The 56,823-nt window shown below is 44.9% G+C and carries 59 protein-coding genes and 1 tRNA gene (1 of these 60 only partly in view); 36 read left to right on the plus strand and 24 right to left on the minus strand.

Annotated elements, in window-relative coordinates:
- Positions 1-298 precede the first annotated feature (298 nt).
- From JHD44_RS16415 to JHD44_RS16445, 7 genes are all read right to left on the minus strand, one after another.
- Positions 299-382: transfer RNA gene (locus JHD44_RS16415), tRNA-Tyr, on the minus strand.
- 53 nt (positions 383-435) lie between these two features.
- A complete protein-coding gene (locus tag JHD44_RS16420) occupies positions 436-1,377 on the minus strand; it encodes a ProQ/FINO family protein (RefSeq protein ID WP_199463857.1) in 942 nt (313 codons plus the stop codon).
- Positions 1,378-1,380: 3 nt separating this feature from the next.
- Entirely contained in the window at positions 1,381-1,554 is a 174-nt protein-coding gene (locus JHD44_RS16425; protein ID WP_199463858.1) for a hypothetical protein, read from the minus strand.
- Between the two features lie 4 nt (positions 1,555-1,558).
- The gene (locus JHD44_RS16430) at positions 1,559-2,026 is read right to left on the minus strand and encodes a hypothetical protein (protein WP_199463859.1); all 468 of its coding nucleotides are present in this window, start codon (positions 2,024-2,026) and stop codon (positions 1,559-1,561) included.
- A 10-nt stretch (positions 2,027-2,036) separates the two neighbouring features.
- Complete coding sequence (locus tag JHD44_RS16435; RefSeq protein ID WP_199463860.1) at positions 2,037-2,258, minus strand: cell division protein ZapB; 222 nt, start codon at positions 2,256-2,258, stop codon at positions 2,037-2,039.
- A gap of 47 nt (positions 2,259-2,305) precedes the next feature.
- On the minus strand, positions 2,306-3,496 hold the full coding sequence (locus JHD44_RS16440; protein WP_199463861.1) for a flagellar assembly protein FlgT: 1,191 nt from the start codon (positions 3,494-3,496) through the stop codon (positions 2,306-2,308).
- Positions 3,497-4,117, minus strand: coding sequence for an LPP20 family lipoprotein (locus JHD44_RS16445; protein ID WP_233402242.1), 621 nt, complete (start codon positions 4,115-4,117; stop codon positions 3,497-3,499).
- A 241-nt stretch (positions 4,118-4,358) separates the two neighbouring features.
- Between JHD44_RS16445 and JHD44_RS16450 the strand changes: the two genes are divergently transcribed.
- The 10 genes from JHD44_RS16450 (at position 4,359) to JHD44_RS16495 (ending at position 10,720) form a co-directional block, all read left to right on the plus strand.
- The gene (locus JHD44_RS16450; protein ID WP_233402244.1) at positions 4,359-5,345 is read left to right on the plus strand and encodes a hypothetical protein; all 987 of its coding nucleotides are present in this window, start codon (positions 4,359-4,361) and stop codon (positions 5,343-5,345) included.
- A gap of 73 nt (positions 5,346-5,418) precedes the next feature.
- A complete protein-coding gene (locus JHD44_RS16455; protein WP_199463862.1) occupies positions 5,419-6,084 on the plus strand; it encodes an alpha/beta hydrolase in 666 nt (221 codons plus the stop codon).
- Between the two features lie 11 nt (positions 6,085-6,095).
- Entirely contained in the window at positions 6,096-6,911 is an 816-nt protein-coding gene (locus JHD44_RS16460; RefSeq protein ID WP_199463863.1) for an inositol monophosphatase family protein, read from the plus strand.
- A 76-nt stretch (positions 6,912-6,987) separates the two neighbouring features.
- Positions 6,988-7,101, plus strand: a complete 114-nt coding sequence (locus tag JHD44_RS16465; protein WP_133565054.1) for a DUF3149 domain-containing protein — start codon at positions 6,988-6,990, stop codon at positions 7,099-7,101.
- Between the two features lie 121 nt (positions 7,102-7,222).
- Positions 7,223-7,684: a DUF2489 domain-containing protein gene (locus JHD44_RS16470; RefSeq protein ID WP_199463864.1), complete on the plus strand. Its 462-nt coding sequence runs from the start codon at positions 7,223-7,225 to the stop codon at positions 7,682-7,684.
- 2 nt (positions 7,685-7,686) lie between these two features.
- Positions 7,687-8,055 carry a hypothetical protein gene (locus JHD44_RS16475; protein WP_199463865.1) on the plus strand — a complete coding sequence of 123 codons (369 nt, stop codon included), beginning with the start codon at positions 7,687-7,689 and terminating at the stop codon, positions 8,053-8,055.
- A 23-nt stretch (positions 8,056-8,078) separates the two neighbouring features.
- Positions 8,079-8,906, plus strand: coding sequence for a mechanosensitive ion channel family protein (locus JHD44_RS16480; RefSeq protein WP_199463866.1), 828 nt, complete (start codon positions 8,079-8,081; stop codon positions 8,904-8,906).
- Positions 8,907-9,008: 102 nt separating this feature from the next.
- On the plus strand, positions 9,009-9,515 hold the full coding sequence (greB, locus tag JHD44_RS16485) for a transcription elongation factor GreB (protein WP_199463867.1): 507 nt from the start codon (positions 9,009-9,011) through the stop codon (positions 9,513-9,515).
- A 1-nt stretch (position 9,516) separates the two neighbouring features.
- Positions 9,517-10,377 carry a DUF72 domain-containing protein gene (locus tag JHD44_RS16490; RefSeq protein WP_325097112.1) on the plus strand — a complete coding sequence of 287 codons (861 nt, stop codon included), beginning with the start codon at positions 9,517-9,519 and terminating at the stop codon, positions 10,375-10,377.
- A gap of 34 nt (positions 10,378-10,411) precedes the next feature.
- Entirely contained in the window at positions 10,412-10,720 is a 309-nt protein-coding gene (locus tag JHD44_RS16495) for an NGG1p interacting factor NIF3 (RefSeq protein ID WP_199463868.1), read from the plus strand.
- Here the strand turns inward: JHD44_RS16495 and JHD44_RS16500 are convergent.
- The 3 genes from JHD44_RS16500 to JHD44_RS16510 form a co-directional block, all read right to left on the minus strand.
- Positions 10,707-11,246: an NUDIX hydrolase gene (locus JHD44_RS16500; RefSeq protein ID WP_199463869.1), complete on the minus strand. Its 540-nt coding sequence runs from the start codon at positions 11,244-11,246 to the stop codon at positions 10,707-10,709. The two genes, JHD44_RS16495 and JHD44_RS16500, sit on opposite strands and share 14 nt — an antisense overlap.
- A gap of 11 nt (positions 11,247-11,257) precedes the next feature.
- Positions 11,258-12,514, minus strand: coding sequence for an HlyC/CorC family transporter (locus JHD44_RS16505; protein WP_199463870.1), 1,257 nt, complete (start codon positions 12,512-12,514; stop codon positions 11,258-11,260).
- Positions 12,515-12,585: 71 nt separating this feature from the next.
- Positions 12,586-13,353 (minus strand): cytochrome C assembly family protein, encoded by a 768-nt coding sequence (locus tag JHD44_RS16510; protein WP_199463871.1) that lies wholly within the window; start codon positions 13,351-13,353, stop codon positions 12,586-12,588.
- A gap of 127 nt (positions 13,354-13,480) precedes the next feature.
- Between JHD44_RS16510 and ffh the strand changes: the two genes are divergently transcribed.
- The 10 genes from ffh to JHD44_RS16560 all read left to right on the plus strand — a co-directional run bounded on the left by ffh (position 13,481) and on the right by JHD44_RS16560 (position 22,676).
- Positions 13,481-14,860: a signal recognition particle protein gene (ffh, locus tag JHD44_RS16515; RefSeq protein ID WP_133564979.1), complete on the plus strand. Its 1,380-nt coding sequence runs from the start codon at positions 13,481-13,483 to the stop codon at positions 14,858-14,860.
- Between the two features lie 153 nt (positions 14,861-15,013).
- Positions 15,014-15,262: a 30S ribosomal protein S16 gene (gene rpsP, locus JHD44_RS16520; protein WP_133564978.1), complete on the plus strand. Its 249-nt coding sequence runs from the start codon at positions 15,014-15,016 to the stop codon at positions 15,260-15,262.
- Positions 15,263-15,277: 15 nt separating this feature from the next.
- A complete protein-coding gene (gene rimM / locus JHD44_RS16525) occupies positions 15,278-15,823 on the plus strand; it encodes a ribosome maturation factor RimM (RefSeq protein WP_199463872.1) in 546 nt (181 codons plus the stop codon).
- Between the two features lie 21 nt (positions 15,824-15,844).
- Positions 15,845-16,597 (plus strand): tRNA (guanosine(37)-N1)-methyltransferase TrmD, encoded by a 753-nt coding sequence (gene trmD / locus JHD44_RS16530; RefSeq protein ID WP_199463873.1) that lies wholly within the window; start codon positions 15,845-15,847, stop codon positions 16,595-16,597.
- Between the two features lie 70 nt (positions 16,598-16,667).
- Positions 16,668-17,030, plus strand: coding sequence for a 50S ribosomal protein L19 (gene rplS / locus JHD44_RS16535; protein WP_133564973.1), 363 nt, complete (start codon positions 16,668-16,670; stop codon positions 17,028-17,030).
- 104 nt (positions 17,031-17,134) lie between these two features.
- Entirely contained in the window at positions 17,135-17,842 is a 708-nt protein-coding gene (locus tag JHD44_RS16540) for a thioredoxin fold domain-containing protein (RefSeq protein ID WP_199463874.1), read from the plus strand.
- Between the two features lie 153 nt (positions 17,843-17,995).
- The gene (locus JHD44_RS16545; RefSeq protein ID WP_199463875.1) at positions 17,996-19,297 is read left to right on the plus strand and encodes a homoserine dehydrogenase; all 1,302 of its coding nucleotides are present in this window, start codon (positions 17,996-17,998) and stop codon (positions 19,295-19,297) included.
- Between the two features lie 12 nt (positions 19,298-19,309).
- Positions 19,310-20,695: a threonine synthase gene (gene thrC / locus JHD44_RS16550; RefSeq protein ID WP_199463876.1), complete on the plus strand. Its 1,386-nt coding sequence runs from the start codon at positions 19,310-19,312 to the stop codon at positions 20,693-20,695.
- Positions 20,696-20,794: 99 nt separating this feature from the next.
- Complete coding sequence (locus JHD44_RS16555) at positions 20,795-21,505, plus strand: 16S rRNA (uracil(1498)-N(3))-methyltransferase (protein ID WP_199463877.1); 711 nt, start codon at positions 20,795-20,797, stop codon at positions 21,503-21,505.
- 130 nt (positions 21,506-21,635) lie between these two features.
- On the plus strand, positions 21,636-22,676 hold the full coding sequence (locus tag JHD44_RS16560; protein ID WP_325097114.1) for a GGDEF domain-containing protein: 1,041 nt from the start codon (positions 21,636-21,638) through the stop codon (positions 22,674-22,676).
- Between the two features lie 71 nt (positions 22,677-22,747).
- Here JHD44_RS16560 and JHD44_RS16565 read toward each other — a convergent pair whose 3' ends face one another.
- Complete coding sequence (locus JHD44_RS16565; RefSeq protein WP_199463879.1) at positions 22,748-23,989, minus strand: sugar MFS transporter; 1,242 nt, start codon at positions 23,987-23,989, stop codon at positions 22,748-22,750.
- A gap of 224 nt (positions 23,990-24,213) precedes the next feature.
- Entirely contained in the window at positions 24,214-26,598 is a 2,385-nt protein-coding gene (locus tag JHD44_RS16570) for a methyl-accepting chemotaxis protein (RefSeq protein WP_199463880.1), read from the minus strand.
- Positions 26,599-26,750: 152 nt separating this feature from the next.
- Between JHD44_RS16570 and recJ the strand changes: the two genes are divergently transcribed.
- The 9 genes from recJ (at position 26,751) to JHD44_RS16615 (ending at position 37,521) form a co-directional block, all read left to right on the plus strand.
- Positions 26,751-28,481, plus strand: coding sequence for a single-stranded-DNA-specific exonuclease RecJ (gene recJ, locus JHD44_RS16575; RefSeq protein ID WP_199463881.1), 1,731 nt, complete (start codon positions 26,751-26,753; stop codon positions 28,479-28,481).
- 114 nt (positions 28,482-28,595) lie between these two features.
- A complete protein-coding gene (gene folD, locus JHD44_RS16580; protein WP_199463882.1) occupies positions 28,596-29,438 on the plus strand; it encodes a bifunctional methylenetetrahydrofolate dehydrogenase/methenyltetrahydrofolate cyclohydrolase FolD in 843 nt (280 codons plus the stop codon).
- A 99-nt stretch (positions 29,439-29,537) separates the two neighbouring features.
- Entirely contained in the window at positions 29,538-30,128 is a 591-nt protein-coding gene (locus JHD44_RS16585) for a UPF0149 family protein (RefSeq protein ID WP_199463883.1), read from the plus strand.
- Between the two features lie 30 nt (positions 30,129-30,158).
- Positions 30,159-31,466, plus strand: coding sequence for an aminopeptidase P N-terminal domain-containing protein (locus JHD44_RS16590; RefSeq protein WP_199463884.1), 1,308 nt, complete (start codon positions 30,159-30,161; stop codon positions 31,464-31,466).
- 24 nt (positions 31,467-31,490) lie between these two features.
- Complete coding sequence (locus JHD44_RS16595) at positions 31,491-32,687, plus strand: UbiH/UbiF/VisC/COQ6 family ubiquinone biosynthesis hydroxylase (RefSeq protein WP_199463885.1); 1,197 nt, start codon at positions 31,491-31,493, stop codon at positions 32,685-32,687.
- Between the two features lie 104 nt (positions 32,688-32,791).
- A complete protein-coding gene (locus JHD44_RS16600; protein WP_199463886.1) occupies positions 32,792-33,460 on the plus strand; it encodes an HDOD domain-containing protein in 669 nt (222 codons plus the stop codon).
- A 205-nt stretch (positions 33,461-33,665) separates the two neighbouring features.
- Complete coding sequence (locus JHD44_RS16605; RefSeq protein ID WP_199463887.1) at positions 33,666-34,736, plus strand: Fe(3+) ABC transporter substrate-binding protein; 1,071 nt, start codon at positions 33,666-33,668, stop codon at positions 34,734-34,736.
- A 27-nt stretch (positions 34,737-34,763) separates the two neighbouring features.
- On the plus strand, positions 34,764-36,425 hold the full coding sequence (locus JHD44_RS16610; RefSeq protein ID WP_199463888.1) for an ABC transporter permease: 1,662 nt from the start codon (positions 34,764-34,766) through the stop codon (positions 36,423-36,425).
- A 16-nt stretch (positions 36,426-36,441) separates the two neighbouring features.
- On the plus strand, positions 36,442-37,521 hold the full coding sequence (locus JHD44_RS16615) for an ABC transporter ATP-binding protein (protein ID WP_199463889.1): 1,080 nt from the start codon (positions 36,442-36,444) through the stop codon (positions 37,519-37,521).
- 64 nt (positions 37,522-37,585) lie between these two features.
- Here the strand turns inward: JHD44_RS16615 and JHD44_RS16620 are convergent, their stop codons facing one another.
- The gene (locus JHD44_RS16620) at positions 37,586-38,452 is read right to left on the minus strand and encodes an HDOD domain-containing protein (RefSeq protein ID WP_199463890.1); all 867 of its coding nucleotides are present in this window, start codon (positions 38,450-38,452) and stop codon (positions 37,586-37,588) included.
- A gap of 114 nt (positions 38,453-38,566) precedes the next feature.
- Between JHD44_RS16620 and JHD44_RS16625 the strand changes: the two genes are divergently transcribed.
- Positions 38,567-39,763, plus strand: a complete 1,197-nt coding sequence (locus JHD44_RS16625) for a class I SAM-dependent rRNA methyltransferase (protein ID WP_199463891.1) — start codon at positions 38,567-38,569, stop codon at positions 39,761-39,763.
- A 34-nt stretch (positions 39,764-39,797) separates the two neighbouring features.
- Here JHD44_RS16625 and JHD44_RS16630 read toward each other — a convergent pair whose 3' ends face one another.
- The 5 genes from JHD44_RS16630 to JHD44_RS16650 all read right to left on the minus strand — a co-directional run bounded on the left by JHD44_RS16630 (position 39,798) and on the right by JHD44_RS16650 (position 43,668).
- A complete protein-coding gene (locus tag JHD44_RS16630; protein WP_199463892.1) occupies positions 39,798-40,391 on the minus strand; it encodes a Crp/Fnr family transcriptional regulator in 594 nt (197 codons plus the stop codon).
- On the minus strand, positions 40,384-41,289 hold the full coding sequence (locus JHD44_RS16635) for a DMT family transporter (RefSeq protein WP_233402248.1): 906 nt from the start codon (positions 41,287-41,289) through the stop codon (positions 40,384-40,386). Before JHD44_RS16635 ends, JHD44_RS16630 begins: the two co-directional genes overlap by 8 nt.
- Positions 41,290-41,300: 11 nt before the next feature.
- Positions 41,301-42,119, minus strand: coding sequence for an arylamine N-acetyltransferase family protein (locus tag JHD44_RS16640; RefSeq protein WP_199463893.1), 819 nt, complete (start codon positions 42,117-42,119; stop codon positions 41,301-41,303).
- A 13-nt stretch (positions 42,120-42,132) separates the two neighbouring features.
- A complete protein-coding gene (locus tag JHD44_RS16645; protein ID WP_199463894.1) occupies positions 42,133-42,753 on the minus strand; it encodes a nitroreductase family protein in 621 nt (206 codons plus the stop codon).
- Between the two features lie 249 nt (positions 42,754-43,002).
- Positions 43,003-43,668, minus strand: coding sequence for an HAD family hydrolase (locus tag JHD44_RS16650; RefSeq protein WP_199463895.1), 666 nt, complete (start codon positions 43,666-43,668; stop codon positions 43,003-43,005).
- Between the two features lie 134 nt (positions 43,669-43,802).
- Between JHD44_RS16650 and JHD44_RS16655 the strand changes: the two genes are divergently transcribed.
- The 3 genes from JHD44_RS16655 to lgt are packed head-to-tail and all read left to right on the plus strand — an operon-like array spanning position 43,803 to position 47,444.
- Positions 43,803-44,303, plus strand: a complete 501-nt coding sequence (locus tag JHD44_RS16655) for an RNA pyrophosphohydrolase (RefSeq protein ID WP_133564939.1) — start codon at positions 43,803-43,805, stop codon at positions 44,301-44,303.
- A gap of 31 nt (positions 44,304-44,334) precedes the next feature.
- Positions 44,335-46,623 (plus strand): phosphoenolpyruvate--protein phosphotransferase, encoded by a 2,289-nt coding sequence (ptsP, locus tag JHD44_RS16660; RefSeq protein ID WP_199463896.1) that lies wholly within the window; start codon positions 44,335-44,337, stop codon positions 46,621-46,623.
- Positions 46,624-46,646: 23 nt separating this feature from the next.
- The gene (gene lgt, locus JHD44_RS16665; protein ID WP_199463897.1) at positions 46,647-47,444 is read left to right on the plus strand and encodes a prolipoprotein diacylglyceryl transferase; all 798 of its coding nucleotides are present in this window, start codon (positions 46,647-46,649) and stop codon (positions 47,442-47,444) included.
- A gap of 75 nt (positions 47,445-47,519) precedes the next feature.
- On the opposite strand, the gene JHD44_RS16670 is transcribed toward lgt, so the two are convergent.
- Entirely contained in the window at positions 47,520-48,371 is an 852-nt protein-coding gene (locus JHD44_RS16670) for a thymidylate synthase (RefSeq protein ID WP_199463898.1), read from the minus strand.
- A 71-nt stretch (positions 48,372-48,442) separates the two neighbouring features.
- On the opposite strand from JHD44_RS16670, the gene folA reads away from it, so the two are divergent.
- Positions 48,443-48,943 (plus strand): type 3 dihydrofolate reductase, encoded by a 501-nt coding sequence (folA, locus tag JHD44_RS16675; RefSeq protein WP_199463899.1) that lies wholly within the window; start codon positions 48,443-48,445, stop codon positions 48,941-48,943.
- Between the two features lie 3 nt (positions 48,944-48,946).
- Positions 48,947-49,366 (plus strand): secondary thiamine-phosphate synthase enzyme YjbQ, encoded by a 420-nt coding sequence (locus JHD44_RS16680; protein ID WP_199463900.1) that lies wholly within the window; start codon positions 48,947-48,949, stop codon positions 49,364-49,366.
- Between the two features lie 62 nt (positions 49,367-49,428).
- On the opposite strand, the gene JHD44_RS16685 is transcribed toward JHD44_RS16680, so the two are convergent.
- The 3 genes from JHD44_RS16685 to ilvD form a co-directional block, all read right to left on the minus strand.
- Positions 49,429-50,652 (minus strand): PAS domain-containing protein, encoded by a 1,224-nt coding sequence (locus JHD44_RS16685; RefSeq protein WP_199463901.1) that lies wholly within the window; start codon positions 50,650-50,652, stop codon positions 49,429-49,431.
- A gap of 40 nt (positions 50,653-50,692) precedes the next feature.
- Entirely contained in the window at positions 50,693-51,535 is an 843-nt protein-coding gene (locus JHD44_RS16690) for a 23S rRNA (adenine(2030)-N(6))-methyltransferase RlmJ (RefSeq protein ID WP_199463902.1), read from the minus strand.
- A gap of 74 nt (positions 51,536-51,609) precedes the next feature.
- A complete protein-coding gene (ilvD, locus tag JHD44_RS16695) occupies positions 51,610-53,454 on the minus strand; it encodes a dihydroxy-acid dehydratase (RefSeq protein WP_199463903.1) in 1,845 nt (614 codons plus the stop codon).
- 158 nt (positions 53,455-53,612) lie between these two features.
- On the opposite strand from ilvD, the gene JHD44_RS16700 reads away from it, so the two are divergent.
- Positions 53,613-54,815 (plus strand): EAL and HDOD domain-containing protein, encoded by a 1,203-nt coding sequence (locus JHD44_RS16700; RefSeq protein ID WP_199463904.1) that lies wholly within the window; start codon positions 53,613-53,615, stop codon positions 54,813-54,815.
- A 1,109-nt stretch (positions 54,816-55,924) separates the two neighbouring features.
- Here the strand turns inward: JHD44_RS16700 and fdxA are convergent.
- Together fdxA and mutS are read right to left on the minus strand one after the other, a co-directional pair.
- Positions 55,925-56,248 (minus strand): ferredoxin FdxA, encoded by a 324-nt coding sequence (gene fdxA / locus JHD44_RS16705; RefSeq protein ID WP_133564916.1) that lies wholly within the window; start codon positions 56,246-56,248, stop codon positions 55,925-55,927.
- Positions 56,249-56,364: 116 nt separating this feature from the next.
- A protein-coding gene (mutS, locus tag JHD44_RS16710) for a DNA mismatch repair protein MutS (protein ID WP_199463905.1) crosses the window boundary here: on the minus strand, positions 56,365-56,823 show its final stretch. The gene runs 2,199 nt beyond the window's last position; only the last 459 of its 2,658 coding nucleotides appear in the window; its start codon lies beyond the right edge, outside the window; its stop codon occupies positions 56,365-56,367.

A 56,823-nucleotide genomic window follows, 5' to 3' on the forward strand; every position in this document is an offset into this window, starting at 1 on the left:
TCTGCTTTCTGCTTTCTGCTTTCTGCTTTCTGCTTTCTGCTTTCTGCTTTCTGCTTTAGTTGAGTTTGCTGAGGTCTAAGGTCAATATATCCTGGCTTACGGCTTACGGCTTACGGCTTACGGCTTACGGCTTACGGCTTACGGCTTACGGCTTACGGCTTACGGCTTACGGCTTACGGCTTACGGCTTACGGTGTGTCTTTTTTTTTGATTTGAGGTATTCGAGCCAATTGATATTGGATAATAAAAAGGTGTGAGATATATATAGGGAAATTAGATATATGGACAGATAAGAGAAATGGTGGAGGGAGGTGGATTCGAACCACCGAAACTTTCGTGGCAGATTTACAATCTGCTCCCTTTGGCCACTCGGGAACCCCTCCACAGCAGCGGGGCATATATTATCTATGCCCCAATGCGTTGTAAAGCCTTTTTTCTATTTTTTATTAAGAAGTTGCGTAAGTTTGGCCTGCATACGCTCTTCTGCTGAAAGGTTATCGAATTGAGGATCTTGTTTAGGCTGAGCCTGAGCTTTGTTGCTAGGACGCCCCTTACCCTTGTTTGGCTGTGTTGAGTTGCCTTGTGGGCGTTTGCCTTTGTTGCTTTTAGGCATAGGTTTTTTGTTTTCAGCAGGTTTCTTGGCGTTAGGGAGAGCTGGCTCATTGCTCACTGCATTGCCTTCTAGATCGATACGAGGTTGACCGGATAGTAGGCACTTTTTATAGCGATCTGAGCGAGTGTAGGCTGCCATAGCGCGTTTTTGCTTGCTGGCATTGAATTGCTCATCTAGAACCATATCCTTGTCTATACCGACTTTCAGTGGGCGAGGGTTGTTCCAGTCAAATGCTTTTGGATAGCGTTCTTCCAACAATTTAATAAGTCGACGGTTGTTCTTTTGATTTTTTTGTCGACGCTTCTCCTCTGTGCTGAGTGTTGCCGTTTCAGGGGAGTTAGTTTGCTCTGGAGCTTGCTCAACTTCTGTCGCAGCAGTGTCTTTGATATCAGCGGTATTCATGGCTTGTTGTTCAGTAGTCATAGGAGAGTCTTTAGTGTCTGTAAGTTCTTCAGTTGGTTGATCTTCAAAAGCATTATGTAGAAGGTCAAAGTTAAAATTTGTTTGAGTGTCATCAACAGTTGAAGGCGATTCCTCTTCCGGCGAGAGTAAATCTAAGCTGTCTTCGATGTAAAGCTGAAGCTGCTCTTCTGTTGATCGTTTGTGACTCATAGAAGACAGTAAGTCCAGTGACGCATCACTTGGTGTACTGATCTGATCATGAGGGACGGCTGCTTTTAATTGCTCGATTTCCTGTCTTGCATCTGTTAGCTCTTCAACGAGCAGTGCAATTCGGTCTTCAAGTGCTTTTATTAAGCGGTCCATAAATTAATTTCCTGCATCGACTAGTCGTAAAGGGACTTTAGGAGTGCCTTCACGGCCAACCATTTCATTCAGTTGCTGGGTAGTAGGTAGTATCACTGCAGTGTTCACGCTGCTATCTGTCCAGCGATATACGTTAATTACAACGATTGAGATGATGATTAAAGCAAACCATTTCATGATGTTAAAATGTCAATCCAATGCCTACAGTGGCATGTTTGTCGTAGGCAGTATCATTGCTGTTATACACCTTCATAAAAACATCAACGCGCGTGTCATCATTGATGCCTATTCGGAAGCCTGCTTCGGGATAAAAGGCAACATTATCTAAAAAGTTAGCTCCTAGCCCAACATAGGTCCAAACAGGCATTTTACCATTTACATAAAACAATGGGTTTGGTGTGTAAAAACGAGCCCCAGCTTGAGCTGCTGTCTCAAAACTGTCGCGAAGAATAAAAGAGAAACCGCCATAGACTGATAGACTTCTAGGGAAAGTGTATTGCATAGAGGTGTTGATCATACTGGCTGTGTTGCTGGTTGCAGTAGATGGCTCACTGTAAACCAGCTCATAACTAATAAGAGGAGAAAATTGTCCAGCGGCAAATGCGCTGGTAGCACCCGTCAACAGTGCCGCTGTAACAAATTTTTTCATAAAGGGTATATTAATCCAGTTGGTTTAGCTTACTTAGCATTTGATTAAGGCTGTTTTCCCAATTTGTCTGCTGCTCAGTATGTTGTGAAAGCTGAGACTTTATTTCGTCGCGTTCTTCTGAGAGTTCATAGTTCTGCATTTCTAACTCAGAAATACGTTGACGAAGAGTCGAGATTTCTTCAACAGCGGCATTAATACGTTGTTCTAAGTGATGCAGTAGTTCGTTGTTCATGTTGCTTCTATCCTAATAACGAATATTGTGAAATTGATTTTATGGTTTTACCAAGCAATCACAACATCTTGTTGTTGTACATTTAAAATTCTTGCCTCAACCGCTAGCTCACCAATGGCAAAGTTAGGTTGTACTTGGGTAATTGTAACATTGATATTGGCATTGTTGAGCTGTGTTTGTGCATTCTGTAGTTGGTCAAATATCTCATAACGGCGAAACACTTGGAATTGATCACCTTTCTTGATGCCTGCTAAGGCGCCAGCATTGAGGTAAACTCTATTGCTCTCAGTACGGAAAATGTTGGCAACAAAAGGCTGACAACTTAGGTCATCGCTTGCATCAATAGACATATCCTTTAGGACTTGGGCTACAACTTTACCATAGTGGAGTTGCCAAAATTGCGCACTTCCGAAGCCAATCTTATTTGTCTCTTTCGTGTCCCATTTGCCAATTTCATCATAACGGTGTTGAAAAATGAGTGCACCGCTAAAGCCATCATAAAGATATATATCAAGAATGAATTTACGCTGGTCATCTTCTTTGTTTGCCCAGCTCAAAAGTGAGTTTAAGGGGGTCTTTTGATTGGGATGCTTCGGATACAGTTCGCCAATATCTCGAATAACACCACTGATTACATATTGAACACCAAGGTCTTCACCGATGCGAGCGACATCCGTTAATGTTCCATCATTATTTGCTGAGGTCGGAGCATTGATTAAGTCAGGATAAACACTGATATTAGTCGCTGATAAAGCATGCAGATAGCCTTGTTGATTTATAGCATCTGCGAGGCTTTTTGGGAGTTCGCGGCCAATATTATGTAAAGCGCCAAGGGTGGCTTGTTGTGGCGTTTGTAAAGCAAAACCGGTGATTCCAACCGACTTCCGGTAGGGGTTCACTGACCCATTGTCGCACATGCTTTCGGGAGTGATGTCAGCTTCTATGGTGAGAGTGAGTAAATCATCAATCACTTGTTCTGATATGATTTTTACATCTTGAGCTTGACTAGCCGATTGAATCGATGTGCTTGAGCCTAATGAGCCGTTTGTCAGAGAGTCGACACTTCTAACTTGAGCGCTGGCTTGCAGAGATGCCTGCTTGATGGCTTGCTGGGTAGCGCGGTATCGGGCATCGCTGATATCTTGATTGTATATTATTGCCTGTCCATCAGCTCTGATTACTTGTGCGTAAGTAATGCTGGAGAAAAGTGCTGTGGCCAGTAAAATCCATATCTTCATCTATTGCACGCTGTAAAAGCTGGAAGGTTGTTTTTTCGGTGTGGCTGCTGTGGTTGAGCTACGCTTTGTGAGTTGGCAATTTGGGTTTGAGCGGATTTCTGCAGGAGAGGATGCGCATTGTCTAAAGTTTTCCTGCAGTGCTAATTCGACAACCGTTTCGAAGGTGCCATCCTCTAATTCTCTTTGCGAAATCACTTTAGCACCTACCAAGTAAGCATTGACGTAAGCTCGTAGTTCATCATGTTGCATCATCATATTACTGAGCGAGCTTGAGCCATCTAAACTGATGCCATAGACCCTTTCTGATAAGTTCCGATAAGCATCTAATTTTGATCCACGTAGAGACATCAGGCGTGCTTGAGCTTTAGATAAGCTCTTACTGCTAATCGGAGCTGAGTACCCCGTGGCATTTATAATAATAGGATCTCTTGGTATCACATCAATGACTTCAATTTCTCGAGAAGGCTGATCGTTATTGTTAGATGCCCGTGCTACACCAGCCATACCATCGACACATGGTGAAGTGGACGTACACACAGCGGAAGATGGTTGTGTAACGACGCAACCTGACAATAAACTGATGCTGCATGTCAACATGATTAAGCGGCTTTTAAATGTCATTAAGTTTCCTCCAGTACAACCACAATAACTTATAAAGCGCATATGTTCGCCTTAAAATTCACCCTCACAGCATAGTTTACGGTGTTTAAGGGGGGATCTTGAAGTAATTTTGTTTAAACATCACTCTTTTCTGTGTGTAAGGTGATTCGACTTGCGGTATTAATCCAGTTTTTCGGTTTCCTTGTGGTTAAAAAACAAACTCCATCTATAATTATTGCATCGATGATGCGGGAGGTGGCGTATGATGAATACCTTGGAATTAAGCTTGCTCAGTCAGGCTCATAATCTACCAGCCTCATTAGCAGAACGTTTGCGTTTTGAAGTCGAGCAAACACTTAAGGGATTGTACGCTGATGAGTCTCTAGCAAATAGAATTGATGACCTCTATTTGCCCTTTGCTCGCTGGATTGCTCAGCAATCTAAGCCTAAACATGGTCCTATCATTGTTGGATTGGGTGGTCCACAAGGGTGTGGTAAGACGACATTCTGTACCGTTGTTAGCCATATTTTAGCGAAAGGATTTGATCTGAACTCGATTGTTGTCAGTTTAGACGATTTATATTTGAAGCGATCTGATCGAAAGTCATATGCCAACCAAGCACACTCTCTTTTTTCGACACGAGGGGTCCCTGGGACCCACGATGTTGAATTAGCACTAAACATATTTAGTCGCTTAAAGAACCTACAGTCCGGTGAGGTGATGTATGTGCCGACCTTTGATAAATCCTTAGATGACCGCAAACCTGTTCATAGATGGCAAGAAGTAGCAGGACCGGTGGATATTATTTTCTTCGAAGGGTGGTGTGTTGGCGCGCAGGCAATGCCAGAAGAGCATCTTGTCGAACCAATAAATATTCTGGAAAAGGAGAAAGATTCTCGAGCAATATGGCGCAGTGAAGTTAATCGCCATCTTAAAGAGGATTATAAGCAGTTATTTGATTTGGTTGACATATCTATGTGGATGCAGCCACCAAGTTTTGATGTGGTCTATGATTGGCGAAATAAACAGGAACGTATTTTAGAGGCGCATCTTCATGATATCCATGGCGGTATTCTTGATACCTTGGACTTAAAGGTAATGTCGCCAGAGGTCCTTAAAGGCTTTATGCAATATTACGAACGCATCACTCGTCATATGATTTGTTCAATGTTGCAAAAAGCTGATGTTCAATTTGTTTTGGATAAAGACCAGACGATTATTGAAACAATTCTTCCTAAGTCTCATTAACTTTGCTTGGCATTTATCGAGTTGTGGTAGGCTATTGTGCTAAACGATAGCCTATTTTTTTTTGGAGACTAAGGTGTCACAAACACTTGAATTTATCACTGTTGATACAGCTAAAAATCCAACGTCTGCAGTCATCTGGTTGCATGGACTTGGAGCAGATTGTCACGACTTTGAAGGATTAGTTCCGCAATTGGGGCTTTCTAACAAAGCGATTCGTTTTGTGTTTCCAAATGCGCCAATCCGTCCAGTTACGGTTAATGGTGGAATGAAGATGAGAGCATGGTACGACATTCTTGAAATGTCCCTTGATCGCAAAGTGGACATGGATAACATTCGAGAATCGGCCGAGCAGATTGACGAGATTCTTGATGGGTTGGCTGCTCAAGGTATCCCTAATGAAAACGTTGTTATCGCGGGTTTTTCTCAAGGTGGGGTGATTGCTTATCAGGTCGCTTTGTATGGTAAGAAGAAGCTTGCAGGTGTGATGGCGTTGTCGACTTACTTGGCAGATTCGGCAACCGTGCCAAGCGCAAACGATAGTGCCAATGGTGAGACACCATTACTGATACACCATGGTTCGTTTGATCCTGTCGTAGCGCCAGAGTTGGCTGTTCGAGCAAGAACGCAATTGGAAAAGCTGGGCTATATGTTGGAATACAATACTTATCAAATGCCGCATTCAGTGTGCCCTGAACAGGTGGCAGATATTGCTGCTTGGCTTCAAGCTCGATTTGCTTAAGGAGGTGGATCATGGATGACGTAACGGTAAATGAATGGCATAACTATGCAAAAAGCTGGGCAAAGCATGCTGGTGCTATGATGATTGAGGCGCGCCAAAAATCGAATTTTGATCGGGAATATAAGTCTGGGCATGAACTAGTGACCTCGACCGATATAGCAATTGATGAATATCTCTGTGAAAACATACGTCAAACGTTCCCTGATCATTTGATATTATCGGAAGAGTCCTCGCCTGACCTGGCCTTCGCTCAGGGTGCAAGTGTTCCAGTTTGGGTGATCGACCCGATTGATGGCACGATCAATTTCGCACAAGGTTTGTTACATGTGGCGGTGTCTATTGCGGTGTATTACCAAGGTGAGCGTTGGGTCGGTGTTGTACACGCCCCATTTTTGCAGGAAACCTATACTGCTGTGAAAGGCCAAGGAGCTTGGTTAAATAGTGAACCTATTCAAGTTAGCCAACGTAGTGACCTTCGTAATGCGATTGTAGCAACGGGCTTTCCTTACAACAAAGAGACACTTCCAACTCTAATTGAGCAGCTGCAGGCAGTATTATCTCGTTGCCAAGATATTCGTCGAAATGGCTCAGCTGCATTGGATTTGTGTGCGGTGGCACGGGGGCAGATGGATGCCTATTACGAGACGGTAAAACCTTGGGATATGGCGGCAGGAGCATTAATCGCAGAAGAAGCTGGGGCAATCGTGGGGCACTTTCATGAGCAAAACTCAAAGTGGCCAAAAAAGATCAATGGTGAATTTTTGCTGGCGGCAACCCCTGACTTGTATCACCCTTTATTAGATGTTTTGCAAGTAGCAGGTGAGTAAACTGATTTGTATCAGCCATTTTTAGGTGTACGGCAACTAATCTAACCTTAGCGCTAATGTTAGAGAGGAGGCTGCTATGTTAATGGATGGTGTGGTAATCGGTAGTATCATTGTGATTGCTTTGTGTACAGTCTTTATGGCTTGGTTTGGCGTTATTGCTTATCGTCATATCATGCAGGATAAAGATTGATACGAGAGGGCATGGCTGTGGTCTCTAAAATAGCCAATGCCCTAACTCCCTTCTTTTGCTGATCGTTGCTTGAACCCCGTGTAGAATGTAGCTATTACAGTTTTGAAACTTCGGGAGACGTATGTCGATCAGTGCCTTTTTAATTGCCCTAGCAGTGTGTTTTTCTGTGATGGGAGTATCTATCTACTTTATATCAAAACAGCTGAAGCAAAATCGTGCGCGTGATGAACGGATTAAAGCAGGAGAGCTGCGTTTACAAGAAGAACGTGCCAAGCGCATCGAGAGCATTCAGGTAATAATGCAGGCTGTAGAGGCTGACGAGAAGTTAACCTGGACAGAGGCGTCGATTCGTGTAAAGAACCTTCTCGATCAATTGAGCGTCGATTTGTCAGAGCATGAATATGTCCAGGCAATCTATGCGATCGAAGAGGGGACGCAGCATATTCCTACTCACGAACAATGGAACGAGCTACCACTGAAAGCACGACGTAAATATCGTGATGAAATGGAGGCTTTGGAAGTTAAACATCTAGAGCAACTGCGCCAAGCGAAAACCTATTTGTTAGCATATAAGTTTGACTAACGATGGCCCAAATTATTCTCGCAGTCATCATAAGCTTCGTTTTATTTGTTTCTATTCTAGTATTCTTTATTAAGTATAAACAGCGCATGCCTTATTATCAGATTGATCGTTTAGGGTGTGTACGCTTACTAGAGCAAGCGGTTGCTGGAGATTTATTAGAGCGAGACTGGCATGTCTTTATTGGTATGACTGTGCGTTACGATACGGAAATTGAGATGTTACGCTATACCTGCATTGAAGTTGATGATGAGCATGTGATAAATACTGTCATGAAAAGTGGCCAAAGTTACGTGGTTTTTTCGAAAAAAGGTTTGACGATTTTGCAAGATCTTCTTGAAGACTGGCGACATCGGGTTGACTACTTAGCTTAATTAATAAAGAGAGAACGAGATATATGGATGAATTAACAAATTTGTTAGATGAAGGGAGTCAGTGGCTACCTTGGTTAACCGAAAAGGGTGTTGCGATTATAGTCGGCATTCTAATTTTCTTTATCGGTAAGATGATTGCTAAGAAAATATCTGGTTGGATAGAAAAACGTTTACTGCACTCTAAAGTAGACAAGGCTGTCGCTGGCTTTGCATCAAGCATTCTATACGCCTTGATGTTCGCTGGTATCGTGTTAATGGCGCTTGGGCAAATTGGCGTTGAGACCACTTCGTTTATTGCGATTCTGGGTGCTGCAGGTCTAGCCGTAGGTTTAGCGCTACAAGGCTCATTGTCAAACTTTGCTTCAGGTGTGTTGATCATTCTGTTACGTCCATTTAAAACAGGCGATTTTGTTGAAGTTGGTGGGCAAATGGGGACAGTCGATCGTATTGAGCTGTTTCATACTTATCTTAAGACATTGGATAATCGCAGTGTGATTTTGCCGAATTCATCGGTTATGGATGACACCATTATTAACTTCTCGGCACATTCGACACGTCGCTTGGATTTAACGATCGGTATTAGTTACGATGCTGATATTCGTCAAGCACGTGACTTGATGAAAGGGATTCTTGACAGTGATGAGAGAGTTCTTAAAGATCCTGCTTATGCGATTTTTGTTTCTGAGTTGGCGGACAGTTCTGTAAATTTCAGTGTTCGTGCTTGGGTGAACTCAAGTGACTTGCTTCAATTTAAATCTGACTTACTAGAGAAAGTGAAGTACACATTTGATGAAAATGGTGTAGGTATCCCTTACCCTCAAATGGATGTGCATTTATCTAAAGCAGACTAATTTATGCTTAGGATTTAAAATGGCGCTACGAGCCTTCGTAGCGCCATTTTTGTTTGTCGAGCGTATAAAGGTTTATTAGATAGAAGATAGTAGAGAGAATTTATGAGTAGATACCGTCCGCCGGGCGCTCCAAAAGGTGCCTACATTACAAAAGAAGGCGCAGACAAGCTTTTGGCTGAGCTTAAGTATCTTTGGAAGGAGAAACGTCCAGAAGTGACTCAAAGTGTGAGCGATGCAGCGAAGCTAGGTGATCGTTCTGAAAACGCTGAATATATATATGGTAAGAAGCAATTGCGCGAGATTGATCGCCGTGTACGTTACCTTGAGAAGCGTTTAGATCAGTGCACGGTTGTTGATCGATTACCGCTAGATCGCTCCATTGTATTTTTTGGCGCTTGGGTCACTCTGGAAGATGAAGAAGGGAACCAAGAGCGTTTTCGTATTGTTGGGCCGGATGAGATTGATCACAATGAGGCTTACATCAGTATGGATTCTCCGGTGGCTAAGTCCTTGTTAAAGCGCCGCGAAGGGGATGAAGTGCTATTGCGCCGTGCAGGCGGTGAGAAGACGTATTTCATTGAACTGATAGAGTACGTGGAGTCAATGTAACGTGATTCGCTACGGTATGGCTCAATGGCAGCACCCTGCTTGGGTGGATTATCTGTATCCGCGTTCAGAAGCAACCGGTGCACGGCTGAGGCATTACGCTAAATATTTCAAGAGCGTCGAAGTTGGCAGTACATTTTATACGGATGTGGCACCTGAGCAGATCGAGCGTTGGGCATCTCAAGTTGATGATGATTTTCGCTTTGTGTTCAAAGTGCCGCGACATATTTCACATCAGTTTGAAGAAGTGGGGGAAGCTGATTGCTATAAGGCTTGGGCAGACTTTCAGGCGTTACTGAGGCCGATAAGTCATTTGCTAGGACCCACTATGTTGCAGTTTCCTGCAACTGTTGAGCCTCGACACTTACCGTTGATTTCTGAACTTTGTGCGAGATGGACACTGTCTACGCCATTGAGCGTAGAAGTGCGCAGTTTGGAGTTTTTTGATAAAACTGAAAACGAAAGCGCGTTATTGCGTCTGTTGGCAAATGCCCAGTGCGACAAAGTCGTAATGGATTCGCGACCTGTGTTTTCAACAGAGGCGTATTGTGAAAGCTTGATTGATGCTCAGCGTAAAAAGCCTCGGGTGCCTTGTCATGTAGCGGCAACAGCTTCTCATCCAGTTATACGTTTTATTGGTCACCCTGATCTGGAGCGTAACCATTTTTGGTTAGATCAATGGGTGATGAAGTTGTCACAATGGCTAGAAGAGGGGCGTGAGCCTACGGTGTTTGTGCACTCCTCAGACAACATAGCGGCACCGACATTGGCAAGCTGGCTAGATGAAAAGCTACAAGCCTCGCTGGCGGGTTATTCGTCGCAGATCGCTTTGCCTGTTCAAAGTGAGCAAATGGGGCTGCTTTAGAGTAGTGAGTTACAAGTGATAGAAAGGGGTTGTGATGTATTCATTGGTGTTTTATGTGCCAGAAACGCACTTGGAAATCGTTAAAGAGGCGGTGTTTGCCGCGGGTGCTGGCAAAATAGGTGAATATGAAGCCTGTTGTTGGCAAGTGAAAGGACAAGGGCAGTTTCGGCCATCTGATATGGCTAATCCCTTTATTGGACAGTCTGGTCTGTTAGAGGCGGTAGACGAATATCGCGTAGAGATGGTGTTGCTTAAGGAATTCAAAGATGGGGTGGTAAAAGCACTGAAACTAAGCCACCCCTACGAAGAAGTGGCTTATCATTTAATTGCTATTGAGAGTTAACGAGGATTTTATCTTCATGAAAACCATACTGGCCAGTTTTATGATCTTCTAGGAAATATTCCAGCGTTTTGGTGACGCTGCTGAAAGCAAGTTCTCCCCATGGAATATTATCCAGCTCGAACAACTCCACCTCTGAGCTTTCAGATGTGGGGTGGAAGTCCGCTTGTGCAAGCTCTGCTAAATAATACAAGTGAACTTGGTTGACATGCGGAATACTGATCATCGAGAAGGGTTGCTTAGCAATGGCTTGCGAGCCACTTTCTTCAAGGGTCTCACGCAAAGCTCCTTCTAATGTTGTTTCGCCGTTTTCCATAAAGCCAGCAGGAAGAGTCCAGTAGCCTAAGCGCGGCTCAATACTGCGCTTACAGAGTAAGATTTTGCCCTCAAAAAGTGGGATCGTGCCAGTGATCATTCTGGGATTGTCGTAATCAATGAATTCACAGCTAGGGCATACAGGGCGCTCGCGGTTATCTCCAGCGGGGATTTCCATATTCACCTGATGACCACATTTCGGGCAAAATCTCATAATGTCACCTGTTAGCGTTTGTGTTCTAAGCGCGCGAACTTAACCACTTTATCTTCGATTTCTTGAATCTCAATCATGTAATTATCGACCCAAAGACTGATCGGGTGCTCCGGGATAAACTCCAATGTCTCAATAATGAGACCATTAAGTGTTTTTGGGCCATCAGTCGGTAGGTGCCAGCTTAGCGCTTTATTTATGTCACGAATGTGGGTCGAACCTTCGATGCGGAAAGAGCCATCATCTAGTAGCGTGATCTCTTCCTCTTCATCCTCTTGTGGCGGTGTGAACTCGCCCACAATTTCTTCTAAGATATCTTCGAGAGCTGCAATACCTTGAACATCGCCATATTCATCCACGACGATCCCCATTTGTTGGTGATCTTTCTGGAAGTTTAATAGCACCGTGTTAATAGAAGTACTTTCTGGAATGAAGTACGGTTCCAATGTTGCTTTTAAAAGTGCTGCTTTAGAAGGGTTTTCTTCACGAAGGAATTGCGCTGCATGACGAGCGTGAAGGATGCCGATGACTTTGTTTATCTCGCCGTTGTAAACAGGCATGCGAGTGTGTCGAGAGTCACAAATTTGCTGAATGATCTCTTCAATCGAATCTTCGATATCGATACCGATTACTTCGTTGCGCGGCACCATAATGTCTTCAACAGAGACCTTTTCTAAGTCCAAAATGGACAATAGCATCTCTTGGTGAGCAGCGGGGATCAGGCCACTTGCTTCATTAACAACGGTGCGAAGTTCTTCTGACCCCAATTTGTCATGGTTGCCATGAACATGTTTAACGCCGACTAGACGCATTAGGCCATTAGACATGGTGTTGACGATAACAACCAGCGGATAAAGTGCCTTCAAAAGTACGGTTAATACCCAAGATGCAGGGAAGGCTATCTTTTCCGGGTGGATGGTTGCCATCGTTTTTGGTGTCACTTCGGCAAAAATCAAAACGATTAATGTCAGAGCTGCTGTTGCGATTGCTACCCCTGCATCGCCCCAAATCCGCACAGCGATAATGGTGGCGATTGCGGAGGCGAGAATGTTAACGAAGTTGTTACCAATCAGAATAACGCCGATGAGACGGTCAGGGCGTTCTAATAATTTGCTGGCTTTCTTAGCCGAGCGGTGCCCGCTTTTAACAAGATGCTTGAGTCGATACTTGTTGATCGACAGCATACCTGTTTCGGAGCTAGAGAAGAATGCAGATAAAATGATTAGAAAAAACAGTATTCCGCCTAGAATACTTAAGGGAACTTCGTTCAAAAAAATTATGCCTCAATTATAGAATCTGATCGGATTATTAGGTTTGCTGCAAGCCCTGTCAAATATCCTGATCATTTATTGATAATTTCTACCGCTATTTGGGTGCCAAAGTAGCCAATCATAAGCAGAACAAAGCCGCTCAATGTCAGTTTGACCGCCAGTTGGCCGCGCCACCCTAAATACAACCTGCCACCTAATAAACCAGCAAAAACAAACCAAGATGCAATAGTGAAAACCGTCTTGTGCACAAGGTGCTGAGCAAACATGTCCTCAATAAAGTAGAAACCTGTTGCGATCGTGATGCTCAATAAGACAAACGCCGCCCAAATAAATTCAAACATTAATCGCTCTAATACTTGTAGTGGCGGAACGCGAAGTAGTTGTTTTAAACGATGATGTTTGAGTTGGTATTCTTGGATGGCAAGCAAAATACCGACGCCACAAGCTGCTGTGAATAAACTGTAAGCAACTGATGCGATTAATATATGCATAGAGGTGCCGAGGGATGAGCTATGGAGCTGTTGTAAACTCCAAGGCTCAATAGCATTTAGAGCAATGATAATCGAGGCGAGTGGAAACGCGATCGAAAGCAGTAAAGAAAGGTCTTTATCCCGATTGCTAAACCATAATAGCAAATTACCGATTAAGGCGATTAATAGGCCAATCGTTAAGAAGTCAAAGCCATCTTTGCTACCAAGCAGCTGAATTAAGGCCATGGTATGAACGACAATTGCAATCGCACCAAGCGTTTGTGTCGTGCGTATGCTTGGACGTAGATAGTAAGTCCCACCTGCAGTGATAGATAAAATGCAAGCTAACCAGAGCGATAGATGTGTCATGTAACGGCGATCCACTTATTAAAACTATAGGGTGACGATCAAATCTTCGTTATAATAAAGTCAATTTCACCTTGGATAAACTGAATAACGCGGTTTTTTCCATCTAGAGCAATTTTTTGAGGGCAACATGTTTGACAATTTATCAGAACGCTTAACGTCATCCTTAGACCGAATTCGTGGTCGTGCCAAACTCACCGAAGACAATATTAAAGATGTATTGCGTGAAGTGCGCATGGCGTTGTTGGAAGCTGACGTCGCGTTGCCCGTGGTAAAAGACTTTATTAATGCGGTGAAAGAGCGTGCGGTCGGTACAGAAGTAACACGCAGCTTAAGCCCTGGCCAGGTTTTCTTGAAGATCGTTAAGCAAGAATTAGAAGCGGTCATGGGGCAAGCGAACGATGAATTAAATCTTCGTGCCACACCACCTGCGATTATTTTGCTTGCAGGTCTTCAGGGTGCAGGTAAAACGACTTCGGCAGGTAAGTTGGCGAAATTCTTGAAAGAGCGCCAGAAGAAATCGGTTGCGGTGGTCAGTGCTGACGTTTATCGCCCTGCTGCGATCAAGCAGTTAGAAACACTTGCTAATGATATCGGTGTGGATTTCATTCCAAGTGATATTTCTCAGAAGCCGATTGATATTGCAAACAATGCTATCGACGTGGCCAAAAAGGCCCACAAAGATGTGTTGATCGTCGATACCGCAGGTCGTCTGGCGATTGACGAAGACATGATGGCGGAGATTAAAGCGCTGCATGGTGCGATTAATCCGGTAGAGACACTGTTTGTCGTGGATGCCATGACTGGTCAAGATGCTGCCAATACTGCTAAGGCGTTTGGCGATGTTCTTCCATTAACGGGTGTCATTCTAACCAAGACCGATGGTGATGCGCGTGGTGGTGCTGCACTTTCAGTGCGTCATATTACAGGTAAGCCAATCAAGTTCTTGGGTGTGGGTGAGAAGACCGATGCCCTAGAGCCATTCCACCCTGATCGTTTAGCGTCTCGAATTCTTGGCATGGGCGACATGTTGTCTTTGATCGAGCAGGCTGAGCAGAAGATCGACAAGGATAAAGCTGAAAAACTTGCTGGCAAGCTGAAAAAAGGTAAGGGTTTCGATCTAGAGGACTTCCGCGAACAGTTACAGCAGATGAAAAACATGGGCGGTATGACGTCTATGTTAGATAAGTTGCCGGGTATGGGGCAGCTAGGCGATATCCAAGATAAAGTGAACGATAAAATGTTCGTGCAAATGGAAGCGCTGATTAATTCTATGACACCTGCAGAGCGCCGCAACCCTGATGTGATCAATGGCTCGCGTAAAAAGCGTATTTCTGCGGGGGCAGGCTTGCAGATTCAAGACTTAAATCGTCTACTTAAGCAGCACAAGCAAATGCAAAAGATGATGAAGAAATTCAGCTCTAAAGGCGGCATGAAGAAAATGATGCGTGGCCTTGGAGGCATGATGCCAGGCGGTTTACCTGGTGGTGGAAATTTTCCGAAATTCTAAAACATGTACTTAGAATGAAAAAAATGTTTAAAGGGCGATCAATTCGCCCTTTTGTTTTGCTGTTGAATCGACTAGAATATGCCGCCTTCTTGTAGTAGGACTCATAAAGAGCCTAACAAGAGGTGTTTCGTTAAGCAATAAGGAACCAATCATATGGTAACTATTCGTCTTTCTCGTGGTGGCTCTAAGAAGCGCCCATTCTATCACTTGAACGTGGCTGACAGCCGCCGTGCTCGTGATGGTCGTTTTATCGAACGTGTAGGGTTCTTCAACCCAGTTGCACGTGGTCAAGAAGAACGTCTACGTGTAGACCTAGACCGTGTTAATCACTGGGTAGGCCAAGGCGCTCAGCTTTCTGACCGTGTTGCTCAGCTTGTTAAAGAAGCTGGCAAAAACGCTTAATACTGAGGTAATGCTATGTCTACTGTAAAACAGGCGAAAGCTCCTGAGCAGGCGCTTGTAGTTGGACGCATTACATCAGTTTATGGTGTTAAAGGGTGGGTGAAATTATATTCGCACACCGATCCAATGGTTGGGATCTTTGATTACAAGCATTGGTGGCTGAAAACTCCTAGTGGGTGGAAGGTCGTAGAATTAAGCCAAGGTCGTACCCAAGGGCGCGGTTTGGTCGCAGCAATTAAAGGATATAACGATCGTGATCTTGTTAAAGAGATTTGTGGTCAGGATATCTATATTGATGCAAAGGATCTTCCTGAGCTTGAAGACGGTGAATATTACTGGTCACAGCTTGAAGGTCTGAAGGTGATTACCAAAGAGGGTGTTCTTCTAGGTAAAGTCTCACAAATGATGGAAACTGGCGCAAACGATGTGCTAGTGGTACGAGCTTGTGAGGGGAGTTATGATCGTGAAGAGCGTTTGATCCCCTATGCACCAGATCAGTTTATTCTAAATGTTGATTTGGAAAAACAAGAAATGGTTGTGGATTGGGATCCAGACTTCTAAATAGATCAGACGAGGCCTAGCGTGCGAATCGGTGTTGTAACGCTGTTTCCGGAGATGTTTCAAGCCATTACCCAGTATGGTGTAACGGGCAGAGCAGTAAAATTCGGCATAGTAGAAGTGGATTTTTTTAATCCAAGAAGCTTTGCGCATGACAAGCACAAAACGGTCGATGACCGTCCTTATGGTGGTGGCCCAGGGATGCTGATGAAAGTTCAGCCCCTAAAAGATGCGATTGAGAACGCTAAACAATGGGTTCCCAATGCAAAAGTTATTTATCTATCCCCTCAGGGGCGCACGCTCACACAGGAAGGCGTGCAACAGCTTGCTAAAGAAGCAGAATTTATTCTGGTAGCAGGCCGTTATGAAGGCGTTGATGAGCGTTTGATTCAATCTCAAGTTGATGAAGAATGGTCAATCGGCGACTTTGTCCTAAGTGGTGGAGAGTTACCGGCTATGGTGTTGATGGACTCTGTCTTTCGCATGGTGCCGGGAGTGCTTGGTAAGCAAGCCTCTGCAGACGAAGATTCGTTTGCCGATGGATTACTTGATTGCCCTCACTATACTCGCCCCGAGGTACTTGAAGGTGAACCTGTACCACCTGTACTACTTAGCGGCAACCATGAGGCGATACGGCGCTGGCGATTAAAGCAAAAGCTCGGAAGAACTTGGCAACGTCGGCCTGACCTCCTGCAAGACCTTGAGTTGGACAAGGAACAGCAAGAGTTGTTAAAAGAGTTTATTCGTGAGACTGAAGTTTCAACCTCGGCAGAGTAAGAATCGCGAGCTTATCAGAACGTTAAACCTTCGCGCTGATAAGAAACCATATTCATTAGGAGTCACATCCATGAGCAACAAAACTAAGCTGATTCAACAGCTAGAAGCAGAACAAATGACAAAAGAGATCCCGGCTTTCGGTCCTGGTGATACTGTTGTTGTTCAAGTAAAAGTTAAAGAAGGTACTCGTGAGCGTCTACAGGCTTACGAAGGTGTTGTAATTGCAAAACGCAACCGTGGCCTAAACTCTGCGTTCACTGTACGCAAAATCTCTAGTGGTGTAGGCGTTGAGCGTGCATTCCAAACTTACAGCCCACTAGTTGATAGCATTGAAGTGAAACGTCGCGGTGACGTTCGTCAAGCGAAAATCTACTTCCTACGTGATCGTTCAGGTAAATCTGCACGTATCAAAGAGAAATTGGCTAAGCGTTAATTTCTCCGTAGAATTAAAAAAAGGCGACTTAGGTCGCCTTTTTTTATGGAACTTCATCAGCTTATGATGGCCTAATAGGCGAACTATGATATTCAGAGGTCAGTATGGAACGGGTAATCAAGCAAGCTGCAGTTGCCGCTTTAACACTGTTCAGTGTCATGCAAGCAAGTGCTGGGGAACAAGAAGTCAAAGCCGCAATGGCCAACGCCTTGCCGCAATATTCAATCGAATCCATTGAGCAGCATGTGGGCAGTGGGTTGTATGTCGTGACATTGAATAACGGGCCAATTCTTCATGTAACGCCAGATGGTCGGTATTTTGTCGCGGGTGATATGTACCAAGTCCAAGAGAAACAGCTAATTAATGAAACAGAACAGAAGAAGCTGGCGAAGATTGAGCAATTGCCTGAGTCTGAGATGGTCGTGTTCAAGGCGAAAGATGAAAAAGCTCATATTTCCGTTTTCACTGATGTCGATTGTGGTTACTGCCGCATGTTACACAAAGAGATTGAAGACCTTAATGAGCGTGGTATTACGGTACGATACTTAGCTTATCCACGTGCTGGAATCGGTTCTGAAGCGTATAACACCATGGTGAATATCTGGTGTTCTGATGATCCGAAAAAGTGGATGACCGAGGCGAAACTTGGTCGTGAGGTTCCAGAGAATAAATGCACTAACCCTATAGCTAGCCAGTATCGTCTTGGAAATTCTGTAGGGGTGCGAGGGACGCCAAGTATTATTTTAGATAATGGTAAATTCATCCCAGGGTACTTACCAGCAGATGAGCTGGCAAAAGAACTAAACCTATAGCGTTATAGCCAAAGAATCTACCAAACAATGAGGCAGTTCAGTCTTTTCTGCGTTGGGTTTATCCGCTTCTGACGGTATAATCATTGAACTAAAAAATCGCTTGGTATCAGCGAAAATCAATATTATTAAAACCGTCAGTTGTGGGGTATCGTTTTGAAACCGGTAAAAGTCGGAATTTGTGGTCTTGGAACAGTAGGTTCCGGTACATTTAACATTCTGCAAGAAAATGCAGAAGAAATTACGCGACGTGTAGGCCGAAGCATTGTTGTTGAGCAAATTGGTGCGCGTCGTGACAATCCTACCTGTGACACGACTGATATTGATATTACCCGCGATATTTTTGATGTGGCCAATAACCCAGAAGTCGACATCATCGTTGAGTTAATCGGTGGTACTAGCGTTGCTAGAGAGCTTGTATTAACAGCTATTGAAAATGGCAAGCATATCGTTACTGCAAACAAAGCTCTGATTGCCGAGTATGGTAATGAAATCTTTGAAAAAGCTCAGGCGAAAGGTGTCATGGTGGCTTTTGAGGCCGCAGTTGCCGGTGGGATTCCAATCATCAAAACCCTTCGTGAAGGTCTGTCTTCAAACAAGATCGAATGGTTGGCTGGTATTATCAACGGTACTGGTAACTTTATCATGACTGAAATGAGTGAAAAAGGTCGTGCGTTTGATGATGTTCTTAAAGAAGCTCAAGAACTAGGATACGCCGAAGCGGATCCAACTTTTGATGTAGAAGGCATTGATGCGGCACATAAGTTAACGATTCTTGCATCCATTGCCTATGGTATTCCGCTTCAGTTTGAGAAAACTTATACCGAAGGCATTAGCCGTATTACTGCGGAAGACGTGTCATTTGCTCAGGAAATGGGTTATGCCATCAAGCATCTAGGTATTGCTCGTCGTACTAAGGCGGGTGTTGAGCTTCGTGTTCACCCTACATTGATTTCCAAAAAAGCACTACTAGCCAATGTAAATGGCGTGATGAACGCTGTGATGGTGAAAGGTGATGCCGTGGGCCCAACATTAACCTATGGGGCGGGTGCGGGTGCATTGCCAACGGGCTCTTCAGTTGTCGCTGATATTATTGATGTGGCACGAACTCTGACCGCTGATCCAACGAATCGTGTACCGCATTTGGCATTCCAAGCCGATCAATTGTCTGATGAAGCTATATTACCAATGGATGAAATTGAATGTGGCTTCTTCCTAAACATGACAATTCAAGACCGTGCAGGTGTACTTGCGAACATTACCCAAATTCTGTCAACGAACGGTATCAGCATTGAGTCTGTGATTCAGCGCGAACGTGAAGGCAGTGATCTAGTACCGCTTGTTGTCATGACTCATGACGTGAAAGAACGCAATATGAATGCTGCCATTGCAGCAATCGAAGCTTTGCCAGATGTTGCAGGCGCTGTTCAGCGCATCCGTGTAGAAAATCTGGCGTAAGAGGATAAATTGATGAAATACATTTCAACTCGTGGCCAAGCTCCAGCATTAAGCTTTGGCGATGTTTTGCTAGCAGGTTTGGCGAGCGATGGCGGTCTTTACGTTCCAGAGCAGCTACCAAAGTACTCGACTGAAGAAATCGCTTCATGGGCATCTTTGAGCTATCAAGAGCTTGCGTTCAAAGTAATGTGGCCCTTCGTAGAAGGCGAAGTTCCTGCTGAAGAATTCAAACGCATGATTGATGAAGCTTACGCTGGCTTCAATCACTCAGCGGTTGCGCCAATGGTGCAAACAGACAACAACGAATGGGTATTGGAATTATTCCGTGGGCCAACGTTGGCGTTCAAAGACTTCGCTCTGCAATTGCTAGGTCGTTTGATGGACTATGTACTAGGCCAGCGTGGTGAGAAACTAGTGATCCTAGGGGCAACGTCTGGTGATACCGGTTCTGCTGCAATTGAAGGCTGCCGTCACTCTGAGCATCTAGACATCTTCATCCTGCACCCTTACCAGCGTGTATCTGAAGTACAGCGTCGTCAGATGACGACAGTGATTGATGATAACGTGTTCAACATTGCTGTAAAAGGTAACTTCGACGACTGTCAGGGCATGGTGAAATCAAGCTTCGCTGATCAATCATTCCTAAAAGGTGCGAAACTGGGTGCTGTAAACTCAATCAACTGGGCACGTATCATGGCTCAGATCGTTTACTACTTCTCTTCTGCTTTGGCTGTTGGTGGTCCGCACCGCAAAGTATCGTTCTCTGTACCAACAGGTAACTTCGGTGATATTTTTGCAGGTTACTTGGCTAAGCAAATGGGTCTACCAATTGATCAGCTTGTGGTAGCGACAAATCAGAATGATATCCTACACCGTACGATTGCAACCAACGATATGAGCCGTCAGGCCCTAAACGTAACGCTTTCTCCAAGTATGGACATCATGGTTTCAAGTAACTTTGAGCGTTTGTTGTTTGATGCGCATGGTCGTGATAGCGCTGAATTAGCCGATCTAATGGCGCGCTTTAACGCCGGTGACGTGACGCTGAATGACGAAGCTTGGAAGTACGTAAAAGAGAATTTCGACAGTTACAAAGTCGATGATGCTCGTACCTGTGAAGTGATTTCTGAGGTTTTCAATTCGACTCAGTACCTACTTGATCCACACACTGCGATCGGTCTAGAAGCAGCTCGTCAGTGCTGGAAAGACAAGTCTGTACCAATGATTACCTTGGCGACAGCACACCCTGTGAAATTCCCTGAAGCAGTGGAAAAAGCGGGCTGTCAGTCTCCGAGTCTGCCAGAGCATATGAAAGATCTATTCGAGCGCGAAGAAGCGTACGATGTGATCGATAACGATCTTGCTGCCGTGCAAGGCTTCGTTGCAGAGCGCATTTAAGCCTCTTTCGAGCAAGCAGATCGCTTCTGCTTGCTCGATCTCTTCCTCTTTTACTATCTTTTCCTTTACTGCCTCTCTTACTGACTGAGTTTTAAGCCCATGAATCTTATATTGCTTGCACCAGAACAGGCGCTCTCGGATCAACAATACAAACTGAGTGATCGTCAGATTGAGCACATTTCCAAAGTATTGAAGAAAGACCATGGCGATAAGCTTCGTGTCGGGGTATTAAATGGTTTGATTGGTGATGCCGTGCTGGATAAATCCGACTGGCTAGTAACTATGGAAGCGCTGGAAAATGAGCCGCCAAAGCCCTTGCCAATGGAGCTTGTGTTGGCGCTGCCACGCCCTAATATGCTCAAGCGAACCTTGATGAATATTACGGCCATGGGCGTTAAAAAAATCCACTTGTTACATTCAGCAAAAGTAGAGAAAAGCTACTGGCAAAGTCCTGTTTTAAAAGAAAATTCTATTTATGATTGCCTTGTCGAAGGTCTTGAGCAGGCTAGAGATACGGTGCTGCCTGAGGTGCATCAGTACACACGCTTTCGTCCTTTTGTTGAAGACGTTTTACCTGATTTATTGGTGGAACGCATGGGGTTGGTCGCACACCCATATCAAGCAGAACCTTGTCCGGTTGATTTAGAGCAAGCTTGTGTATTGGCGATAGGTCCTGAAGGCGGTTGGAATGATTTTGAGATGCAGAAATGGTCTGACGCTGGAATGCAATGTGTGCATCTAGGAGACCGTATTCTGAAAGTTGAAACTGCTGTGCCTGTCTTATTGTCTCGTCTTTATCCAGCAAAATAAAAAACTTTACTAGCCCTCTGTTTGATTTTTGAGCTATTGTCATGTGTATATGATCGAAATGTGATATCTACGAAGTATGTCTAAGAAAAAAACAACATCATGGAGTATTCGATGGAAGCAATGGTTTTCAATGACATTGAATGCTGGGGCTATAAATCATTCTTTTACTAATACCTCTCGAAGAACGTTCATAATCAATTTATTTTGTTTAGTTGGAGTATTATTTACTGCTCCACTAGGCATCTTGTCCTTGTTGAAGGGTAACCTTCTTGTTGGCGTCAGTTTGCTCTGTATTGCTACGATTTATACGCTAAATCATTTGTATTTGCGTAAAACAAACAATTATTTATTTTCAGCTAATGTCATTTTATATCCGCTTTACACTCTAATGTTGTACTTAGTATACAGCGGTGGAGTAAATGGTACGGGTCATGTATGGATTTATTGTATTCCTCCTGTATCACTCTTTCTTCATGGTTTGAAGCGTGGACTGCTTGAAGTTTTTATCTTTATATTGGCATTGGTATATATCCTGTTCTTTATTTCATCTCCATTTGACCAGCTAGGTTATCACCATGATTTGAAGTCCCGTATAGTGTATTCATTTATACTGATTGCTTTCTTATCAACGATCTATGAGTACATTTCATCAAGATTCAATCAATCATTACAAGAGTTGTCGAGTAAGCTTGAGTTAGCTGCAACGACGGACCCTCTGACAAACTTATTAAATCGTCGTGGCTTAGAACAGCAACTAAAAAATAAGGCATGGTATAAGCCGTCTATTTTCTTGCTGGACATAGATCACTTTAAATCAATTAATGATAAGTATGGTCATGAGTATGGTGATGAGTATCTGAAACTTGTGGCTAGAAGTATGACAGGTTTCCTAGTGGGCCGAGAATGTCTTTTGTCTAGATGGGGAGGGGAGGAGTTTTTATTAGTAGTCGATCTGCAAAATGATCATGAAAAGTTTGCTGAATCGGTACGTAATCTAATAGAAAATGCTTCCTTGAAGTTTGATGAGTCCCATGAAATTAGTGCGACGGTCAGTATTGGTATATCTGAACTTGGTGCGACAGAAACGTTTTTGATGGCCGTAGGGCGTGCAGATAAAGCGTTATACGAAGCGAAAAGTCGCGGAAGAAATTGTGTGGTTGCAGCAAAGTAACCATTATAGATTTAGTATCGAAAAGCCTTTGGAGATCACTTCAAAGGCTTTTTTATGTAAACGTCTGTCTGTTAGCGAACTTTTGAACCGATTAGGCCGTAATAAGCAATGTATAAGTAGCAAATCAGAGGTAATACAAATGATACTTGTAGTCCAATATTATCCGCTAAACCGCCTTGCATAACAGGGACAATAGCGCCACCTACAATTGCTAGACACAATAAGCCTGAGCCACGACTAGTGTTTACGCCTAGACCTTTAAGCGCCAAGCTAAAGATGGTTGGGAACATGATTGAATTACAAAGACCAACCAGCAGAATGGAGTACATAGCGACAGAGCCTTCGCTCGCAATCGATAGGGCAATCAGAGCCGCAGATGCAACACTGTTGAATGCCAATAGCTTACCTGCAGCGATTTTCTGCATCAAAATTGCACCAGCAAAGCGGCCAACCATAGCACCACCCCAGTAATAAGCAATGTAATGTGCTGCTTCAGATTCCGGCATGCCTGCAATGTTTTCAAGACCGAAGTAGTTCACTAAGAAACTACCAATCGATACTTCAGCACCAACGTACATGAAGATGGCTACAGCACCTAACACTAGATGGCGAAACTCCATCAGGCTGCTTTGCTCGGTTCCAACTTGAGTGTCTTCTTCCAAGTTTGGGGTAGGCAGTGAAATGCGTGTAAAAATCAGTGCCAATGCGATCAGAGCAACTGCTAGGCCGAAGTAGGGTAAGATAACGCTTTCTGCTTCTTGTGATTTGGTTGCAAATTCTGCTGTCGCTGAGAAAATTAAAATACTACCGATGATTGGAGCAACGGTTGTACCTAGGGAGTTGAATGCCTGCGTCATCGTTAGACGGCTAGAAGCGGTTTCTTCAGGGCCCATAATCGTAACCAAAGGGTTAGCTGCAACTTGAAGAATCGTAATACCCGATGCAAGAACGAAGAGTGCCGTCAGGAAGACCCAATAGACTTGAACTTTGGCAGCACCGATGAATAGCAAGCAGCCTGCCGCCGCAATCATAAGTCCTATCCCTAGACCACGCTGAAAGCCCACTTTTTTGACGAGATTGCCTGCTGGAACCGAGACTAAAAAGTATGCACCAAAGAAACAAAACTGAATCAACATTGCTTGTGTGTAATTCAATGAAAAGACAGATTTCAAGTGTGGGATGAGAATGTCATTCAGTGAGGTGATAAAGCCCCACATAAAGAATAGTGATGTAAGTGCGATCAAGGCAAAGCGTTGTCCTGATGTGCTTTGGCCTGACTGATCTTGGCCTGAAAATGAGGTATGACTGCCCATAAAACCAACCTTTAAACGTTTATAGAGTGGGATTTTTAGTGGGCGTGGATAATAACTGAGGTTGTTTTAAATGAGAGGTAAAAATTAGCGATCGTGTAGTTAAATCCATTAAACGTGCTAAATAATTTGATTTATGTAACGCACCCTTGCGGTGCGTTACAAGTTCTAAAATACTCTAAAGATATATTTTGATGATCCTCTAGGTAACATTTGTCGGCAAAACTTTATTTGTCTTCCCGAATCTCATTGCGCCGTGACATTGATATGTCTTCTGCTGACACTTTGAAACGTTCGAGCTGGTTTGTAATTTTATGCCCTAGCTTCATTACGTCGTTGCCCACTTGTCCTGAGCGTAAACTCTGATCACGGACCTCCTCGAAGCTAGAATTCATTTGTGTATAGCTATCGGTTACTTGCACAAAATTACTCTGCTGAGTATCTATTGATTGGCTGATTTCTCTCACTTTCATAGTGATAGTGTGCATTGCTTCATTAACGCTATCCAGCGATTGAACACTTTCCTGAACTTGGTTGACCGACCGTTCTGCGCTTTGGCCGCTGCTATTCATGAGGTCTGACACACTAGAGGTGCTGTTTTGGATAGCGGAAACCATGGCTGCGACTTCATTGGTGGATTCGCTGGTTTTAGAGGCTAACGTACGAACCTCATCGGCAACGACAGCAAATCCGCGTCCGGCTTCACCTGCACGAGCGGCCTCAATGGCTGCATTTAACGCCAATAGGTTTGTTTGCTCAGCAATGCCATTGATAACATCGATGACTCCAGTGATCTTTTGTGTGTCTTCTTTTAGGGTCTCAAGGGCTCTCATCGCTGCAGTGATGTCATTTGACATAGTTCCTATTGTATCCGCTACACTACTGATTTCACGGCTACTTGAATTCACCTTAATCTCACCGGATTTGGTGGCAGCGTCTACTTCTTTAAGCTCAATAGATACTGCTTCTGATGCTTCATTAGTGCGAGTTAAGAGAGAGTTTAAGTGCTCCGCTTGTGCCTGCTGGTTCTCATTCGCGCTATTGAGCTTGTTGATTACAGATGCTGTGTCCTCTGAAATAGGGATCAATCTAGCGACGGATTTAAGCGCGTTAGAAAGTGTGCTATCAATTTGGGCAATAAAATTATTGATTCCTGAACTGAGTTCTGAAAGCTCGTCTTTGCCGTTAATCGGTAAGCGTTGTGTTAAGTCTCCTTCTCCGCTGGAGAGCTCGTTTACCATATTAATCATGTGCTTAATAGGGCGAGTCAAATACATCGCAACGAGGTAACCAAGTATAGCCCCTACGATTAAGGCTGTGATCGCTGCAATCCATATATTTCTTTGTATGGTATTGGATAACGCTGTGATCGGAGCTAAAGCTTCCTCTTCATGGATTTCTGTAATTAACCCCCACTTCAGCCCTTGTATGAACAATGGCTGGTAAGAAGCTAGAACTTGCTGTCCGAGGTAGTTCATTTCAATAGTATTGCCTGATCTACCGTTCAGAGCTTCTTCGACTGATTGGTGGGTAATATTTAGTAGCCCAATAGTCGTATCGCGTACATCAATTTCTTTTATTTGGCTTGAGTTTACTCCAACTTGGCTGAGTTCAGATAAATACTCTTCCTTACCTTCATACATCTGTCGAACATTACTGCGTAGTTTTTGGTCTGCTCCAATTAAATAGCTCTGGCCTGTCTGGCCTAGCCCATTGTGCTCCCAAGATTTTTCATGGTTGATAACGTCATTGATGCGATCCACAGGCATTTGGAAAATCAGCACAGCAATGAGTGAGTTGCCATCGTAAATTGGCGTGGAGATAAAAGATGCTGGCGCATTATATGAAGGACCGTAAGGAGCAAAATCTGTTAGGTAAGTTTTTCCACGTTCAGCACCATTTAAAGCACTCTTAAATGCTTGTCCAATGCCTGTATTGCTATAAGGCCCTGTTAGAAGGGATGTAGCAAAATCCAATTCCTTAAAAACACTATAAATAATATGCCCAGTTTTTGCTTCAGCAATAAATACGTCATAATAACCAAATGTTTGTTGAAAGTTTCGCATCATCGGATGATAGCGATTATGAACAGCATCGTATGTGGACCCATTGTTAGCGCTGATCATCGAGTCTTTCTCGCCCAAGGGGGCTTTGTTGTCCGAAATATATACTGATTGCAATAAGACTGCTTCAGGGCTTAAAGCGTTTAAGATCGAGCTGGGATTCGAAGATTGCCCTTGATTGAGGCTTTTATACTGTTGCTCAAAGTCATTATCGTAGTAGCTCGCTAAGCTTTTCTTACTATTGCTTAGCTCTGAACTATGCTCGTTCGCATAGCTAAAAAATGCTTGGTTAAATTCTTTACTAGCTTCAATGACCGAAACATTGGCAGCGTAACTGGTTGCTTGGTCTTGGATAAAATCAAAATATGTCGTAATGGACTCTGCTGTCAGATCTGTAATTGCTGTCATACGAGACTGTGCACTTTCTCGAAGAGAGTCTGAGCCTGCCTTTAAAGCATTCTCGCTTAAGATAAACCCCACTATTAAGGTCGGAATAAATGCTAGACAAGTTCCAAGCAGAACTAAGCGAGTTTTTATAGTCAGATTCATTTTACTTCCTTACAAAAAAAATTAAGAATCCAAGTGCATAGACTAAAGACAGAATGTTTCAAGTTACCTTTATAGCGCGAAATTAGGTTGTAAAATTATGTTAATCTTTGTATCAAACCTGATACTTAAATACTTTGTAGAACGTCCGATTCATGCGCATTATTCAAAGATCTATTGATCGTCATCTTGAAAACCTGTTTCCAAAGACATTTCCGAGAACTCTTGCATGCATTTATCAAGCCAGAGGTGTGATAGGGCCAGAGGAGTTAGAGTATAAGCTCGCCAGTTTGGCGCACCCTAAGCAATTTTTTGATATCAACAATGCTGCGACCATATTGGCTGACGCAATAGAACAAGAGAAGCGTATTGTTATTGTCGGTGATTTCGATGCTGATGGTGCCACCTCTACCACTCTGGGTATTCTTGCATTGACTGCAATGGGTGCGGTGGAGCCACAGTACATCGTTCCGAACCGCTTTGAATATGGCTATGGCTTAACGCCTGAAATCGTCACACTCGTGCAAGAGCAAGAAGCGGATGTGTTGGTCACAGTAGACAATGGTATTGCCAGCATCGATGGCGTGGCCGCGGCAAAAGCAGCAGGCATGCAAGTGATTGTGACAGACCATCACTTGCCAGGGGATGTACTGCCCAATGCAGATGCCATTGTGAATCCCAACCATCCTGACTGCCAATTTCCGAGTAAATCGTTAGCAGGCGTTGGTGTGATTTTCTATGTTATGTCTGCTTTAAGAGCTCAGCTTACGCAACGAGGTTGGTTTGAAAGAGCGCACATCCCCCGTCCAAATATGTCCGAATACCTTGATATCGTGGCGCTTGGGACAGTAGCCGATGTGGTACCGTTGGACGCGAACAATCGTATTCTGGTTCAACAGGGACTAGCACGTATTCAAGCAGGTAAAGCTCGTCCAGGCATCCTTGCCTTGTTAGAGCTTGGCGGGCGAGAAGCAAGTCGAGTTAAGGCGACCGATTTAGGCTTTGTCGTGGGGCCACGCTTGAATGCGGCAGGGCGTTTAGATGATATGTCGATCGGCATTGAGTGCCTACTGAGCGAGCAAGCATTTTTAGCACGCTCTTATGCGGAACAGTTAGATCAGCTGAACCGAGAGCGTAAAGCCATTGAGTCGGATATGAAGCAACAAGCCGAGCAATCCTTAGCCTCTATCGAGGAAGTATCGGATTTGCCCTATGGCATGTGCTTTTATCAAGAAGATTGGCATCAAGGGGTTATTGGTATCCTTGCTTCACGGATGAAGGAGAAGTGTCATCGGCCAGTTATTGCCTTTGCAAAAGCGGATGAGGAGACGCTAAAGGGGTCTGCTAGATCGATTCCTGGCGTGCACATTCGTGATGCATTAGACCTGCTGGCCAAGCGTCATCCTGCACTATTATCGAAATTTGGTGGTCATGCAATGGCGGCAGGCATGTCGATTAAAGCCGAGCATTATGAAGCTTTTTCTAAGGCCTTTGATCAGATTATCGAAGAGTGGGTAACGCCAGAGCAGCTTGAGGCTACCGTCTATACCGATGGTGAGCTTGCCCCAGAAGATTTCAGCTTAGAGTTTGCAGAGCAACTTCGCGTGGCGGGGCCATGGGGGCAAGCTTTTCCTGAGCCATGTTTTGATGGAACGTTTGAGGTATTACAGCAAAGAATTGTAGGCGAGAAGCATCTAAAATTGACTTTACGTGAACCTAACAGCGGCATGTTAATTGATGGCATTCATTTCTTTTGTGATTTGTCAGTCTGGCCTAATCAGGCGCAATTGGCGCGATTGGTGTACAAATTAGATATCAATGAGTTCAGGGGGCAGCGCAATTTACAATTAATGGTGGATCATATCTTACCAATGAGCAACGAATGACGAATATTTCCTGAGGTATTTACGTCGATAGGGGCGGCAGGACGAGGATTATAGGATATAATCTGCGTCCCCCATTTAAACCACAGACTTTTTTTATTTTGCAGGAGTTCATTCATGGCTGCACTGGTTCTTGACGGCAAACAATGCGCGAAAGAAACCGAAGAGCGTTTGGCAAAGCAAGTTGCTGAACTAAAAGAGCGTACCGGCGGTACCCCAATTCTAGCGACGATCCTAGTAGGCGCGGATCCAGCTTCAGCGACGTACGTTAAAATGAAAGGCAATGCTTGCCGTCGCGTTGGAATGGACTCACTTGCGATTGAGCTTCCTGAGACAACTACCACAGAAGAGTTGCTAGCGAAGATCGAAGAGCTGAATGCGAATTCTGATGTTCACGGTATTCTGTTACAACATCCGGTGCCTGCTCAGATTGATGAGCGTGCATGCTTTGATGCCATTGCTGCGCACAAAGACGTAGATGGTGTTACATGCCTTGGCTTTGGTCGTATGGCGATGCAAGAGCCAGCATATGGCGCTGCGACGCCAGCCGGTATCATGCGTTTACTTGATGCGTACAACATTGACCTTGCTGGTAAGCATGTAGTCGTTGTCGGCCGTAGCCCAATTTTGGGTAAACCAATGGCAATGATGATGCTGAATGCCAACGCGACCGTCACGATCTGTCACTCTCGTACTCAAAACCTACCTGAGTTTGTAAAACAAGCCGATGTGATTGTTGGCGCAGTGGGTAAGCCAGAGCTTATTAAAGCAGAGTGGATCAAAGACGGTGCTGTTGTTGTCGATGCTGGCTACCATCCAGGTGGTGTTGGTGACATTGAGCTTGCGCCTCTTTATGACCGTGCAGCGGCGATCACACCTGTGCCAGGTGGTGTAGGTCCAATGACGATTAACACCCTGATCCTGCAAACACTTGAGTCTGGCCTGAAACAAATAGGCTAAACTTGTGCCTAAGTAAGTATGACTTATATTAGGTAGATCCATTCAGAGCCGTACCCTAGGGTACGGCTTTATTATTTATTCGAAAAATAAGGTTTTACTATGTCCACAGACATGCTTTTAGATGCATTGGATTTCGATCTTATTGCCGATGTATTCGTAACCGAGTCGATTTCAGCGTCCCCTGCAGAGCTACATGGTCAGCTTTGTGGTTACCTTGCGTCAGGCGTAGGTTTGCCATTAGAAGACTGGCTGACGATGGTTGCAGAGTTCTGCGATATCGAAGGTTGGAAAGAAGAAGCGAGTCGCGCAGCCATTGTTGAGCTGTACCAGTCGACCATCGCGCTGTATCAAAATGGCGAATATGCGTTGGTGCCTTGTATGAGCGATGATGATGCGCCATTAAGTGAACGCGGTACTACTTTATCGCAATGGGCTCATGGATTTTTAGCTGGCTACGGTCTATCCGGTCACAAGCCAAATTTATCCGATGACGCAAAACAGGTGTTACAAGACTTTGCCAACATTTCTGCCATGCAAGCAGACATGCAAGATTTGGAAGAGAATAATGACAATGAGACAGATTTAACCGAATTGGTTGAGTACGTGCGTCTTTCGGCCATGATGTTGTATTCTGAGCACCATTCCATTTCAAATGATAACGATGCCGGTCAAGCACCACTGTTCCACTAATCCTTTAGTGTGACGTAAAAGGAGTAAGCAATGAATTTATCGAAAGCCATTTATCGTGAACGCAGACAGCGTTTGATGAGTCAACTTGGCTCGGAAAATACCGTAGCGATCATACGCTCAGGTGAACTGGTGACACGTAATAACGATTGCGATTATGAGTTTCGACCACATTCTAGCTTCTTTTATTTAACCGGTTATCAAGAACCCAGTGCTGTGCTGTTTATTTTGCCTTCTGGTGTGAGTCACATGGCTGTGCTACCGAAAGATCCAGAGCGTGAACAGTGGGATGGTTTTCGCCATGGCATTACAGGGGCGATGCAGACATTTGGACTGGACCAAGCGGTTGAACTGGATGAGCTGGATGAGCTTGCCTTGGAATTGTTAGATGGTGCTGATCACATCGCACTATTGATCGATGACGAGCCATTGCGTGATCAAGCATTGAATTGGCGCGATCAGCTGGCGGCTCGAGCGCGTCAGGGTGCCGTAGCCCCAAAAGGTCTCATCGATATAAGTGATGCTGTGCACGAAATGCGCTTGATCAAAGATCTTGGTGAGATCGAAATCATGGAGCGTGCCGCGCAGATCAGTGTTGAAGCTCATACCCAAGCCATGAAATCGGTCCATCCAGGGATGATGGAATATCAATTGGAAGCAGAGCTGAATTATGTGTTCATGAAACAAGGTGCGCGAGTGCCAGCCTACAACAACATCGTTGCATCGGGTAAAAATGCCTGCGTTTTGCATTACATCAAAAATGACGAAAAGATCGAAGACGGTGATTTGATCTTGATTGATGCGGGCGGTGAATTAGGTTGCTATGCGTCGGATATTACGCGAACGTTCCCTGCCAACGGTAAATTCAGTGAGCCACAAGCTCAGCTTTATCAAGTGGTATTGGATGCTTACTACGCAGGTCTTGAGCAAATGGTAGTTGGGGCGCCTTATGACGCGTTCCACAATGCCGCAGTGAAAGTGCTGACTGAAGGTCTTGTGGCGCTTGGACTGTTAAATGGCTCAGTCGATGAACTGATTGAGAGCAAGGCGTATCGCGACTTTTACATGCACAATACTGGCCATTGGTTAGGGCTAGATGTTCATGACTGTGGTCGTTATAAGCTAAATGGTGAAGCACGACCTCTTGAGGCTGGCATGGTTGTGACGCTGGAACCTGGCTTGTATGTGAATCCAGATAATGAAAATGTGGATGCGAAATGGCGCGGCATCGGTATTCGTATAGAGGATGACATTCTCATCCAAGAAAACGGCCCATTCGTATTGACCCACGGACTGCCGAAAGAAATTCATGAGATTGAAGCCTTAATGGCTGCGAAGTAACTTATATTTGGGGATTGGATCTGAATGGCCAGAGAATACGATGTAATCATTGTGGGCGCCGGTATGGTCGGCGCATTGACCGCTGTCTTGACGGCTCAAAAAGGGCTAACTGTTGCGTTAATCGACAAACACTCTGGCCGCTACCCCTTGTCCACACCACCTGCTTATGATGCTCGTGTCAGCGCGATTTCAGCTTTATCACAAACGCTTTTAGAGCAAGCAGGGGCTTGGCAACGCATTGCTAAAGAGCGTCTAGCTCCCTATCAGCGTATGGCGGTTTGGGACGGTCTTGGGGATGGTTATGTGGATTTCGACATGCGTTATCAACAGGCTGCCTCATTGGGCCAGCTTGTGGAAAACGCTGCCTTATGTGATGCCCTAATGAAGAGTGTCCATGATACCCGTGGCATTGACCTGTACTTTGACGATGCTGTTGCTTCACATCAGGAACAGGAAAGTGGTGTTGAGGTGGTGTTGGCCTCTGATCGATCGCTTCGAGGAGCGGTACTCATTGCAGCTGACGGAGCGAACTCAAGTCTACGTCAGCAAAATAATGTGGATACCGTTGAATGGGATTATGGCCATCATGCAATCGTTACTACTGTAGAGATCGATGCCGCCCATGAGAACACTGCTTGGCAAGCATTTGGTGAGGAAGGAATTTTGGCATTTTTGCCGATGCCGAGTGTGGCTGACAAGCATTATGTTTCCATTGTCTGGTCAGTGTCTCCAGCCGATGCTGAGCAATTGATGGCGCTTGAAGAAGACGCTTTTTGTCGTCGTCTTACTTACGCTATCAATCGACGCTTTACCGCTTTATCACTCACCGTACCACGTATGGCCATTCCTTTGCGTCAGCGCCATGCAAAACACTATGTCCAACAAGGTTTTGTCTTGATTGGTGATGCAGCCCATACAATTCACCCGTTAGCAGGTCAGGGGGCGAACCTTGGCTTTGCCGATGTTAGTGCATTGGTGCCAATCTTAGTAAAAGCCCATCAGCGTGGCGAAATGCTAGGTGGTCTAAAAATTCTGCGCCGCTACCAGAGAGCACGTATGCTGGATAACATCGCGATGTCCGCTTCTATGGAGGCGTTTAAGCGGGTTTTCACCACGCAACAGCCTGCTGTAGTTCAGCTGCGCAACTTGGGTTTAAAGTTGTGTCATAAATCTCCTTTAATTAAGCAAAAGCTTGTTGCCCATGCCGCGGGTTTGAATTAGTAGATTTACAGATCAACATAATATTCTTAAAAAAACCGTATCGTTTGATGCGGTTTTTTTACGAGTGTCTATAGTTAATGAGTATTCATTGACGAGGATGCACTATGAAACCAGCCGACTTATTAAATCAAGCAGATCAATTACCTAATGTTCCTGAAGTTGTTCGAGAGCTGATCATGGCTTTGGATAATCCTAACGCTAAGTACAGTGAAATCGCTGCTAAAGTCGCCAAAGACCAAACTCTCTCTCTTAAGGTCTTAAGAATTGTCAACTCCGCCTACTTTGGACTTTCTCGAAAAGTAGCTTCGATTGATGAAGCGGTCGTGATGCTCGGTATGGAGCGACTTAAAACGCTTGTTATTGCGTCGGGTTTTGCTGGTAGCGTCAAACAAGTAGAAGGGTTAGACCTTAAACAATTTTGGTCCGAGACTTTTCGGACTGCTGAAATGGCTAAATGGTTGGCTAAACATTCTCCTTTAGTTGACGCAGATACTGCCTTTGCGACAGGGGTTGTGCATAACATTGGTCGGTTGCTGTTACATTTAGCAGAACCAAATCGAGCGAAAGCCGTTCAACAATTGATTCAAGAAAGCAAATCTAGCCGAAGTGCTGCAGAACTTGAACGGTTTGGCTTTACCTCTCAAGATGCTGGTCGTGAGTTACTGATGAAATGGCATTTCCCACAAGAAGTTTGTGATGCACTGGTTCAGTATCGTAAACCAATGAATGATCATTCTAGTCACCTTGCTCAAGTATTGCATCTGGCTGCGTAGTGAATTTTTTAACGTCCTATAAAAGAGAGCTGAGGCTCTCTTTTATACAGTTGTTGAATCCTTTTAAAGAGATAAACTTCTGTTAATGCAAATCAGTACTCGATTGAAAAGCTATGTAAACAAAAACAGTTTTCATTTATAGTATCTCTCTAAGGTAAGCTGTTTCTAGCTTTAAGATTAAGCTTGGTTTTTTAAGGTTGTCACGATGAATGCATTAGCGGATTTCTCGCGCGCGTCAAAGCGCTCATGGCTCAAAGAAAGTGTTACCCTCATGGCTTTAGCGGGCGCGACAATCGCTTCGTCTGTGTCCTATGCAGCAGGCGAAGTAAATGTTTACTCTGCACGAAAAGAAGCGTTGATCGCCCCCGCCCTTGATGCTTTCTCAAAAGCACACGATGTGACGGTTAACTTGGTGACAGGTGATGCGGATGCGTTGTTACGACGTCTTCAAGTGGAGGGTGATGCCAGTCCTGCCGATGTATTTATTACCGTCGATGCCGGGCGTTTATACCGCGCGAAAGACGCAGGTGTGCTGCAATCATTTGAAACGGACGTATTGAACCAAGTGGTTCCGGATAACTTACATGATCGCGATGGTTACTGGTATGGACTGTCTCAACGAGCACGTGTCATTTTTTACAATCCGAAAAAAGTGGATGCTGCAGAGCTTTCTACCTACGAAGCGTTAGCTGATCCAAAATGGAAAGGTCGTATCTGTACTCGATCTTCCTCAAATATCTATAACCAGTCTTTGGTCGCTTCTATGATTGAGGCCGATGGCGCTGAAGCAACGCAAGAATGGTTAAATGGTTTTGTTGGCAACTTAGCTCGCCCTCCGTTTGGTGGTGATACCGATTTGCTAAAAGCTGTTGCTGCTGGCGTTTGTGATATTACGTTAGCAAATACTTACTATTACGGTCGATTAGGGCAAAGTGACAATGCCAAAGATCGTGAAGTATATAACACGGTGGCTTTGTTTTGGCCTAACCAAGCAGAAGGGGAACGCGGCGCTCATGTGAATGTCAGTGGTATTGGTTTAACCGCTTCTGCGACGAATATTGATAATGCTAAGCTTTTAGTTGAATACTTAACCAATCATGAAAGCCAGGTTTGGTATGCAGATGTTAATAACGAATACCCTGTAGTTGAGGGCGTTGCGCCACCAAAAAGCTTGCAACCCTTTGGCGAGTTCAAGGCCGACTCCATGTCATTGAGTGTATTGGGTGATAACAACCGTCAAGCCGTCGAGATGATGGACGCTGCTGGCTGGAAATAATTACATAATAAAAGGGTACATCTGTCCATGTCGACTCTGACCCATGTACACCCTATTTCGCAAAAGCGAAGTAGGGTGTCTTTGTTAAAAATCTCTGCCATTTTTATAGCATTAGTGTTAGCAGTGCCTGTGTTCGTCATCGCTATTAATATCTTTCTAGGTGGTAGTGGTGTTTGGCAGCACTTATACAACACCCTGTTGTTTGACTATGTGTCCAATTCATTGTTGCTCATGCTAGGTGTGACTTTTGGTACATTAGTAATGGGGGTTCCTGCAGCCTGGCTGACCAGTGTTTGTGAGTTTCGTGGTCGAAGCTTGTTCTCTTGGGCATTGCTCTTGCCACTGGCAATGCCAGCCTACATTATTGCCTACACCTATACGGGCTTATTTGACTTTGCTGGTCCAATTCAGACGTTTATTCGCGATACCACAGGGCTTGGTTATGGAGAATATTGGTTTTTTGAAATGCGCTCGCTTGGCGGTGCGATCACTATGCTGTCGCTGGTGTTATACCCCTACGTGTATTTAATGAGTCGAGCTGCATTTCTAGAACAATCAGCTAACACCCTAGAAGTCTGTCGCACTTTGGGCTATTCAGCACCTCAAGCTTTTGTTCGCTTGGCATTACCAATGGCTCGTCCAGCGATTGTAGCTGGTGTGACATTAGCCATGATGGAGACGTTAGCGGATTACGGTACGGTACAGTATTTTGGTGTGACTACTTTCACCACGGGTATTATGCGTACCTTCTATGGATTTGGTGACCTAGCCGCCGCGTCGCAGCTGGCAGGCATTTTACTTTTGTTTGTTGCGGTTTTAATTTTTACAGAGCGCTATTCTCGAAGAAAAATTTCTTATCATGCTTCTGGTTTGAGAAAAGCAAGTCAGCGCAAGGTTGAGTTGCGTGGAGGTTATGGCCTAGCAGCCTGGTTTGCGTGTGCTCTCCCTGTGATTGCTGGGTTTATGATACCCGCTGGCGTGTTGTTGTATTGGGCTGTATTTGAAGCAGAAACCGTTGGCTGGGACTTCATTCAATTATCTTGGAACTCTTTGTACCTTGCTGCTTTGGCGGCGTTAATCGCTGTATCATTGGCGCTGGTGCTCGCATACGCTGGTCGTTTGCACCCTACCAAGGGAGTACAAACCGCTATTGTGACATCTGGGATGGGTTATGCCTTGCCGGGCACTATCATAGCGATTGGCGTCATTGTGCCTTTGGCGTGGATTGATCACCGTATTATTGATTGGTTCAAATATGCCTTTGATCAAAAGGTGGGTTTGTTCTTTTCAGGTACTATTATTGCCTTGTTGTTAGCCTACACTGTGCGCTTTATGGCCGTATCACTCGGTTCTGTGCAAAGTGGTTTGGGGAAAGTAAAACCAAGTATGGATATGGCAGGGCGTTCTTTAGGGTGCTCTCCTGCTCAAGTATTACGCCGAATTCATGTGCCGTTACTACAAAGTTCAGTGTTGACCGCGCTATTAATTGTTTTTGTGGATGTCCTTAAAGAGCTTCCGGCGACACTTATATTACGTCCATTTAATTTTAATACGCTGGCAGTACGTGCTTTTGAACTCGCTTCAGATGAAAGATTAGTGGATGCAGCACCTGCTTCTCTGATGATTGTTGTGGTTGGGCTACTTCCTGTTATTTTATTAAGCCGCTCAATTTCATCCAGTGCGCATTAGGTTATTGGAGAACGACATGACAGCCATGCCACCAAATAAAATGTTGAAAGAACTGAAACTCAATCATATTGCCGTTGGTTACCAAGGTATACCGATTGTTCAGGATGCGAATTTTAGAATCGTACAAGGCGAAATTGGATGCCTACTAGGTCCCAGTGGATGTGGAAAATCAACATTACTTCGTGCCATTGCGGGTTTTGAGCCTTTAATGTCTGGGAACATCTCGTTAGATAATCATGTTCTGTCTTCACCGGAAGAAATGATTAGTCCAGAAAGACGCAGCATCGGCATGGTATTTCAAGATATTGCTTTGTTCCCCCATTTGTCTATCGGTGAAAATATCGCCTTTGGCTTAAAAAATTGGTCTAAGCATGAGGCTAATGCCCGCATTGACTATTTACTGGAGCTTGTTGGTTTAGCTGGGTTTAAAGACCGTTATCCGCATTCTCTTTCTGGTGGGCAGCAACAGCGCGTTGCGTTAGCAAGAGCGATAGCACCTAAACCAAAATTACTTTTAATGGATGAGCCATTCTCTGGACTGGATGCTAAATTGAGAGAAGAGCTTGTGCCTGATATTCGAGCAATTTTGTTGCACGAAAAAGTGAGTGCGATTTTAGTCACCCATGATCAGGCCGAGGCATTTGCTATGGCTGATAAAGTTGCCATTATGGAAGCGGGTAAGATTCTACAGGTTGGAACGCCTTATGAAATCTATCACGAGCCTGTTTCTCGCTTCGTTGCCATGTTTATTGGGCAAGGGGATTTCCTACCTGCAGTTGTCTGTGGTGAGAACTGCGTACATTCTGATCTTGGCGAAATTCAGGGGGATATGGACCACGGCTTTGAATCCGGTGCTAAGGTAGACTTGTTGGTTCGACCTGATGACATACTGCATGACGATGACAGTGAATTTAAAGGACTCATTGTTAGTAAATGGTTTCGCGGTTCTTACTTTTTGTATCGAGTAAAATTACCTTCAGGAAAGGTGATCTACTGTTTTGCGTCATCTCATCATAATCACTCTATTGGGCAAGAAATAGGACTGACAGTTAATTTAGACCATCTTGTTATGTTCCCAACAGAAGTCAAAGCTTAGGTAGAGGTTATAGAATTAAAAAAGAGCGCCGTGGCGCTCTTTTTTAATAAGTAAGAAAGTTCGCTTACATGTTACCTATACCTTGTTCGCGACAGGTGTCGATAATTCCTTCAAAGTCGTATTCAGTCAGTTCAAGATGCTCTAGGGCATGGTGGCCGATCAATTGCCATTCGTAATCCTCAGGAGCTTTACCGAGAAGTTTATAAGTAGCACTGATGTGTTCAGCCATTTTTAAAATAGACATAAATGTTAGATATTTGCTGTCACCAGCGATGCGTTCATTAAACAGCTTTTGCGCTCGGTGATGGTGAGCGATGACATAACAGCATGCTTTGGGTAAAGCCCATGATTTTGCCAAGTAGTAGCCTACAACTGAATGGTTGGTTCGAAAGGCTTTGTTTTCCATGTCAGTCAGTTCGAAATCGTAAGTTTGGTAACCTTGCTCTAGAACAGATTTATAACCATCAAAGCGACTCATCATGAGTGGGACGCCTGCATTATGGAATAGACCTAATGCATAGCACTCGTCTTGATATTTAAAGCCTATTTGATTGGCAATGCTAGAACACACGGAGGCAACATCCATGGCGTTGTCCCAGAAGTTGTGTAGCTCTTCAATGGCACCGTCAGAGAGCTCACTTTTCACGGCTAAACCGTTCACGATATTGGAGATGGAATTAATGCCCAGCATCATCACGGCTTGTTGAATAGAAGAAATTTTTCTTGGTAAGCCATAGTAGGCCGAGTTAACAAATTTAAGTACCGCTGCTGACAAGCCGACGTCTTGAGAAATGATTTGAGCAATTCGGCCCATATCAGGCTCTGGCATTGCTTGCTCCATGTGTAGGTCTACCATGACCTGGGGCTGTGGTGGGATAGATATGCCCTGTAGAACTCGTTTGAGTTGTTCGTCATTTAGACCCGTAGACATCAAAACCTCTGTGCAAATTTTGGCGGTTGAAAATGTGTCGAATTACATCACTAACGTAGCAATCAGAAACTGAACATTTATAATAGCGTTTTTTACGTAACTTTGGTGAGTACTTTGAGTGTAATTCGGTTAAAAGGGCAAGCAGATAGAAGACTTCGTGCCGGCCATCAGTGGATTTATAGCAATGAAGTGAATACAGATGCGACGCCTTTAAAGCAATTCAATGCGGGAGATCAAGTAATTGTCGAAACGGCTCATGGAAAGCCATTAGGCGTTGCCATGATCAACCCTAATACGCTGATCTGTGGTCGCTTAATTAGCCGAAGTACTGATACAGTTTTAAATAAATCCACTATTGTTCACCGCTTAAAGATCGCATTGTCTTTGCGTGACAGTGTTTACCCTGAGCCTTACTACCGTTTGGTGTTTGGTGATTCTGACGGGCTATCTGGATTAGTAGTAGACCGTTTTGCCGATATCTTAGTCGTGCAAATTTCTACTGCGGGCATCGAGCGTGTTAAGCATGAAGTGATCGAAGCGCTACAGGAAGTCGTTAAGCCAAGTGCGATCTTGATGAAAAATGATGGCAAGATGCGTAACGTAGAAGGCTTAGATACTTATGTTGAAGAAGTTTTCGGGCATGTGCCGGAAGTGGTTTACCTAAAAGAAAACGATGTCTTGTTCCAAGCACCGGTTTGGGATGGTCAGAAAACGGGTTGGTTCTACGATCACCGTGAAAACCGCAAAACCATGCAGACCTTTTGTTCAGGTAAGAAAGTACTAGACGTATTTTCTTATGTAGGCGGTTGGGGCGTGCAAGCGGCAGCGGCTGGTGCGACAGAAGTAACATTCATTGATGCCTCTGAAGCCGCACTCGATCATGTGGATGCAAACCTGGCGTTGAACCAGTATGAAGGTGAGTCCAATCTTATGCAGGGTGACGCCTTTGAAGCGATGAACGCTCTGATTGAAGAGAAACAGCGCTTTGATGTTGTGGTTATGGACCCGCCAGCGTTTATTGCTCGTCGTAAAGACATTAAAGCCGGAGAAGGTGCCTACCACCGTGCTAACCAGCTAGCCATGCGTCTGGTGGCGAAAGGCGGTATTTTGGTGTCGGGTTCTTGCTCAATGCACCTTGAGACGGGCCGTTTACACGATATCGTGCGTAGTAATAGTCGTCAGCTAGAACGCTTCTCGCAATTGATTTACCGCGGTACGCAAGCGCCGGATCATCCGGTTCACCCAGCGATTCCAGAAACAGAATACTTAAAAGCACTGTTTTATCGAGTGCATAATAATATGGGCCTGTAAGATCCTAAAAAAACGCAGCTACGGCTGCGTTTTTTTATTGCTCGTCGTTTTTTAATTGCGTACGAATACGGCTTAAAGCAATGGGAGTAATACCAATATAAGAGGCTATCTGCTGCTTTGGGAGCGTTTCCATTAGCTCGGAAAAATCACGACAAAAGTCCAAATAACGTTGTGTTGCGGAATGTTTTACCATTGCATGTTCTTTTTGCTCTTTGCTAATGAAAATGCTTTCTAAAAAGCGTACGTAAGCTTGAGTGAAAGCCAAATCCTGGCTCATTTGCTGGTAAAACAATTGCCAATGAAAAGATAGCGCCACACTGGTTGTTAAGGCTTCGATGCTAAATAACGCTGGCCGCGCTAGGGTCAGTGCTTGGGTTGAGCCAACCAGTCTAGGCGCCTTAGTTAACGTCTGAGTGTATTCTTTACCACTCTCAGACAGGCTGTAGTAACGTACTAAGCCGCTACCAAGAAAGAACATCCTATCACTGAGCTCACCTTGTTTGAGTAAACACTCGCCTTTATTGAGAACATGTACCTTTGGCTCGATCTTGCACCTCTCCCAATCTATACCTGCTTGGTATTGATCAAAGAAGTGCCTCAGCTGTTGCATTAAAAACTGTTTATCCATTAGACGATTCCATTTGCAGGTTTTTACGGCTATCGATCATAAAAAGAGCGACTAAGACCATACCGGAACCGATAATAAAGCCATAGGACAGAATCTCGGAGGGATGTTGAAGGGCTTGATATACAGCCACCCATATTGGCACGGTATAGCTAAAGGCCAGTAAGCGGGAAGCCCCGCCAAACCTTATAATCACTTGTTGTAAAACAAACGTGAGTAAAGTGGTAAACAAGGTTAAATAAACTATGATCCACCAAAACTTAGGCGCATGCCAAGCGACATTGGATAACTCTCCCCACAGAAGTGTGATTGGAATAAGCCAAGCACAGCCAAAAAACATGATGCGAAAGGCACCGATAAAGGCGCCAACGTCTCCTCCCCAGCGCTGAACGCTAACAACGTGCAAAGCCAGCAATGTACAGGCAATAAAATAAATGCCATCGCCTAGATGCCAATTAAGAGTCCCTTCTCGCGTAAAGACTAGGACACAGATGGCGCCTGCCGAGCCCACAATATAGCCCAGCCAATGTCGCCAAGACGTTCTTTTACCAAAAGCCGACATGAGGATAGCCCCAAGCAGTGGTACTAAGGTATACATCACTGAGGTATTCAATGACGTTGTGGTTTTCAGTGCACTAAATAGTCCAATAAAAAAGCCCACTAATGCACCACTGATCAATAGATATTTCAGGGTTAAAGAGGTAGATCTAAGTACGTTGTTGAGGGAATGTTCCGGCTGTTTGGGTAACCAATAATAAATGGGCGTCATCAGCATCAATGCCATCAGGAAGCGTAACCCTGTCGCCGCAAGTGGTGAAGCATAGGGCGTCACGTAAGCGGAGACTATGAATGACGAAGCCATTAGCCATGCCCAAACTATGGCTGCAAGAATCGATTGCAAACCGCACCTCCTTATATTTTCGAATGATCGATTTTAGGTACAATGAAATGCTCAAATAAATATTCACAGACTGCTTGTTCAACTGTTAGCTGAAAGAGGTTTGTCAGAGCCTCAAACAGAGCTTTTGATGACTCAATGAACTCTATATTAGTGCCTGATGCGGAGCTGTATTTTAGGCGTTGATTGGCGATGGATATGGCGTTGGTAGATGTTTTCTTACTGACGACCAAATTGTTATTAAACACAGCGTTTGGGTGTTTATGAGAGTAAAAGTGCCCCAACTCGCAATCCGCATCACTGTACTGGGCTAAGTCGAAGCGATACAGCAAAAAAGGACCATCTTCATGACATTGCCAAAGCTCATACTCACCGCGATCGTTTTTCTGAATTTGATAGTGTTCAAATCCTGCTTGCTGTGGCAGTGGGTTATCCAAGTTAATGGGGGACGTCGGGCACGCTGCGCCAAAGCCCACATCGATTAAGTAACGTTGTTGGTTTAGCTCTACCAGAGTAATGCGGTGGGTTCTCGGTACGGGCCGTTCGTTGTTATTGATGACTCGAGCCAGCAGCAAACGGACATTGTACCCCCAATGAGACAAGGCTTCATAGGCAAGTTTATTGTGTTCAAAGCAATAGCCACCCGCACCACGAAGTACCACTTTATTAAAGAGCACAGGCAAGTCGAGCGGGATATCTTGGCACAGAACAACGGCCAAATTATTAAACGTGAAGCGCTCGATGTGCTGTATCGTAAAAGCGTTTAAAAAGGCCAAGCTTGGCTCCCTTGGCGCACTAAGCTCAAGGGCTTCTAGGTATTGATTGAAGATCATCTAAACATCACTCCTATGCAAAAAAATGCGCGAAGTCTTCGAGGGGAAGACGAACTTTGGTGGGTGTTGCCATCTCTTCTCGATAGCCAATAGCGCAGATAACACATGCGTTTAGGTGTTTCTCGGATAAACCTAGGATGCGATTAAATGCATCTGGCTCAAATCCCGTCATGGGGCAAGCGTCTATTTTTTGCATTGCTGCTTCGCTCAAAAGAGCGCCTAGAGCAATATACGCCTGTTGTTGTGCCCAAGATTGTCGTTGTTGATAAGTCTGACTCGCAATGGCTGATTTGATATGGTCGGCGTAGCCCTCAATACTTCCAGCAGCTGTATTTGTTTGTTGATAGAAATGTTGGAAGTAGCGGTCGACAATTTGATCATCAATTTGCGTCTCATTCGCTATGATTAATAAGTGGGAACTTTGTCTTATCTGAGGTTGCTGGTAGGCGTGCTCCGCCAATTTTTCTCGGATAACCTTGTCTTCTACTACCCATATTTTGTAAGGCTGTAAGCCATAAGATGAAGCGCAAAGGCGAGCTGCTTCGATGAGGTCAAGGAGTTGGTCTTGAGGTACTTTGCGATCGGAAAAGTGTTTTGGGGAGTAGCGCCATTGTAAAGCTGGAAGAGTGCTCATTATAAAATCCTGTGATGAGTGTGTTGAATCATCACTGTAATGTGCTCTCAAGGATGCGTAATTAACCTAGGTTTATTCATTTGCTTTTAACAATTTTAATAGAGGGAGAGATGAACAAATACTCAGTGTGCAGCATTGCTGAAAATGGGATGAGGGGCTGCGAAATATAGATAGTTTGGAGCAGGGATAACAGCGGGCTTGAAACGTGAGCGAACCGAAGCGCGCTAGCGCCTCGGTATATGTCGTGCCTTACATAGAGTTTCCACGTAAGGAAATATGCGGCCAGCCGCGCTCCTTGGCGATATCGGTCAGTGTTGGGTCAGCATCCACGGCAATAGGGTGGTCGACTAACTCAAGCAGTGGCAAATCATTTCGTGAGTCACTGTAGAAGTAGCTACCTTCCATAGAGTGCCCCGTTTCTTTCAGCCAATCGTTAAGACGTGTCACCTTGCCTTCTTGGAAGCTTGGAATGCCCACTACATTGCCTGTGTACTCATCGTTAATGACTTCTGGCACAGGCGCAATAATGTGATCCATACCCAGTGTTTCAGCAATAGGGCCTGTAACAAATTGGTTAGTTGCCGTGATCAATAGCAGGAAGTGGCCTTGATCCTTATGATGCTTCAATAGCTTGGTGGCTTCCTCTTGCATCATTGGGCGCACTTTTGTGTCCATAAATTCTGCATGAAGCGCATCGCGCTCCGTTTTGCTAAAACGTGTCAGAGGTTTAAGGCTAAACGCAAGGTATTCAAAAATGTCCAGAATGCCCGCTTGGTATTGTTCAAAGAAACGATCGTTTGCTTCTTTGTATTCCTTGACGTCTACAAGGCCTTTCTCGACAAGAAATTGTCCCCAGTTGTAGTCGCTGTCGCCGCTTAGTAGCGTGCCATCTAAGTCAAAAATTGCCAGTGTCACAGCATCACCTATTGATTGTATTGTGTTGCACAGTATAGCGATGGCATTGACAAATAACACCCCGATTAATTGTGTGGAACACCGAATTATGGAACAATGATGAGCATTAGATTTTAGTTATAAGGTGAGAGCTCGTGATTGATGCAGACGGATACAGACCGAATGTTGGCATCATCCTCATGAACGAGCGTGGCCAGCTTCTTTGGGCGAGGCGTGTTGGACAAAACGCGTGGCAATTCCCCCAAGGCGGCATAAAAGCGGATGAAACCCCTGAAGAGGCGTTGTACCGAGAGCTTAAGGAAGAGGTGGGACTAGAACCCCATCAAGTTGAGATTGTTGGTAGAACGCGAGGGTGGTTACGTTACCGTTTACCGAAGCGAATGCTTCGCCATAATAGCAAACCCCTGTGTATTGGACAGAAACAGAAATGGTTTTTGCTATCCATTCGCTGCGCTGACGCGTGCGTGTGTGTTGATGGTACAGATTGCCCTGAATTTGATGGGTGGCGCTGGGTAAGTTATTGGTATCCGTTGGGCCAGGTCGTAGCGTTCAAAAAGGATGTTTATCGCCGTGCACTTAAGGAGTTAGTCCCTAATGCACATCGATGGCTAAAGCGTAGGAACAAGCCTGCATAAGCTTAGTCCTGCTCAAGAAAGTAGAGGATTTATGTTAAGTTTATTGAGACGAATCACTCAAGAGGTTACGGCAGCACAGTCATTGCAGGCTGCGCTGGACATCATCGTACGACGTGTAAGACGTGCGATGCGCTCTGAAGTATGCTCAATCTACTTAGTGGATCCCAACACACAAGATTATATCTTAATGGCGACCCGCGGTTTAAACGCTGATGCTGCGGGCAAGCTCAGCTTGAAATCGGATGAAGGCCTAGTCAGTTTGGTTGGGCGCCGTGCTGAGCCTGTGAACCTAGAGGATGCGCATATTCACCCAGCGTTCCACTATTTAAGTGGTACCGGCGAAGAGCGTTACAAATCCTTCCTAGGTGTACCGATTATTCACCACCGTCAGGTACTTGGCGTATTGGTGGTTCAGCACGAAGAGCGCCGTCGCTTTGATGAAGGTGAAGAAGCCTTTCTAATCACGTTGTCAGCACAGCTGGCGGGTGTAATCGCTCATGCTGAGGCGACAGGGGCGATGATGTCCCTAACGCCTAATACGCCGCCTCCAGGTTCAGACTTTCGCTACAAAGGTATTGCTGGAAGCTCCGGTGTTGCTATCGGCAAAGCGGTGGTTATTTTCCCTCCCGCAGATTTAGATGTGATTCCTGATCGTATTCCTCAGAGTACCGAATCTGAAGTGGAAGACTTTTACCAAGCTTTAGAGGCGGTCCGTAGTGACATTAAAAAAGTCAGTAGTCGTTTAAGTCAGCACATCAGCAATGACGAGAAAGCCTTGTTTGATGTGTACTTGAAAATCCTCGATGACAATTCATTGGCCGCTGAAATTGTTAGAAAAATCGAAGAAGGTAACTGGGCTCCTGGTGCACTTCGTCAAGTGATTAAGCTACATATTTCCTTTTTCGAACAAATGGAAGATCCGTATCTCCGTGAGCGTGCATCAGATATTCGTGATCTAGGTCGTCGTATACTGTCCCACTTACAAGAGAAAACGCCAAGCGTCACAGAAGACCTGACAGAACCTGTTATTTTAGTGAGTGAGGAATTAACAGCCTCGATGCTAGGTGAGTTCCCTTTGGATAAAGTAAAAGGCTTGGTGTCTGTTATGGGGTCCAGCAGTTCTCACGTGGCAATTTTGGCACGTGCAATGGGGATCCCTACTGTCATGGGGGCGGTCGATTTACCGTATAGCAAGCTCGATAAGATCGATATGATCGTCGATGGCTATTCTGGTCAGATTTTTACTTACCCTTCAGAGGCTATCATCGACAGCTATCAGCAGATTGTCGATGAAGAACGCCAATTAGAAAGTGAGTACGAACAGCTTAAAGACCTGCCTTGTGAGACATTAGATGGCCAGCGTATAGGCTTGTATGTAAATACAGGCTTGCTTGCGGATATTAATCGCTCTCTAGATCGTGGTGCAGAAGGTGTCGGGCTTTACCGCACCGAAGTACCGTTTATGATCCGTGATCGTTTTCCAACCGAAGCGGAGCAGGAACAAATATATCGTCAGCAATTAGAAGGCTTTGCTCCAGCCCCAGTAACGATTCGTACGTTAGATGTAGGTGGAGATAAGGCGCTGCCTTACTTCCCCATTAACGAAGAAAACCCATTCCTAGGATGGCGTGGTATTCGTGTCACACTGGACCATCTTGAAATTTTCATGGCGCAGATTCGTGCCATGATTAAAGCTAGTGCTGGCTTACACAACCTTAAAATCATGTTGCCAATGATTTCCAACGTGGCAGAAGTAGAAGAAGCGTTGGCTTTGATACGCCGCGCCTACGCTGAAGTCAAAGAGGAAGGTTATGATGTGGTGATGCCGTTGGTTGGCGTCATGATCGAAGTGCCAAGTGCTGTGTATCAAGCCAAGGAGCTTGCTGGCATGGTCGACTTCATGTCGGTGGGCAGTAACGACTTGACTCAATATTTGCTAGCGGTGGATCGAAATAATTCGCGTGTGGCAAACTTATACCATACCTTCCATCCAGCGGTGCTACGTGCTTTATCTGACATTGTCGAGCGCACCAAAGGAGAAGGGGTGAAGCTCAGCGTATGTGGTGAGATGGCCGGTGATCCGCTTGGTGCCATTTTGATCATGGCGATGGGGTATGACACCCTTTCTATGAGTTCAACAAGCTTACCGAAAGTGAAAGCAGTACTGCGTAAACTGACCATGGAGCAGGCGCAAGATATGCTTCGGCAGGTACTACCGTTAGTGCATTCCGATGCAGTACGTCAGACGATGATGAAACTTGCCAGAGAAGCTGGTGTCGAACGCTTGATTCGCCCGTCGAAGACGGCTGCTCTTCAATAACCTAACCAATAACTAGACTTTTTATGATTGCCTATCCAAATATCGATCCGGTAGCGGTATCGCTCGGTCCTATTGCCATTCATTGGTACGGCCTGATGTATTTAATTGGCTTTGTTTCGGCCTATTACCTAGGCGTCTATCGCGCTAGGCGTTCCAATGGTTTGTGGACGCCAGAGCAAGTCAGTGACATGATTTTCTTTGGCGCGGTGGGGGTCATCCTTGGTGGTCGCATCGGCTATATTCTGTTTTATCAGTTCCCTTCCTTTATTGATAATCCTTTGGTGTTGTTCCGTATCTGGGAAGGTGGGATGTCATTCCACGGTGGGCTATTAGGGGTGATTGCCGCCATGTGGTGGTTTTCTCGTAAAACCCAAAAGCACATCATCGACATATTGGACTTTGGCGCACCCTTTGTTCCGATTGGTCTAGGGCTTGGACGTCTTGGCAACTTTATCGGTGCTGAACTTTGGGGGAAGCCGACCGATGTGTCTTGGGCAATGATCTTCCCTACGGATCCGCTTCAGCTAGCTCGTCACCCGTCTCAGCTCTATCAATTTGCGCTAGAAGGTGTCGCTCTGTTTACGATACTTTGGTTTTTCTCACAGAAATCAAAACCACGTTACTGTGTATCAGGCATGTTCTTATTGTTCTACGGCATTTTCCGAATTCTGGTGGAATTCGTGCGAGAGCCGGACCCGCAACTGGGGTACATCGCGTTTGGTTGGCTAACCCAAGGTCAGATCCTTTCGACTCCGATGGTACTATTAGGTATTGCACTTGTGGTGTTTGGTTTCAAAATGCAACGTTATCCACAAAAGTAAAAGGCTTTACCTGTCTCGAAAACAACAACGCCGTATCATTGATACGGCGTTGTTGTTTCTAGCAGGGCGTAACGGTTAGACCGTAAAAGGGTAAGCGATGGGGTCATGAAACTCATAGCCTTCTAGCTCGAAGTCATCCAATGTTACCCATGTTTCTAAGTCTTCTAGCGATTTGATAGCCGGATTGATTTTAAATGTTGGCACCGCGAGTGGCTCGCGCTTAAGCTGAACATCGCGCATTAGCTCCAGCTGATCTTCATAGATATGCGCATTAACAATCTTATGGTAGGCCTTGCCTGGTTTCTTTCCTGTGATTTGCGCCATGATGGCCAGCAAGAAATACACTTGTACCATATTGAAGTTAAGCCCTAACGGCACGTCACAGCTACGCTGAGTACTGTTCAGGTACAAGGTGTCACCCAGTAGGGAAAAGTGATGACTGTACATGCAAGGGCGTAGACACGCCATATGCAGTGCGCCGGGATGGTAGAAGGTGAATATCTCCCCTCGGTTATCTACACCCTTTGATAAATCGTCCACAATTTGGCGTAATTGATCGATCGTGCCACCATCTGGTTTCGGGAAGTTACGACCAATTGCACCATAGCAAAGACCCATATCGTCTTCGCCTTTGCGGTAAGGGTTATTTAGCCACGCTTGATTTTCATTGGCATTGGCATCCCAAGTTTTGGTGCCCAGTGCTCGGAAGTCTGCTGCGTTATCATAGCCGCGTAAATAGCCCATCATTTCGGCAATTGCAGATTTCCAGTAGCTTTTTCGAGTCGTGACTAATGGGAATTCACCAGCACCGACATCATAGGTTAGGTCAGCGTTAATCACGGTTAGGCAGCGTTTGCCTGTGCGTTCGTTTGCTACCCATTCGCCTTCATCAATAATGCGACGACAAAGATCTAAATATTGTTTCATGCAATTGAGTCCATGGTCGGTATAATATTGGCGCAGAGTATATCAAATTGCCTTCAGAGTTCGGAGAGAAAATGCTATCCCTAATCGTTGCCATGTCGACTAACCGTGTAATCGGTATTAACAATTCCCTACCTTGGCATCTGCCGAATGATCTTAAATACTTCAAGCAAGCGACCATGGGCAAGCCTATTGTGATGGGGCGCAACACCTTTGAATCAATTGGCAAGCCGCTTCCAGGTCGCCGTAATATTGTCATTAGCCGTAATCCAGATTACCAGCCAGAAGGTGTGGATGTTGTCGGTTCTTTGGAGGCAGCTATTCAATTGGGTGAAGACATTTGTCTTGTGGATGGTCAAGAAGAAGTGATGATTATCGGTGGCGCGCAAATCTATTCACTGGCCCTTGAACGCGCAGACCGCCTTTACATCACCCACGTGGATGCAGAGATTGAAGGCGATGCATTCTTCCCAGAAGTAAACTGGGAAAACTATGAAAAGATTGGCGAAGAAGCATTTGCAGCGCAAGGGCCTAATCCTTACGACTACCGCTTTAGTATTTACCAAAAAGGCTAAGCTATGTGGTTGCAAAAAGAGATCAAGCTGTCACCGCGTAAGCGTGGCTTTCATCTGGTCACGGACGAGATCTTACGTCAGCTACCGGAGCTTCGAAAGCTCGATATAGGCTTGCTGAATGTCTTTATCAAGCATTCTTCTGCGTCATTGACCATCAATGAAAACGCCGATCCTACGGTACGTGTTGACTTTGAAAGCTACTTTAATCATGCGGTGCCGGAGAACGAACCTTACTACCAGCATGTTTACGAAGGTAGCGACGACATGCCCGCGCACCTTAAGAGCAGCATTCTTGGTTCAAGTTTGAATATTCCCGTGACGAATGGGGATTTAAACTTAGGAATTTGGCAGGGGATTTACCTTTGTGAGCATCGTAATCATGGTGGCGCACGCAGCATTGTATTGACACTGCAGGGTGAATGATCTGTTGCAAAAAACTAAAAAAGGAGCCGCGGCTCCTTTTTTAGTTTTGCTTGAGATATGGGTTATTCTGCTATGGAAATAGCGACGCCTGATGTTCTGCCTTTTTCCACCGCTGAGTTAGCGCTTTGTGCCAGTTCTTCGATGGTTTCGCCGTCTTCAGGGAAAGTGGCTAAGCCGACACAAAGATTAAGGTGGCTAGCATCAGAGAACTCTAATACTTTTAGCTCTTCTTGGCTTGGTTTTAAGAAGCTATTAATCAACTTCTGAGCATCTTTCAAGCTGGTATTTGGTAATAATAACAACAGCTTATCTTGAGCAACACGGGCCAAAATATCCGCCTCACGAATCTTCTTATAGATAAAGCGAGCAGACGTGTGGATCGCTGTGTTGCGCTGTTCTAAAGGCATGTCTGCAAGTAAGCCACGTGCATCCAGGTCAATTTTGGCCATGGTGAGTGGGGTGTATTGGCGACGAGCAAGACCAAGCTGTTTTGTAAAATGGGTCAACGCTGCACCGCGATTCAAAAGCCCAGTTAGTTCATCAAAAGTCGCTTGAGAACGCAAATGCTCCTCTAATGCTTTTTGGGAGCTTATATCCTCAATGAAGCCGATGATTTTAGCGACATTGCCACTGGAATCTTGGCTGTAGGTGCGTCCTCTCTCTCGTACCCAAATGTACTCATCGTTACCGCGTCGAATACGATATTCAGCTTCGTAATACCGTTGTTTGTGCTTGATGTGTTCTTGAATCGTACGCATCATTTTGGGTAGATCGTCTTTATGAACACGGCCGTGCCACCCTTCAGCACTGTGTGGCGTCTCTTCTAATGAGCAGCCCAGTAACGAGGCGATTGATTGTGAGCAGGAGATAGTATCACCCTCGATTTCCCACATCCAAATACCGGCTGAGGATTCAGTCAGTGCAAACTTAAGCAAAGTGTTTTCTGCGACACTAAAGTCCAAGTGCTCAGTATGGGAAATGTAACCCAGTATATGCTGGTCATCGAGCTCAATAATCGAAATCTCGGCACTTAATGTACGGTCACCCACTTCAAGGCGTGCACTGATACGCTCCACTTCGCCCCGTTGTACCTTAGTAACAATCTCAGAGAGCTGAGATGATGCATCGTTTACAAGGCTGGACCAAGTATGTTGCCTCGCGGCCCCAACATTCAAGTAAAGATGCTCTAGGCTAGCATTGGCTGCTACGATATCACCGCTGCTGACTTCAGCAACAAACGCTGGTGTCGGCATATGGTGAAAAGCAGTAGGAAAAGGGATTGACATTTTGGGCTCCTTATCAAGTCAGTATGCTCGCCTATGAGCGTTACTCTGGTGTAATCCAGCGTAGTTGAAAGTGTGCGTCTTGGTCTTCGGCCAACACGTCACTTAAATACGGTAGAAACGTTTCCGCTTCCTTTTCCAGTGTCCAAGGTGGATTAACAATGATCATGCCACTGCCTGCCATTCCGCGCTTGGTTTCTGTACCGCGAATATTTAATTCTAGTAACAATGTATTTCTAATTTTGGTTGCTTCGACGGCATTCAGCAACTGATCCGCTTGGCGTCTATTTAACACAGGATACCATATTGCGTAAGTGCCTTGTGAAAAACGCTTATGGCCTTCCTCTAATGCTTTTACTACCTTCTGGTAATCTGTTTTGACTTCATATGGTGGGTCCATCAATACAAAACCACGCTTCTGTGGCGGTGGCAGCATGGATTTAACCGCTTGGAAACCATCCTCTTTTACCACATTTGCGACTCTTTTTTTGGGGAAAAGTGAAGCAAGTAGTGGGTAGTCGTTTGGGTGCAGTTCACATAAGTGCAGTTTGTCTTTCTGGCGCAGATAGTGATTCACCACCATAGGGCTACCAGGATAAACGTTAAGTTTAGCTTCTGGGTTCAAGTCTTTGACAAGGTCGACAAATTGCTCAAGAGGCTCAGGCAAATCGTTGCGTTCCATCAAACGACTGATACCCGTGTCATATTCTTGGTTCAATTGGGCTTGATCTGATGCTAGCTCGTATAAACCAATGCCCGCATGGGTATCAAGGTAGAAAAACGGTGCGTCTTTCTTGGTTAAGTGTTGGCAAACTTGGCTCACAACCAAGTGCTTCAATATATCGGCATGGTTGCCGGCATGGTAAATGTGTCGATAACTTAGCATTGTATTGTGTCCAATATCATTAAAAAAGCCGTTCCTCAGGTTAAGGAACGGCTTTGGGGTTGTGTCAGTATGAATTAATCAAGCTGATCGAGATCGCGTACCGCACCTTTATCTGCGCTTGTTGCGAAGTGTGCATATATTTTCAGAGCTGGCGATACTTTACGAGGACGAAGTTCAGCAGGTTTCCATGCGTCTGCGCCTTTCGCTTCCATCGCTGCACGACGAGCGGCTAGTTCTTCGTCAGATAGCAATACGTTGATGGAACGGTTAGGAATGTCGATCAAGATACGATCGCCATTTTCCACTAGTCCGATAGCACCACCCGCAGCGGCTTCCGGAGAAACGTGACCAATGGATAGACCCGATGTACCACCAGAGAAACGACCGTCTGTTAGTAGGGCACAGGCTTTGCCTAAACCTTTAGACTTGATGTAAGACGTTGGGTATAGCATTTCTTGCATACCAGGGCCGCCTTTAGGGCCTTCGTAACGAACGATAACGATGTCACCAGCTTCCACTTTGTCTGCCAAAATGTTGCTTACCGCTTCGTCTTGAGATTCTGTTACGTGGGCACGACCTTCGAATACAAGGATCGACTCGTCTACACCAGCACTCTTAACCACACAGCCATCTAGAGCGATGTTACCGTAAAGAACCGCTAGACCGCCTTCTAGAGAGAAAGCGTTTTCTAGGGAACGGATACAGCCGTTAGCACGGTCACCGTCAAGTGTTGGCCAGCGGCAATCCTGACTAAATGCTACCTGTGTTGGGATACCGCCAGGGCCTGCTTTGTAGAATTCCACCACTTCAGGTGTTGGTGATTCCATGATGTCCCACTTTTTTAGGCCATCCAGCATGGTATCAGAATGAACTGTATGTACTTGGTTGTGCAGTGCGCCAGCGCGATTCAATTCACCTAGTAGACCAAAGATGCCACCAGCGCGGTGTACGTCTTCAATATGATATTTTTGCGTGTTCGGTGCCACTTTACATAGCTGCGGCACTTTGCGAGAAAGACGGTCGATGTCTTTCATTGTGAAGTCTACACCCGCTTCACGAGCCATCGCTAGCAAGTGTAGGATAGTGTTAGTAGAGCCACCCATAGCGATATCTAGAGTCATCGCGTTTTCGAACGCCTCGAATGTCGCGATAGAACGTGGTAGCCACTTCTCTTCGTCTTTTTCGTAGTAGTTCTTAGTGATTTCAACAATGCGGCGACCTGCTTCAAGGAACAGACGTTCACGGTCAGCGTGTGTTGCAACGACAGTACCGTTACCTGGAAGACTTAGACCAAGAGCTTCGGTTAGACAGTTCATAGAGTTCGCGGTGAACATACCAGAACATGAACCACATGTTGGACAAGCTGAGCGCTCAATTTCGGCAACGACTTCATCAGAAACACTGTCATCTGCTGCGATAACCATGGCATCAACTAGGTCAAGCTTGTGTTCAGAAAGCTTAGTTTTACCCGCTTCCATTGGGCCACCAGAGACGAAAATTACTGGAATGTTTAGGCGCAGAGCTGCCATCAACATCCCCGGTGTGATTTTGTCACAGTTAGAGATACACACTAGGGCATCCGCGCAGTGCGCATTGACCATGTACTCTACTGAATCAGCAATAAGGTCGCGTGAAGGTAGGCTGTAAAGCATGCCGTCATGACCCATAGCAATGCCATCATCCACAGCAATTGTGTTAAATTCTTTTGCAACACCACCCGCGGCTTCGATCTCACGGCAGACAAGCTGTCCAAGGTCTTTTAGGTGAACGTGCCCTGGTACAAACTGCGTGAATGAGTTGGCAACTGCGATAATTGGTTTATGAAAGTCCTCGTCCTTCATGCCTGTTGCACGCCATAGGGCGCGAGCACCGGCCATATTACGGCCGCCAGTGGAAGTTTTGGAGCGGTATGTTGGCATTTGTATCCCCACAATTTATTTTGCTTTCTTTATCTGCTCATGTTAACAATTTTATTGCCCTCGCCCAAAGCGAAATTTGGCAATATACTGCGTAAATAAAAGCTAGATTGATGCACTTTTATTAAAGTGCAGCTAATGATGAAAGGTATCTAGAATATATGATGTATCACAATGTCGCGCTAGCTCGACAACCAATCGTTGACAATTCTTTATCTACGTTTGGTTATGAGCTGTTGTATCGCCGTGACGTACGAGCCAATAGTGCTGATGTTTACGATCAAGTTGGGGCGACGGCTCAAGTGATTACGGCATGTTTGCTAGACCTTGGATTGCACAACATCGTGGGTACTGGCAAAGCCTTTGTGAATTTCCCTCGTGGATACCTAGTCAACCCAAGTGGCGTACCCTTGCCGAAAGATCATACTGTGATTGAAGTATTAGAGAATGCTGGCTTTGATGCTGTGCTATTAGCTTCGCTTCGACGCTGGCAAAATGCTGGTTTCAAAATCGCTTTGGATGACTTTGTTTTTGAGCCAAAGCTTGCACCTTTTGTGGAGGTTGCGGAATACGTTAAACTCGACATTTTAGCGTTAGGAAAAGATGCATTCCACCAGCAAGTAGAAGCATTACGTCCTTATGATGTAAAAATCATTGCTGAGAAAATTGAGACTTGGGAAGACTACCACTTTGCAAAGCTGCTTGAAGTAGATTATTACCAAGGCTATTTTTTTGAAAAGCCGCAAGCATTGTCTAAAAAGGCTTCCAGCGTTAATCAGATGACGTTGCTTCAGCTGATGGCCTCATTGATGAAAGCCAGTGACATGTCGATTGCTGAACTGGAAAATATTGTAAGCCAAGACATTGGCTTGGTTCATAAGTTACTTAAATATTTAAATTCTCCTCTTATGGGGTTGGTTGCATCGGTTGATTCATTACGCTTAGCCATTATGTTGATTGGCACGGAGCAACTTAAATCCATCACGAATTTACTACTGATGTCAGAAATGACGGCAGATCGAGAAGTGCTTCAGGGGCAGGTTTTACTTCGTGCGAAACATGCTGAGTTATTCGCTCAATCGCAACAGTATGCGAATGAAGACCGTTACTTCTTAGCCGGCATGCTGTCTATGATTGATGTATGTGTTGGTGTTGATCTAGAAGATATCTTATCAGAGTTACCTCTCCCACTTGAGTTCACAGGGGCCATATTAGAGCGGTCGGGACGTGTCGGTTATACACTGGACCTGATCGAGGCCTATGAAAAGAATCGTCCTATTAAGTCTGAAGAGGATATGAAGATTCTGGCTCAGACATACGCTGAAGCAGTTAAGTGGGTAGAAAGTTTTCGAGCAACGTTTTAACAATTGTTGATGGTTCGTTCTAACTTTCGATTAAACCTCGTATCAAGATTTAATCCTGACCAAATGGATTGTAGGGAATTCCTGACATTGCTGTAAGACTTTTCAGTAATACTAAGCGATTTATGGAAAATTCATGGACGAAAACATCTAATTTGTTGATTGTTAAAAACAAATTTTTAGTTTTATTAATTTGTATAAAGTTGCAAGAAATTTGAATTAGGGTACATTTAATTCATCTAGAGGGAGCTCAGGGATTGAGATCGCACATAGAGGTGCAGCAAAGCACGGAGCTTTGTAAGATAACTGGAGTAGAGTGATTGGATCACTTGAAGACGGATTTTGACAGGACAAACAGACTCTACGGAATAGAGTTACAGGCCAAGGTGGCAAGTTATGGACTGACTGCGATGGACTCGCATACTCATGGATTGAGCGCTTTAAAGGACTAAAGCAAAAACGGGGCAGCTTAGGCTGCCCTTTTCTTTTTCTGCTTCAATAGATAACCACATTATCGAATCAAGGTTGACCATGATCATGGTCTCTTTTTCTGTTCGGAAATTTTAAAATTGATCAATCCATCCCTTATTTTTTTAATGATTAGCTCCTAGCAAATAAAGTTGTAAGGCAAATCTGACATGAGCGTAAGGAATTTCGGTAATATGCAAGGAATAACGGAAAATTGATCGGTAAAAAATCCTAAATTATTGAATTTATTATAAATAGTATGTTTTTTGCTGTTTCTCTAGTGAGTTGAAAGTTTCTCTGGATGAGGTAAATTAAAGACATCCAAAGGGAGCTCATGGATTGAGAAGCACAGAGAAGTGCAGCAAAGCAAGAAGCTTTGAGGGATAGCTGGATTGAAGTACGGATCACTTCGAAGACGGATTTTACAGGATAAGCAGCTTGAGGGACTCAAGCGTAGGCCAAAGATGGCAAGTTACGGATTAACGGCGACGGATTCGCATCTTCAAGGACCGAGCGCTTTAACGGAATAGAGCAAAAAAACAGGCAGCCTAGGCTGCCTTTTTCTTTGCCTGCGATTTATCAAGTCATCTTTCCCCAAGCATAAAAAAAGCAGCCGAAGCTGCTTCTTTTAAAGCGTCTCAAACTTAGCGCTCTAGGTGCTCAAGCTTGTCTTCAACGCCGTCCCATTCCGCTGCATCTGGCAGTGCGTCTTTTTGCTCTGTAATGTTTGGCCAAATCAGAGATAGTTCTTGGTTTAGCTCAACGAACACTTCTTGACCGTCTGGTAGTTCGTCTTCAGAGAAGATTGCGCCAGCAGGACATTCAGGTTCACACAGTGCACAGTCGATACACTCATCAGGGTTAATCGCTAGAAAGTTTGGACCTTCGTAAAAACAATCAACTGGGCAAACTTCAACACAATCAGTGTATTTACAACGGATACAGTTGTCAGTAACGATGAAAGCCATTCGACTTCTCTCCTAGAATCAGTTCAAAATTTTGCCAGTATTTTAGTGGCATAGACTGTATAGCGGCAAGGAACAATTGGCCGTACCGCTAAATTTTCTGATCTTAGCTTATGCAGCTACAGACCACTTTTCAATTTGTGCAATAGATTAAGTGCTTCAAGCGGTGTTGTATTGTCTATATCAACTGCGGCGATGGCCTCTTTTAGTTGGCTGGCTTCGTCGACTGCAAACATATCTGCTTGCATCGGTGAAGAGCTCATCGGAGCAATCGCTTTTGGTGCTGACTCTTTAACCTGCGGCGCAGTGAATTCCTGTGGAACGGCTTCGGGTGGAACTGCATTTACTGGCTTTTCAGTACGTTCGCCTTCCAATTCTCCAAGTTTTTGCCGAGCCTCTAAGATAACACTTTTAGGCACCCCTGCTAGTTGAGCCACCTGTAAGCCATAAGACTGACTAGCAGGACCGTCATGTACTTGGTGCATAAAGACGATATCGTCTTCGTATTCCGTCGCAGTTAAATGAACATTGGCGGCACTAGGAAGACGCTCGGCTAGGGTGGTCAGTTCAAAGTAGTG

The sequence above is a fragment of the Marinomonas ostreistagni genome (assembly GCF_016461785.1).
GTDB lineage: Bacteria > Pseudomonadota > Gammaproteobacteria > Pseudomonadales > Marinomonadaceae > Marinomonas > Marinomonas ostreistagni_A.

Excerpts from the sequence above, each read along its gene's own strand:
- JHD44_RS16420 (WP_199463857.1), bottom strand. The coding sequence starts at position 1,377 with ATGGACCGCTTAATAAAAGCACTTGAAGACCGAATTGCACTGCTCGTT.
- JHD44_RS16425 (WP_199463858.1), bottom strand. The coding sequence starts at position 1,554 with ATGAAATGGTTTGCTTTAATCATCATCTCAATCGTTGTAATTAACGTA.
- JHD44_RS16430 (WP_199463859.1), bottom strand. The coding sequence starts at position 2,026 with ATGAAAAAATTTGTTACAGCGGCACTGTTGACGGGTGCTACCAGCGCA.
- JHD44_RS16435 (WP_199463860.1), bottom strand. The coding sequence starts at position 2,258 with ATGAACAACGAACTACTGCATCACTTAGAACAACGTATTAATGCCGCT.
- JHD44_RS16440 (WP_199463861.1), bottom strand. The coding sequence starts at position 3,496 with ATGAAGATATGGATTTTACTGGCCACAGCACTTTTCTCCAGCATTACT.
- JHD44_RS16445 (WP_233402242.1), bottom strand. The coding sequence starts at position 4,117 with ATGACATTTAAAAGCCGCTTAATCATGTTGACATGCAGCATCAGTTTA.
- JHD44_RS16450 (WP_233402244.1), top strand. The coding sequence starts at position 4,359 with ATGATGAATACCTTGGAATTAAGCTTGCTCAGTCAGGCTCATAATCTA.
- JHD44_RS16460 (WP_199463863.1), top strand. The coding sequence starts at position 6,096 with ATGGATGACGTAACGGTAAATGAATGGCATAACTATGCAAAAAGCTGG.
- JHD44_RS16465 (WP_133565054.1), top strand. The coding sequence starts at position 6,988 with ATGTTAATGGATGGTGTGGTAATCGGTAGTATCATTGTGATTGCTTTG.
- JHD44_RS16470 (WP_199463864.1), top strand. The coding sequence starts at position 7,223 with ATGTCGATCAGTGCCTTTTTAATTGCCCTAGCAGTGTGTTTTTCTGTG.
- JHD44_RS16475 (WP_199463865.1), top strand. The coding sequence starts at position 7,687 with ATGGCCCAAATTATTCTCGCAGTCATCATAAGCTTCGTTTTATTTGTT.
- JHD44_RS16480 (WP_199463866.1), top strand. The coding sequence starts at position 8,079 with ATGGATGAATTAACAAATTTGTTAGATGAAGGGAGTCAGTGGCTACCT.
- greB (WP_199463867.1), top strand. The coding sequence starts at position 9,009 with ATGAGTAGATACCGTCCGCCGGGCGCTCCAAAAGGTGCCTACATTACA.
- JHD44_RS16495 (WP_199463868.1), top strand. The coding sequence starts at position 10,412 with ATGTATTCATTGGTGTTTTATGTGCCAGAAACGCACTTGGAAATCGTT.
- JHD44_RS16500 (WP_199463869.1), bottom strand. The coding sequence starts at position 11,246 with ATGAGATTTTGCCCGAAATGTGGTCATCAGGTGAATATGGAAATCCCC.
- JHD44_RS16510 (WP_199463871.1), bottom strand. The coding sequence starts at position 13,353 with ATGACACATCTATCGCTCTGGTTAGCTTGCATTTTATCTATCACTGCA.
- ffh (WP_133564979.1), top strand. The coding sequence starts at position 13,481 with ATGTTTGACAATTTATCAGAACGCTTAACGTCATCCTTAGACCGAATT.
- rpsP (WP_133564978.1), top strand. The coding sequence starts at position 15,014 with ATGGTAACTATTCGTCTTTCTCGTGGTGGCTCTAAGAAGCGCCCATTC.
- rimM (WP_199463872.1), top strand. The coding sequence starts at position 15,278 with ATGTCTACTGTAAAACAGGCGAAAGCTCCTGAGCAGGCGCTTGTAGTT.
- rplS (WP_133564973.1), top strand. The coding sequence starts at position 16,668 with ATGAGCAACAAAACTAAGCTGATTCAACAGCTAGAAGCAGAACAAATG.
- JHD44_RS16540 (WP_199463874.1), top strand. The coding sequence starts at position 17,135 with ATGGAACGGGTAATCAAGCAAGCTGCAGTTGCCGCTTTAACACTGTTC.
- thrC (WP_199463876.1), top strand. The coding sequence starts at position 19,310 with ATGAAATACATTTCAACTCGTGGCCAAGCTCCAGCATTAAGCTTTGGC.
- JHD44_RS16555 (WP_199463877.1), top strand. The coding sequence starts at position 20,795 with ATGAATCTTATATTGCTTGCACCAGAACAGGCGCTCTCGGATCAACAA.
- JHD44_RS16560 (WP_325097114.1), top strand. The coding sequence starts at position 21,636 with ATGACATTGAATGCTGGGGCTATAAATCATTCTTTTACTAATACCTCT.
- JHD44_RS16565 (WP_199463879.1), bottom strand. The coding sequence starts at position 23,989 with ATGGGCAGTCATACCTCATTTTCAGGCCAAGATCAGTCAGGCCAAAGC.
- JHD44_RS16570 (WP_199463880.1), bottom strand. The coding sequence starts at position 26,598 with ATGAATCTGACTATAAAAACTCGCTTAGTTCTGCTTGGAACTTGTCTA.
- recJ (WP_199463881.1), top strand. The coding sequence starts at position 26,751 with ATGCGCATTATTCAAAGATCTATTGATCGTCATCTTGAAAACCTGTTT.
- folD (WP_199463882.1), top strand. The coding sequence starts at position 28,596 with ATGGCTGCACTGGTTCTTGACGGCAAACAATGCGCGAAAGAAACCGAA.
- JHD44_RS16585 (WP_199463883.1), top strand. The coding sequence starts at position 29,538 with ATGTCCACAGACATGCTTTTAGATGCATTGGATTTCGATCTTATTGCC.
- JHD44_RS16590 (WP_199463884.1), top strand. The coding sequence starts at position 30,159 with ATGAATTTATCGAAAGCCATTTATCGTGAACGCAGACAGCGTTTGATG.
- JHD44_RS16595 (WP_199463885.1), top strand. The coding sequence starts at position 31,491 with ATGGCCAGAGAATACGATGTAATCATTGTGGGCGCCGGTATGGTCGGC.
- JHD44_RS16600 (WP_199463886.1), top strand. The coding sequence starts at position 32,792 with ATGAAACCAGCCGACTTATTAAATCAAGCAGATCAATTACCTAATGTT.
- JHD44_RS16605 (WP_199463887.1), top strand. The coding sequence starts at position 33,666 with ATGAATGCATTAGCGGATTTCTCGCGCGCGTCAAAGCGCTCATGGCTC.
- JHD44_RS16610 (WP_199463888.1), top strand. The coding sequence starts at position 34,764 with ATGTCGACTCTGACCCATGTACACCCTATTTCGCAAAAGCGAAGTAGG.
- JHD44_RS16615 (WP_199463889.1), top strand. The coding sequence starts at position 36,442 with ATGACAGCCATGCCACCAAATAAAATGTTGAAAGAACTGAAACTCAAT.
- JHD44_RS16620 (WP_199463890.1), bottom strand. The coding sequence starts at position 38,452 with ATGTCTACGGGTCTAAATGACGAACAACTCAAACGAGTTCTACAGGGC.
- JHD44_RS16630 (WP_199463892.1), bottom strand. The coding sequence starts at position 40,391 with ATGGATAAACAGTTTTTAATGCAACAGCTGAGGCACTTCTTTGATCAA.
- JHD44_RS16640 (WP_199463893.1), bottom strand. The coding sequence starts at position 42,119 with ATGATCTTCAATCAATACCTAGAAGCCCTTGAGCTTAGTGCGCCAAGG.
- JHD44_RS16645 (WP_199463894.1), bottom strand. The coding sequence starts at position 42,753 with ATGAGCACTCTTCCAGCTTTACAATGGCGCTACTCCCCAAAACACTTT.
- ptsP (WP_199463896.1), top strand. The coding sequence starts at position 44,335 with ATGTTAAGTTTATTGAGACGAATCACTCAAGAGGTTACGGCAGCACAG.
- lgt (WP_199463897.1), top strand. The coding sequence starts at position 46,647 with ATGATTGCCTATCCAAATATCGATCCGGTAGCGGTATCGCTCGGTCCT.
- JHD44_RS16670 (WP_199463898.1), bottom strand. The coding sequence starts at position 48,371 with ATGAAACAATATTTAGATCTTTGTCGTCGCATTATTGATGAAGGCGAA.
- folA (WP_199463899.1), top strand. The coding sequence starts at position 48,443 with ATGCTATCCCTAATCGTTGCCATGTCGACTAACCGTGTAATCGGTATT.
- JHD44_RS16680 (WP_199463900.1), top strand. The coding sequence starts at position 48,947 with ATGTGGTTGCAAAAAGAGATCAAGCTGTCACCGCGTAAGCGTGGCTTT.
- JHD44_RS16685 (WP_199463901.1), bottom strand. The coding sequence starts at position 50,652 with ATGTCAATCCCTTTTCCTACTGCTTTTCACCATATGCCGACACCAGCG.
- JHD44_RS16690 (WP_199463902.1), bottom strand. The coding sequence starts at position 51,535 with ATGCTAAGTTATCGACACATTTACCATGCCGGCAACCATGCCGATATA.
- ilvD (WP_199463903.1), bottom strand. The coding sequence starts at position 53,454 with ATGCCAACATACCGCTCCAAAACTTCCACTGGCGGCCGTAATATGGCC.
- JHD44_RS16700 (WP_199463904.1), top strand. The coding sequence starts at position 53,613 with ATGATGTATCACAATGTCGCGCTAGCTCGACAACCAATCGTTGACAAT.
- fdxA (WP_133564916.1), bottom strand. The coding sequence starts at position 56,248 with ATGGCTTTCATCGTTACTGACAACTGTATCCGTTGTAAATACACTGAT.